Origin of the sequence: Pseudarthrobacter cellobiosi (genome assembly GCF_023913815.1) — a bacterium.
Lineage (GTDB): Bacteria > Actinomycetota > Actinomycetes > Actinomycetales > Micrococcaceae > Arthrobacter > Arthrobacter cellobiosi.
In genome coordinates, this window is the sequence record NZ_JAMXBK010000012.1 from 1 (window position 1) to 57,671 (window position 57,671).

At 62.1% G+C, this 57,671-nt stretch carries 48 protein-coding genes, 1 pseudogene and 2 riboswitches (1 of these 51 running past the window's edge); of the genes and pseudogenes, 23 read left to right on the forward strand and 26 right to left on the reverse strand.

Annotated elements, in window-relative coordinates; translation table 11 throughout:
* Both NG701_RS00395 and NG701_RS00400 read right to left on the reverse strand, forming a co-directional pair.
* Positions 1 to 719 (reverse strand): annotated as a pseudogene (locus NG701_RS00395) (glycine dehydrogenase (aminomethyl-transferring)); the annotation flags it as partial.
* A gap of 39 nt (positions 720 to 758) precedes the next feature.
* Positions 759 to 904, reverse strand: a riboswitch (glycine riboswitch).
* Between the two features lies 1 nt (position 905).
* Positions 906 to 1,003, reverse strand: a riboswitch (glycine riboswitch).
* 107 nt (positions 1,004 to 1,110) lie between these two features.
* Complete coding sequence (locus tag NG701_RS00400; protein WP_252563217.1) at positions 1,111 to 1,650, reverse strand: TetR/AcrR family transcriptional regulator; 540 nt, start codon at positions 1,648 to 1,650, stop codon at positions 1,111 to 1,113.
* A gap of 67 nt (positions 1,651 to 1,717) precedes the next feature.
* Between NG701_RS00400 and NG701_RS00405 the strand changes: the two genes are divergently transcribed.
* Positions 1,718 to 3,304 carry an MFS transporter gene (locus tag NG701_RS00405; protein WP_252563220.1) on the forward strand — a complete coding sequence of 529 codons (1,587 nt, stop codon included), beginning with the start codon at positions 1,718 to 1,720 and terminating at the stop codon, positions 3,302 to 3,304.
* 97 nt (positions 3,305 to 3,401) lie between these two features.
* On the opposite strand, the gene NG701_RS00410 is transcribed toward NG701_RS00405, so the two are convergent.
* Positions 3,402 to 3,881: a Dps family protein gene (locus NG701_RS00410; RefSeq protein ID WP_252563222.1), complete on the reverse strand. Its 480-nt coding sequence runs from the start codon at positions 3,879 to 3,881 to the stop codon at positions 3,402 to 3,404.
* Between the two features lie 212 nt (positions 3,882 to 4,093).
* Here NG701_RS00410 and NG701_RS00415 point away from each other — a divergent pair, with 212 nt between their 5' ends.
* The 3 genes from NG701_RS00415 to NG701_RS00425 are packed head-to-tail and all read left to right on the forward strand — an operon-like array spanning position 4,094 to position 7,792.
* The gene (locus tag NG701_RS00415; RefSeq protein ID WP_252563224.1) at positions 4,094 to 5,191 is read left to right on the forward strand and encodes a nitrilase-related carbon-nitrogen hydrolase; all 1,098 of its coding nucleotides are present in this window, start codon (positions 4,094 to 4,096) and stop codon (positions 5,189 to 5,191) included.
* The gene (locus NG701_RS00420) at positions 5,188 to 6,216 is read left to right on the forward strand and encodes an agmatine deiminase family protein (RefSeq protein WP_252563226.1); all 1,029 of its coding nucleotides are present in this window, start codon (positions 5,188 to 5,190) and stop codon (positions 6,214 to 6,216) included. Before NG701_RS00415 ends, NG701_RS00420 begins: the two co-directional genes overlap by 4 nt.
* Positions 6,217 to 6,229: 13 nt before the next feature.
* On the forward strand, positions 6,230 to 7,792 hold the full coding sequence (locus tag NG701_RS00425) for an APC family permease (protein ID WP_252563228.1): 1,563 nt from the start codon (positions 6,230 to 6,232) through the stop codon (positions 7,790 to 7,792).
* Positions 7,793 to 7,903: 111 nt separating this feature from the next.
* On the opposite strand, the gene NG701_RS00430 is transcribed toward NG701_RS00425, so the two are convergent.
* Both NG701_RS00430 and NG701_RS00435 read right to left on the reverse strand, forming a co-directional pair.
* Positions 7,904 to 8,452: an AMIN-like domain-containing (lipo)protein gene (locus NG701_RS00430; protein ID WP_252563231.1), complete on the reverse strand. Its 549-nt coding sequence runs from the start codon at positions 8,450 to 8,452 to the stop codon at positions 7,904 to 7,906.
* 236 nt (positions 8,453 to 8,688) lie between these two features.
* A complete protein-coding gene (locus tag NG701_RS00435) occupies positions 8,689 to 8,991 on the reverse strand; it encodes a DUF4193 domain-containing protein (protein WP_056347301.1) in 303 nt (100 codons plus the stop codon).
* Between the two features lie 240 nt (positions 8,992 to 9,231).
* Between NG701_RS00435 and NG701_RS00440 the strand changes: the two genes are divergently transcribed.
* Entirely contained in the window at positions 9,232 to 10,422 is a 1,191-nt protein-coding gene (locus tag NG701_RS00440; protein ID WP_252563234.1) for a glycosyltransferase family 2 protein, read from the forward strand.
* A gap of 12 nt (positions 10,423 to 10,434) precedes the next feature.
* Positions 10,435 to 10,596, forward strand: coding sequence for a hypothetical protein (locus tag NG701_RS00445; protein ID WP_252563237.1), 162 nt, complete (start codon positions 10,435 to 10,437; stop codon positions 10,594 to 10,596).
* Between the two features lie 8 nt (positions 10,597 to 10,604).
* Here NG701_RS00445 and NG701_RS00450 read toward each other — a convergent pair whose 3' ends face one another.
* Positions 10,605 to 11,831 (reverse strand): glycosyl hydrolase, encoded by a 1,227-nt coding sequence (locus NG701_RS00450; RefSeq protein WP_252563240.1) that lies wholly within the window; start codon positions 11,829 to 11,831, stop codon positions 10,605 to 10,607.
* Positions 11,832 to 12,436: 605 nt separating this feature from the next.
* Between NG701_RS00450 and NG701_RS00455 the strand changes: the two genes are divergently transcribed.
* Entirely contained in the window at positions 12,437 to 13,543 is a 1,107-nt protein-coding gene (locus tag NG701_RS00455) for an IS110 family RNA-guided transposase (RefSeq protein WP_252563243.1), read from the forward strand.
* 338 nt (positions 13,544 to 13,881) lie between these two features.
* Here NG701_RS00455 and NG701_RS00460 read toward each other — a convergent pair whose 3' ends face one another.
* Complete coding sequence (locus NG701_RS00460) at positions 13,882 to 14,202, reverse strand: GYD domain-containing protein (protein WP_252563246.1); 321 nt, start codon at positions 14,200 to 14,202, stop codon at positions 13,882 to 13,884.
* On the reverse strand, positions 14,199 to 14,687 hold the full coding sequence (locus NG701_RS20890) for a twin-arginine translocation signal domain-containing protein (protein WP_308291919.1): 489 nt from the start codon (positions 14,685 to 14,687) through the stop codon (positions 14,199 to 14,201). The genes NG701_RS00460 and NG701_RS20890 overlap by 4 nt, the downstream gene beginning before the upstream one ends.
* A 1,256-nt stretch (positions 14,688 to 15,943) precedes the next feature.
* Between NG701_RS20890 and NG701_RS00465 the strand changes: the two genes are divergently transcribed.
* Positions 15,944 to 16,741, forward strand: coding sequence for a TetR/AcrR family transcriptional regulator (locus tag NG701_RS00465; RefSeq protein ID WP_252563248.1), 798 nt, complete (start codon positions 15,944 to 15,946; stop codon positions 16,739 to 16,741).
* A 13-nt stretch (positions 16,742 to 16,754) separates the two neighbouring features.
* On the forward strand, positions 16,755 to 17,960 hold the full coding sequence (locus NG701_RS00470; RefSeq protein WP_252563251.1) for a fatty acid desaturase family protein: 1,206 nt from the start codon (positions 16,755 to 16,757) through the stop codon (positions 17,958 to 17,960).
* A 788-nt stretch (positions 17,961 to 18,748) separates the two neighbouring features.
* Here the strand turns inward: NG701_RS00470 and NG701_RS00475 are convergent.
* From NG701_RS00475 to NG701_RS00515, 9 genes are all read right to left on the reverse strand, one after another.
* On the reverse strand, positions 18,749 to 20,086 hold the full coding sequence (locus NG701_RS00475) for an MFS transporter (protein WP_252563254.1): 1,338 nt from the start codon (positions 20,084 to 20,086) through the stop codon (positions 18,749 to 18,751).
* Positions 20,087 to 20,578: 492 nt separating this feature from the next.
* Complete coding sequence (locus tag NG701_RS00480) at positions 20,579 to 22,072, reverse strand: aldehyde dehydrogenase family protein (RefSeq protein ID WP_252563269.1); 1,494 nt, start codon at positions 22,070 to 22,072, stop codon at positions 20,579 to 20,581.
* A gap of 97 nt (positions 22,073 to 22,169) precedes the next feature.
* Positions 22,170 to 23,063 (reverse strand): 4-hydroxy-tetrahydrodipicolinate synthase, encoded by an 894-nt coding sequence (gene dapA / locus NG701_RS00485; protein ID WP_252563272.1) that lies wholly within the window; start codon positions 23,061 to 23,063, stop codon positions 22,170 to 22,172.
* A gap of 46 nt (positions 23,064 to 23,109) precedes the next feature.
* Entirely contained in the window at positions 23,110 to 24,495 is a 1,386-nt protein-coding gene (locus tag NG701_RS00490; protein ID WP_252563275.1) for a protoporphyrinogen/coproporphyrinogen oxidase, read from the reverse strand.
* A 351-nt stretch (positions 24,496 to 24,846) separates the two neighbouring features.
* Positions 24,847 to 25,575 carry a cache domain-containing protein gene (locus NG701_RS00495; protein WP_252563278.1) on the reverse strand — a complete coding sequence of 243 codons (729 nt, stop codon included), beginning with the start codon at positions 25,573 to 25,575 and terminating at the stop codon, positions 24,847 to 24,849.
* 1 nt (position 25,576) lies between these two features.
* On the reverse strand, positions 25,577 to 26,353 hold the full coding sequence (locus NG701_RS00500) for a FadR/GntR family transcriptional regulator (RefSeq protein ID WP_256475323.1): 777 nt from the start codon (positions 26,351 to 26,353) through the stop codon (positions 25,577 to 25,579).
* 143 nt (positions 26,354 to 26,496) lie between these two features.
* Entirely contained in the window at positions 26,497 to 27,321 is an 825-nt protein-coding gene (locus NG701_RS00505) for an amino acid ABC transporter ATP-binding protein (protein ID WP_256475324.1), read from the reverse strand.
* A gap of 2 nt (positions 27,322 to 27,323) precedes the next feature.
* Positions 27,324 to 28,229 (reverse strand): amino acid ABC transporter permease, encoded by a 906-nt coding sequence (locus NG701_RS00510; RefSeq protein WP_252563282.1) that lies wholly within the window; start codon positions 28,227 to 28,229, stop codon positions 27,324 to 27,326.
* Between the two features lie 154 nt (positions 28,230 to 28,383).
* Positions 28,384 to 29,328 (reverse strand): transporter substrate-binding domain-containing protein, encoded by a 945-nt coding sequence (locus NG701_RS00515; RefSeq protein ID WP_252563285.1) that lies wholly within the window; start codon positions 29,326 to 29,328, stop codon positions 28,384 to 28,386.
* Between the two features lie 892 nt (positions 29,329 to 30,220).
* On the opposite strand from NG701_RS00515, the gene NG701_RS00520 reads away from it, so the two are divergent.
* Positions 30,221 to 31,108, forward strand: coding sequence for a proline dehydrogenase family protein (locus tag NG701_RS00520; protein WP_252563287.1), 888 nt, complete (start codon positions 30,221 to 30,223; stop codon positions 31,106 to 31,108).
* Between the two features lie 326 nt (positions 31,109 to 31,434).
* Positions 31,435 to 31,911: a hypothetical protein gene (locus tag NG701_RS00525; RefSeq protein ID WP_252563289.1), complete on the forward strand. Its 477-nt coding sequence runs from the start codon at positions 31,435 to 31,437 to the stop codon at positions 31,909 to 31,911.
* A gap of 687 nt (positions 31,912 to 32,598) precedes the next feature.
* On the opposite strand, the gene NG701_RS00530 is transcribed toward NG701_RS00525, so the two are convergent.
* Positions 32,599 to 33,750 (reverse strand): proline racemase family protein, encoded by a 1,152-nt coding sequence (locus tag NG701_RS00530; RefSeq protein ID WP_252563292.1) that lies wholly within the window; start codon positions 33,748 to 33,750, stop codon positions 32,599 to 32,601.
* A gap of 129 nt (positions 33,751 to 33,879) precedes the next feature.
* Positions 33,880 to 34,857, reverse strand: coding sequence for an Ldh family oxidoreductase (locus tag NG701_RS00535; RefSeq protein WP_252563295.1), 978 nt, complete (start codon positions 34,855 to 34,857; stop codon positions 33,880 to 33,882).
* A gap of 822 nt (positions 34,858 to 35,679) precedes the next feature.
* Between NG701_RS00535 and NG701_RS21265 the strand changes: the two genes are divergently transcribed.
* Positions 35,680 to 36,297 (forward strand): hypothetical protein, encoded by a 618-nt coding sequence (locus tag NG701_RS21265; RefSeq protein WP_374208637.1) that lies wholly within the window; start codon positions 35,680 to 35,682, stop codon positions 36,295 to 36,297.
* Between the two features lie 134 nt (positions 36,298 to 36,431).
* On the opposite strand, the gene NG701_RS00540 is transcribed toward NG701_RS21265, so the two are convergent.
* A complete protein-coding gene (locus tag NG701_RS00540; RefSeq protein ID WP_252563299.1) occupies positions 36,432 to 37,310 on the reverse strand; it encodes a LysR substrate-binding domain-containing protein in 879 nt (292 codons plus the stop codon).
* A 128-nt stretch (positions 37,311 to 37,438) separates the two neighbouring features.
* On the opposite strand from NG701_RS00540, the gene NG701_RS00545 reads away from it, so the two are divergent.
* From NG701_RS00545 to NG701_RS00570, 7 genes are all read left to right on the forward strand, one after another.
* Entirely contained in the window at positions 37,439 to 38,599 is a 1,161-nt protein-coding gene (locus NG701_RS00545; RefSeq protein ID WP_252563301.1) for an FAD-dependent oxidoreductase, read from the forward strand.
* On the forward strand, positions 38,599 to 39,852 hold the full coding sequence (locus tag NG701_RS00550; protein ID WP_252563303.1) for an allantoate amidohydrolase: 1,254 nt from the start codon (positions 38,599 to 38,601) through the stop codon (positions 39,850 to 39,852). Before NG701_RS00545 ends, NG701_RS00550 begins: the two co-directional genes overlap by 1 nt.
* Positions 39,853 to 39,963: 111 nt before the next feature.
* The gene (locus NG701_RS21270; protein ID WP_374208635.1) at positions 39,964 to 40,560 is read left to right on the forward strand and encodes a HutD/Ves family protein; all 597 of its coding nucleotides are present in this window, start codon (positions 39,964 to 39,966) and stop codon (positions 40,558 to 40,560) included.
* A gap of 377 nt (positions 40,561 to 40,937) precedes the next feature.
* Positions 40,938 to 41,849 carry a proline dehydrogenase family protein gene (locus NG701_RS00555; RefSeq protein ID WP_252563306.1) on the forward strand — a complete coding sequence of 304 codons (912 nt, stop codon included), beginning with the start codon at positions 40,938 to 40,940 and terminating at the stop codon, positions 41,847 to 41,849.
* Between the two features lie 73 nt (positions 41,850 to 41,922).
* A complete protein-coding gene (locus NG701_RS00560) occupies positions 41,923 to 42,597 on the forward strand; it encodes a GntR family transcriptional regulator (RefSeq protein ID WP_252563309.1) in 675 nt (224 codons plus the stop codon).
* A 52-nt stretch (positions 42,598 to 42,649) separates the two neighbouring features.
* Positions 42,650 to 44,296, forward strand: coding sequence for an L-glutamate gamma-semialdehyde dehydrogenase (gene pruA / locus NG701_RS00565; protein WP_252563312.1), 1,647 nt, complete (start codon positions 42,650 to 42,652; stop codon positions 44,294 to 44,296).
* A gap of 185 nt (positions 44,297 to 44,481) precedes the next feature.
* Positions 44,482 to 45,279 carry an IclR family transcriptional regulator gene (locus NG701_RS00570; protein ID WP_252563315.1) on the forward strand — a complete coding sequence of 266 codons (798 nt, stop codon included), beginning with the start codon at positions 44,482 to 44,484 and terminating at the stop codon, positions 45,277 to 45,279.
* Between the two features lie 149 nt (positions 45,280 to 45,428).
* Here NG701_RS00570 and lysA read toward each other — a convergent pair whose 3' ends face one another.
* A complete protein-coding gene (gene lysA / locus NG701_RS00575) occupies positions 45,429 to 46,718 on the reverse strand; it encodes a diaminopimelate decarboxylase (RefSeq protein WP_252563318.1) in 1,290 nt (429 codons plus the stop codon).
* A 470-nt stretch (positions 46,719 to 47,188) separates the two neighbouring features.
* On the opposite strand from lysA, the gene NG701_RS00580 reads away from it, so the two are divergent.
* Positions 47,189 to 47,932: a GntR family transcriptional regulator gene (locus tag NG701_RS00580; RefSeq protein ID WP_252563321.1), complete on the forward strand. Its 744-nt coding sequence runs from the start codon at positions 47,189 to 47,191 to the stop codon at positions 47,930 to 47,932.
* A gap of 248 nt (positions 47,933 to 48,180) precedes the next feature.
* Here the strand turns inward: NG701_RS00580 and NG701_RS00585 are convergent, their stop codons facing one another.
* The 5 genes from NG701_RS00585 to NG701_RS00605 all read right to left on the reverse strand — a co-directional run bounded on the left by NG701_RS00585 (position 48,181) and on the right by NG701_RS00605 (position 52,535).
* Positions 48,181 to 49,431, reverse strand: a complete 1,251-nt coding sequence (locus NG701_RS00585; RefSeq protein WP_252563324.1) for an NAD(P)/FAD-dependent oxidoreductase — start codon at positions 49,429 to 49,431, stop codon at positions 48,181 to 48,183.
* A gap of 127 nt (positions 49,432 to 49,558) precedes the next feature.
* Complete coding sequence (locus tag NG701_RS00590) at positions 49,559 to 50,407, reverse strand: substrate-binding periplasmic protein (protein WP_252563327.1); 849 nt, start codon at positions 50,405 to 50,407, stop codon at positions 49,559 to 49,561.
* A 57-nt stretch (positions 50,408 to 50,464) separates the two neighbouring features.
* Positions 50,465 to 51,130 (reverse strand): amino acid ABC transporter permease, encoded by a 666-nt coding sequence (locus NG701_RS00595; protein ID WP_104063633.1) that lies wholly within the window; start codon positions 51,128 to 51,130, stop codon positions 50,465 to 50,467.
* Complete coding sequence (locus NG701_RS00600) at positions 51,127 to 51,765, reverse strand: amino acid ABC transporter permease (RefSeq protein ID WP_252563330.1); 639 nt, start codon at positions 51,763 to 51,765, stop codon at positions 51,127 to 51,129. The genes NG701_RS00595 and NG701_RS00600 overlap by 4 nt, the downstream gene beginning before the upstream one ends.
* Positions 51,766 to 51,767: 2 nt before the next feature.
* Positions 51,768 to 52,535 (reverse strand): amino acid ABC transporter ATP-binding protein, encoded by a 768-nt coding sequence (locus NG701_RS00605; protein ID WP_104063635.1) that lies wholly within the window; start codon positions 52,533 to 52,535, stop codon positions 51,768 to 51,770.
* Positions 52,536 to 52,848: 313 nt separating this feature from the next.
* Here NG701_RS00605 and NG701_RS00610 point away from each other — a divergent pair, with 313 nt between their 5' ends.
* From NG701_RS00610 to NG701_RS00620, 3 genes are all read left to right on the forward strand, one after another.
* Positions 52,849 to 53,544, forward strand: a complete 696-nt coding sequence (locus NG701_RS00610; protein ID WP_104063636.1) for a GntR family transcriptional regulator — start codon at positions 52,849 to 52,851, stop codon at positions 53,542 to 53,544.
* A 707-nt stretch (positions 53,545 to 54,251) separates the two neighbouring features.
* Positions 54,252 to 55,211, forward strand: coding sequence for an ornithine cyclodeaminase family protein (locus NG701_RS00615; protein ID WP_252563333.1), 960 nt, complete (start codon positions 54,252 to 54,254; stop codon positions 55,209 to 55,211).
* Between the two features lie 183 nt (positions 55,212 to 55,394).
* On the forward strand, positions 55,395 to 57,671 hold the 5' portion of the coding sequence (locus tag NG701_RS00620; protein ID WP_252563336.1) for a proline dehydrogenase family protein. Its footprint extends 1,302 nt past the window's final position; the window shows 2,277 of its 3,579 coding nt (coding positions 1-2,277); the start codon lies at positions 55,395 to 55,397; its stop codon lies beyond the right edge, outside the window.

Consider the following 57,671-nt stretch of genomic DNA (forward strand, 5'->3'; position numbering starts at 1 on the left):
CCTTGGCTGCCGCGATCACGTCGGCGTGGTTGAAGACGCGGCCGGACACGCCCGGCTGCTGCAGGACAATCCCGTTGATGACGCCGTCGGGCAGCCCCATCGACAGGTCGGCGACCTCCACCTCGAAACCGAGAGCCTCGGCGCGGCCCTTCACGATCGCGATGGTCTGCGGCAGACAGTCGGCATCCAGGACCGTCTTGCCGTCCCGGGCCTCCTTGTCCTTGTTGGCCCGGCGCATCATCAGCACGGCCTCGGCCACCGCGGTGGCTTCATCCAGCAGCGACGCGTTCGCGATCGGCAGGCCCACCAGGTCCTGGACCATGGTCTGGAAGTTCAGCAAAGCCTCAAGCCGGCCCTGGGAAATCTCCGGCTGATAGGGGGTGTACGCGGTGTACCAGGCCGGGGCCTCGAGGATGTTCCGGCGGATGACCGCGGGCGTCACGGTGTCGTAGTAGCCCTGGCCGATCATCTGCACAGCCGTCTTGTTCTTCGCCGCGAGCTTCCGCAGCTCGGCAAGAACCTCAACCTCGCTGAGGGCGTNTAAGGCGGAGGGCCACATCCTGGCGGATGCCGTTGGGGACGGCAGTATCCACCAGCGCGTCCACAGTGCCGTAGCCGACGGCCTTGAGCATGGCGTCGATATCGGCCTGGCGGCGCGCACCAATATGCCGGTCAACGAAAGTGGCCGAGGCCGAATTAACACTCACAAGGAACTCCATTACTAAGGCGGCGCAGGGTACGCCACATCGACTCGAGTTCCTCCCCGCTCTGTCTGGGACCTGAGAGTTTCCGCGCAGCCAGCTTCCGCTAGGTTGCGCTTGCACCGTCGGTGGGCACAGCGGTCCTGACATTCCGGAGTGATCCGGGACGCTTCAGGCGGACGGCCTGCCACTTTCCAGAGTTGCCTGGCCGCGGCGGTACGTGGGCCTGAGAGATTCCTGGGGAGGATTTGCTCCTACGGCGCCTGTTGTACCTACTAACAGAACTCTCCCGCCGCAGATCAAAGGCATATTCAGATTTAATACTCGATATTGTGGCGGCCGCAGATGGTCGCCACGCGGTCCAATTCTCCTACGCCCCGGGCCACCGGGCAAATGAGGTCGTCGGGGTTCAGTCCCGCAGCCGCTCCACGGCAGCGAGGAGCTCCTCAATGTCTCCATGCCTGCCCCGGCCGTCCCCGGTGGTGCCGCTTTCCCACATGGCGTTGAAATACAGCCCGTCCCCCATATACAGCACGGCTTTCGCCATGGCCGTGCCGACGTCGGCCGCGATCAGGTCCAGCCACTGCTGCTGGATGGCGGCAAAGCGGCGCCGGGCCTCTTCATGGGCCACTTCGGCCAGGCGCGTGGCGGCCACGAAGGAGCGGTCCATCGGCGAATCGGACCAAAGCGAGGAACGGATGAAGTAGGCCGCCGCACCTTCGGCTGCTGCGGCCATCAGCGCGAGGTCCTCGACGGCCAGGCGGTCCAGGCGTTCCAGCACCGCAGCGATCAGGGCTTCCTTGTTGGGGAAGTGGTAGAGCAATCCACCCTTGGACACGCCCGCCCGCCTGGCCACCGCATCCAAAGTGGCAGCCCGCTCCCCCACGTCGATCAGGAGTTCTTCAAAAGCGTCGAGGACTGCGTCGCGTGCGACGGGATTTCTGGCCATGGCTTCAATCATGCATGCTCCGGGCCCCGTTTCTTAACTGTACCGTCTGGACGGTATAGTTAACGATATGACGTTGTCCGCACAGTCCAACCAGAACACCCGAAGCACATCCACCACGGCAGCCGGTCTCCGGCCGTCGGGGCCCGCCAAGGCGCCCTGGCGCGACTGGCTCGCACTGGCCCTGCTGATGTTTCCGGTGCTCCTGGTTGCGGTGGACAACACTGCGTTGACGTTCGCGCTTCCAGCCATCGCGAGCAGCCTGGAGACAACCGGAGTCCAGCTGCTGTGGATTGTGGACGCCTATCCCCTGGTGCTTGCCGGACTGCTGGTCGCCATGGGCAGCCTGGGTGACCGGATCGGGCGCCGCCGCCTGCTGCTGACCGGCAGCGTTGGCTTCGCCGCGGTATCGGCAGCAACAGCCTTTGCCCCCAGCGCGGAGTGGCTGATAGCGGGACGTGCGATGCTGGGATTCTTCGGGGCCATGCTGATGCCCTCAACCCTGTCCCTGATCCGCAATATTTTTCCGGACCCAAACCGGCGTCGCCTGGCCGTGGCCATCTGGGCCGCCGGCTTCTCCGGCGGCGCCGCCCTGGGCCCCATCTTCGGCGGGTGGCTGGTGGAGCAGTTCTGGTGGGGCGCCATCCTGCTGGTCGCCGTGCCCATCATGCTGCCCCTGCTGGCGTTCGGCCCTGCGTTCATCCCGGAATCAAAAGATCCGCGCCCCGGGCGGGTCGACGTGCCCAGCATCGTCCTGTCCCTGCTCGTAATGGTGCCTGTTGTGTATGGCATCAAGGAGCTGGCGACCGATGGTTTCGGGGCCGCTCCTGTGGGTCTTGTTGCCTTTGGCCTGGCCATGGGCGTCGTTTTTGTCCGCCGCCAGCAGCGGCTGGCCAGCCCCCTGCTGGACATGTCCCTGTTCGGCAACCGGGTCTTCAGCACTGCCATCACGGCAAACGTGCTGGCCCTGTTCTCCTTCAACGGCTTCATCCTGTTCCTCGCCCAGCACCTGCAGCTCCTGGAGGGGATGACGCCGTCGGCCGCCGGAATTGCCATGATCCCGGCCCTGGTGGCCACAGTGTTGGCTGGGCTGGCAGTGGTGCCGCTGGTCCGGAAGGTGCGTCCGGGCTTTGTGGTGGCGGGTGGCCTGGCCCTGAGCGCCACCGGCTACGGAATCGTGGTCTTCGGTGACCACAGCTCCGGCCCGGCCCTCCTGCTGGCCGCGCTGCTGATCCTCGCCCTGGGCGTGGGCACAGCGGAAACCATTTCCAATGACCTCATCCTGGGCTCCGTTCCAGCGGAGAAGTCAGGAGCGGCGGCCGCCATCTCCGAAACGGGCTATGAGGTGGGGTCCCTGCTGGGGACGGCGGTGCTGGGCTCGATCCTGACCGCTTCCTACCAGCGCAATCTCCGGCTTCCGGCCGGGGTGGAGCAAACGGCGTCGGGCAGTGCAGTACACCAGGCGGGTGAAACTCTGGCGGGCGCCGTGGAGCTGGCCGCCGGCCTGCCTGCTCCGCTGGCCGAAGCGCTCCGCGGCGCAGCACGCCTGGCGTTTGATTCGGGGGTCCACACCACTGCGGCAATCGCGCTGGTACTGATGGCGGGCGCGGCAGTCCTTGCCGCCGTCGTACTCCGGAAAGTTCCGACGGCGGACTAGGCGCACATCTCCGGCAAGCCGGCGAGCGCACAAAAAGCGCCCGGCGCAGGAAGTCATTCCGGCGCCGGGCGCTTGTGGCCTCACTAGGGGCCGACTCTTACTTGGCGTCAGGGGCGGTGACGCTGGCGGAGGCCTTCATGGTCTCGGCGTTCACCATCCACGCGTACTGCTCCAGCTTGGCGATGAATTCGTGGAGCAGGTCCGCGGTGGTGGGATCCTCTTCGTCCACTTCGTCATGGACCTTGCGCATGGTGCCCACGGCAGCCTCAAGCGCGGCAACGATCCGCTCGATGGCGTCCTTCGTGTTGATGAGGCCTTCGGGGAACTGCGCGAGGCTGGTGGACTTGGCCACGGTGGCACTGCGGCCGTCCGGCAGGGCATGCAGGGCGCGCATCCGCTCGGCCACATCGTCCGCGAACTGCCGGGCGGCATCCACGATTTCGTCCAGCTGCAGGTGAAGGTCCCGGAAGTTGGTCCCCACAATGTTCCAGTGGGCCTGCTTGCCCTGGATGTGCAGCTCAATCAGGTCCGCAAGTACGGCCTGCAGGTTATTGGTCAGGGTCGGTGAAGCTTTCATGAATCCTCCTCGATTGGTCCAGTAGTCCCGACGCTATCAGCCACGGGATCGATCGCGGCAGGCCGGAAGCAAATTTCTCAGTGAGCTTACTAATCTCACGGAGCGAGATTAAAGAATGGGATTCATTTAAACCATTGCGCGAAAGCCGTCCACCCTCCATACTAAATGAACGTCATTCATTTAGTGACGGTCGTCTCACTGGAAGCAAGCATATGATTGAAATTTCCTGCCTCGACTCACCCACGTCCCTGGCCCGGACAACGCCGTCCGTCCGCCCTGCCCTTCGGGTGGGCGTTGTGCAGCACCGCTGGCATGCAGACACCGCCGTCCTGCAGGCCGAACTCGATGAAGGAATCGGCCGCGCCGCCAGGCTCGGTGCCACGGTGGTATTCCTGCCCGAACTCACGCTTTCCCGCTACCCTGCAGACAACTGCCCCGAAAATGACACCACGCGCCCTGCAGCGGTACGGCCCCGGCCATCGGACATCGCTGAGGACCTGCTCACCGGACCCACCTTCCGGTTTGCTGCCGAGTCGGCCCGCCGCCACTGCGTGGCTGTCCATGCCTCGCTGTACCAGCAGGCACCGAACCCGGACGGCAGCGACGACGGCCTGGGGCTGAACACTGCCATCTTGGTGTCGTCCAAGGGCGAACTGCTCGCCCGCACGCACAAGCTCCACATCCCGGTCACCGCCGGCTACTACGAAGACAAGTTCTTCCGCCAGGGGCCGGCGGCCGCGGATGCCTACGAGGTCCACGCGCCGGCAGAACTGGGCGGCGCCCGGCTGGGCATGCCCACGTGCTGGGACGAATGGTTCCCGGAGGTGGCCCGGCTCTACTCCCTCGGTGGCGCAGAGATCCTGGTCTACCCCACCGCCATCGGTTCCGAACCGGACCACCCGGATTTCGACACCCAGCCGCTGTGGCAGCAGGTCATCGTGGGCAACGGCATCGCCAACGGCCTGTTTATGATTGCCCCCAACCGCTGGGGCAGTGAAGGAACGCTGAACTTCTACGGCTCCTCCTTCATCTCCGACCCCTACGGCCGCGTCCTCGTGCAGGCTCCGCGTGACGCCTCCGCAGTGCTGGTGGCAGACCTCGACCTGGACCAGCGGCGGGACTGGCTGACGCTCTTCCCCTTCCTGTCCACGCGCCGCCCCGATACCTACGGCCGGCTTACGGAACCCGTACGCCATGACCAGCCGCTCGGCGGCGAAGAGGCGGGGATTTCGGCAGGCTCAATCACCGGGTACGCCGGCTCAATCACCAGTCACGCAGGCTCAATCAACCGTCAGCAGGTGACCGCATGAGCACGTGGCGCATGCCCGCCGAAACCGCTCCGCAGGAGCGGCTGTGGATGGCCTTTCCCACTGGCGGTTACACGCTGGGCGACACAGAGGAAGATGCCCACGTTGCCCGGTCCACCTGGGCAGCTGTGGCCAACGCCGCCGTCGAATTTGAGCCGGTTACCGTGGTGGTGGACCCGGACGACGTCGGCATCGCCGCCCGCTATCTGCATCCCGACGTCGAGGTACTTGCCGCCCCGCTCAACGATGCGTGGATGCGGGACATCGGCCCCACGTTTGTGCTCGGCCAGGATGGGAGCCTCGGCGCCGTCGACTGGGTCTTCAACGGCTGGGGTGCCCAGGACTGGGCGCGCTGGGACAAGGACGCGCTGATCGCCGCCGAAGTCTCAGGCCGCGCTGGCGCCACGCACATTGTCTCCGCGCTGGTCAACGAAGGCGGCGGCATCCAGGTGGACGGCCAGGGAACCGTGCTGGTGACAGAAACCGTGCAGCTGGATCCGGGCCGCAACCCGGGACTCAGCCGCGAGGACGTGGAAGCCGTGCTCGCCCGGACCATCGGCGCAACCCAGGTGGTCTGGCTCCCGCGCGGACTGGCCCGGGACTCGGAACGGTTCGGCACGCGCGGTCATGTGGACATCGTGGCCGCCATTCCCTCCCCCGGCACACTGCTGGTGCATTCCCAGCAGGACCCCCGCCACCCGGACTTCCAGGTGAGCCGCGACATCATCGAGCACGTCCGCACCACAAGGGACGCGGCCGGCCGGGAGTGGACCATCATCGAAGTCCCCGCCCCGGAAGTGCTCTGGGATGACGAGGGTTTTGTGGACTACAGCTACATCAACCACGTCGTGGTCAACGGCGGCGTCATCGCCTGTACGTTCGGGGACCCCAACGATGACAAGGCGCTGCAGATCCTGGCGGAAGCCTACCCCGGCCGGCGTGTGGTCGGCATTGACGCCCGTGAGCTCTTCGCCCGCGGCGGCGGCATCCACTGCATCACCCAACAGCAGCCTGCTGCTGCCTCGTAGAAAGCGCTGGACAATGACCCAAACCACCCGCACGAGCACCCCCGCAGGCCAGCCTTCCGGGACCGACCCGGCCGGCTCGGCGCACGGCATCACGGCAAAAGGACTGAAGGGCGGGCAGCTGGGCCTCCTCGCCGTCGTCGTTCTTGGCATTTCCACCATCGCGCCGGCCTACACGCTGACCAGCGCCCTTGGCCCCACGGTTAATGAGGCGGGGCTCCAGTTGCCCGTTATTTTCCTGATCGGGTTCATCCCCATGATCCTGGTGTCATTCGCCTACCGGGAACTCAACGCCGATTCCCCGGACAGCGGCACCACGTTCACCTGGGTCACCAAAGCGTTTGGCCCGTGGGTGGGGTGGATGGGAGGCTGGGGGCTGCTCGCCGCCAACATCATCGTCCTGTCCAACCTGGCGGGCGTGGCCGTCGACTTCTTCTATCTCTTCCTGTCGCAGCTGACGGGTGCGCCTGAACTCGCGGACCTCGCGGCCAATAAGCCGTTGAACGTCCTGACGTGCTTCGTGTTCGTGGCCCTCGCCGTGTGGGTGAGCTACCGCGGCCTGCACACCACCAAGCTGGTCCAGTACGGACTCGTCGGATTCCAGCTGCTGGTCCTGGGGCTTTTCGTGGGCATGGCGTTCGCGAACTGGTCCACGTCGGAAACGGCCATCCCGTTCAGCTGGGAGTGGTTCGACGTCACCAGGATCGAGACGTTCGGTCAGATCGCTGCCGGCATCTCGCTATCGATCTTCGTCTACTGGGGTTGGGACGTGTGCCTGACGGTGAATGAGGAAACCGCCAACGGCAAAAAGACTGCTGGGCTGGCGGGCACCCTCACCGCCGTCGTTGTTCTGGGGATCTACCTGCTGGTGACCATTTCCACCATGATGTTCGCCGGCGTCGGCGATACCGGGATTGGCCTGAACAACGCTGAGAACCACGAGAACCTCTTCACGGCGCTGGCCTCGCCGATCATGGGGCCGTTCGCCATCCTGATGTCGCTCGCGGTGCTGTCCAGTTCCGCTGCGTCCCTGCAGTCCACGTTCACGTCTCCGTCGCGCAGCCTGCTGGCCATGGCCCACTACGGTGCGCTGCCTGCGCCGTTCAGCCACATCAGCAAGCGTTTCTCGACGCCGGGCTTCGCAACAGTGGCGGCGGGCATCCTGTCCGCTGGGTTCTACGCGGTGATGCATGTGATCAGCGAAAACGTCCTGAACGACACCATCCTGGCCCTCGGCCTCATGATCTGCTTCTACTACGGCCTGACCGCCATCGCCTGCGCCTGGTACTTCCGGAACAGCGTGTTCAGCAGCGTCCGCAACTTCATGCTGCGGCTGCTCTGCCCGGTAGCGGGCGGAGTCGGATTGTTTGTGGTTTTCCTGCAGACGGCCATGGACAGCTGGGCGCCGGAGTTCGGCAGCGGTTCGGAGATCTTCGGGGTTGGGCTGGTGTTTGTCCTGGGCATCGGGATCCTGGCGCTCGGGGCTGTGCTGATGGTGATCACGGCACGCCTCCGCCCGGGGTTCTTCCGCGGCGAAACCATCCGCCGGGACACTCCTGCGCTGGTGGTTCCAGAGTAGTTGCCCCACCCACAGCACACAGCACGGCGCCCTGCCCGGAAAGTCTCCGGGCAGGGCGCCGTTTTGGTTTCCTGATCTTGTCTCAACTGCGGTTCAGCAGCGAACCGCGGGTCACCAGAAGTGCGCTACATCCACCACCATGCGCGATCCGGATCCGGGGCCGTCCAGGGTGAAGACCCGGAACGGGAGCCGGGCACGGACACCCAGTCCGATGCTGGTGTAGCCCTCAAAGCTGCCCGCGTAGGCCACCTGCCGGAAGGTCTGGTATCCCGACACGTTCGACAGTTCGGCCTCGTTCGCCGGCCTGTATGTCGCGTTGTAGTTGCTGTCGTGGGACGGTGCATTCACAGTGACCTGGAGGAATGCACCACCCCGCATCTGGATTTCAAAACCTGAACCGTCCTGGACCACGGTCGGAACGTACTGGACCGTGTAGCCGGCAACAGGGCCGTTGAGATCAACCACCATCCGGTCGAAGCAATAGTGCTGCCCCGTCCTGACGTTGGTGACGGATGCGGTGCTCATGGCCGGGTCTGATTCAGCCAGCGATCCCCATACGAGCCCGCAATACGATGTGGTTGCCGAGGCGGGCCCCGGAGCCAGGAAACCCAATCCGACAGCCATCAAAATGACTGTCAGCCACGTATGAATCTTTTTCATTGTGAGCCACCCTTCGAGTGATTAGGTAGCTCAAGCGTAGGAGTCTCCAAGGCCACTCAAAAGGGTTGTTGCCGCTTCGGCGCGGAACCGTTAATCAGCCTTGGTTCCGGTCACGCAAGCGTAATTCTGAAGCACTTTACGGGGCCATCGAAACGCTATTAACACCGTTTCTGCACCCTGCCGTTATGCATAATAACGACGCCGGCGCGCCTCACCGGAGTGCCGCCGTCGGCCGTTCAGCCTTCGCACTCGATGCAGTACTTCAGGCCGTTCTTTTCGCGTGCAACCTGGGACCGGTGCCGGACCAGGAAGCAGGATGAGCAGGTGAACTCATCGGACTGTTCGGGAACCACAATGACGGTCAGTTCTTCGCCGGAGAGATCGGCTCCGGGAAGGTCAATGCCTTCGGCGGTGTCGGTTTCGTCGACGTCGATGACAGCGGTCTGGGCACTGCCGCTGCGGGATGCCTGCAGGGCCTCCAGCGACTCGGCAGAAGCCTCGTCGTCAGTCTTGCGCGGAGCGTCGTAATCGGTAGCCATGGCATGTTCACTTTCGTCGCTGCACGGCACCATTTCAGGCACCTCAGTGAAGCAGTTTAGGTCATTATGCCGCTACTTGGGCAACAGTGTGGCCAACCAGACAGATTTCGTTGCTTCGCCCTCTGCAGACGGGGTAATTGATGGAATCTTGAGGGCATCCGGGGGCGAAATCTGAGAAGTCGCCGCCAGGATGGATTGGCAGGCCGCTGGGGCCTTCAAAACCCACCCGAGGAGGCCGCCGTGGATACCGCACTGCCCCTCCCGCCGGCCGACGCGACGCGCTCGCCTGCCGTTCATCCCACCCGGCGGGCAGCCCGCGTCGCATCCGCTGCGGGCGAGGCTACCCCAGCAGCACTTGGCCTACGCGTAGTCGTGCTGGTGCCCGCTTACAACGAGGCCGGCTCGATCGGGGCAACGCTCGATGGCCTGATGCTCCAGTCCCGTCCCGCGGACCTCATCGTGGTCATCCCCAACGGCTGCACCGATTCAACGGCCTGGGAAGCGCGGAAATACCCGGTGTCCGTGATGGAGCTTCCACGATTGCAACACCGCAAATCCGAAGCCCTGAACCGGGCCTGGGCGAAGTACGCAGTCGACGCCGACGTGGTTATCTGCCTCGACGCGGATACCGTCCTGCCCCCGAACGCCGTCGAAGCCTGGTCCCGGGAGTTCAGCGCGGAAACGGGCGCGCTCCTCGGTGGCTCGTCGTCGAAATTTACGATGCAGGACCCCGGATTTCTGAGCCGGCTGCAGAAGGCTGAGTTCGCCACGTGGACCGATACAGCCCTGAGGCGTGGCCGGACCAGCGTTCTGGCAGGAACCGGCTGCGCCATAAATAACGCCGTCCTCCGACAGATCGCGGCCCGGGGCGACCGGGAAGGGCCGTGGGTCTACACCTCGGAGGTCGAGGACTTCGAGCTGACCTATCGCATCCGCGAACTGGGCTTTGTCTGCCAGGTATCCCCGGATGTCCGCGCCTACACCGACTCGATGAAGACAGTCAAAGCACTGTGGGGCCAGCGGATGAAATGGCAGGTCGGCACCGTGGAAGACTTGCTGGACCTTGGAATCAACCGGCTGACCCTGCGCGACTGGGGCCAGCAGGCCATGGGTCTGCTGGGCGTGTTCCTGAAACTCCTGTGGATCGCCGTCATTGCCCTCTCACTCTCGTTGGGAGTGTTTCGCGTCGTCCTGTTCTGGTGGCTGGTGCCAATCTTGTTCGTGGCGCTGGACATCAAGCGGGCTCTTCGGATTCCGCACCGCGACTGGAAGGACGTCCTGATGGCAGCCACGTTCTTCCCGCAGGAATTGTTCATGTGGCTGCGGTCCGGGTGGTTTCTGGCCTCCTGGTGCGCTGTCCTGACCGCAAAGATCACCCGGCGGCGGATAGACCGCTGGGAAGCGCAATACACAGCAGAGGAAATCAACTAACAAATGTACGGAATGAACACCGCCCTACCCGCTTCCGGAGCCGCTCTCGGCGCAACCGGGCTGGCGTACACCGGCCTGGACGTCATGGCTGCCCTGCTGACCGCGTTCGGCGTGATGCTCATTGGTGCGGCCCTGCTGGGGCTGGTCCGCCGGGACAACAAGGCGCGGCCCTGATTACCGAGTCAGGGAGTCCGGCGCGCCTGCAATGCGGACTTGAACGCTGAGGCGGACGAGGCACTGCTGTTGATGCGCCAGTCGGTTTCTTTCTGGAGGTGGAACCAGACGAAGCCCATAACATCAGGCTGGGCCGCCAGATACGACACGAGCTCAGTGTTCCAGGCAGCCTTGTTGCCCCCTGCTTCGCTGGAAGCCGTCTCGCTGATCAGGATGGGAACCCCGGGTGCCAGAGTACGCACCTGGGCTATCCCCGGAGCGAAGAGATCCTGCGGCGATATCCAGCCGCTCCAGGAGGCTGAAGTGCCCCAGTTGTACCCGTCGAGGGCTACAACATCCACGTACCCGGCGCCGGGAAAGAGGCCGGCGAGATCGGTGGAACCGTAGTAGGGAACATTCGGGCTCCAAACCCAGGACACGTTGCTGGCTCCGCTGGCAGCAACAATGTCGTGAACATGGCGCCAGGCCTCTACATAGTCGCCGGGCTGGTTGCCGTTGACGCCTTCGGCCCACGGGTACCAGTTGCCGTTCATCTCGTGGGCGAATCTGAGCTGGACCGGCTGGCCCCAGGCCGCAAGTGCCTGGCCCCACTGCGTGATGTGGGCGTCAAAGTCGCCGGCGGCAATTCGGTCCAGGGAGTAGGCGGGCTGTTCCATTCCGCCGCCCCAGGCCCAAGGTTCCCAGGTGATCAGCGGGACGGCGCCGCGTGCCCGGACGGAGTTCATCTCGGCGATGGGGGGCGCCTGGAGGAAGTCCTTGTAAAAGAGAATGGTGGACGGGCTTTCGCCGGCCAGTTGCGCCACTTCATCCAGTTCGCCGCTGGCCAGCGGGCCGCCGGCCGTGGCCACCCCGAACCGAAGCGCGGCCGTGCTGACCGGAGGGAGCGTCGGGACCGGTGCTGTCACTGTGAACACGGACGAGGCCTGGATGGAAGAGGTCTTGGCCGTGATGGTCAATGATCCCGTGGCTGTGGAAGGGATGGTGATCGAGGTGCTGAAGGCACCCGAGGCCGCCGTTTTGAAGGGAAAAGTCGTGGCACCGGCGATCACCGTCCCCGTGGTGGAGGCCTTGAACCCCGTTCCGCTGACTGTGACGGCGGATCCTGCCAGTCCAGTGGCCGGGCTGAGGGAGATCCGGCCTGTGGCAGGCGCTGCCTGGGCGGCCTGGGCCGGCATCAGCCCCAAAGCCAAACCGAGTCCAACGACTACCGCGATGGATTTCAAAGTTCTGAGCATGGCGATCGGTCCCCCGCAATCGGCAAGGCGGTTTGGAAATCCGCCGGTCAGGTGGTGCCTAGCGGCACTTTCTTGATCCTAAGGGCTCGGCGCCAACCAGAGCGCGTTTTTAAGAATATTTTTGAAGAACTCATTGCACTCTGCTGGATCCTGCCGGCCGTCCCTTCTGGTGACCGAAGGTTCGACTGGCGCTGCACGAGGCAGCCCAGTCGAACCTTCGGTGCCGGCCATGTCAGCCCGGGATGTTCAGCTCAGTGTGGTGCTCTTCCGCGGCATCCAGCGCTTCCTCCGTGGCTTAGACGATATGAAGTGAGGGGCGTTCAGTCCCTGCCCGTCCGGATCGGGCCCATTGTCGCCGGGCGGCCGCGCAGCGCCGGCCTGATATGACGCGTGTCCCTCGTGTCGGGGCGGCGCTGCGGGGCCTGTGGCCCGGCGGAATCGGCCTTTGTCCGGACGGGCAGGGGAAGAGGCGAGGACGGTGACGTGAAGGCCGGGGCCTTCTGTGTCACAGGGTCCGTGGGTTGCCATGGACGGTGCTCTTGGATTGTTGGCCCGTGGAGCGTTGCAATGGTAGTGCCACATGTGAGTTTTGGGAGGTCCCGGCTATGTTTGAGCATACTTTCATCGGGCTCGATGTTCACGCGATTTCTGTTGTTGCTTGCGCGCTGAGCCCGGATACCGGCGAGCTGGTGCAGGCGAAATTGGACTCCGACCCGGCGGTGGTGCTGGAGTGGATCCGCCGCCGCGAACCCCCGGTGAAGGCGGTGTATGAATCCGGCCCCACCGGATACGTCCTGGCCCGGTACCTGCGCGAGGCCGGCATCGACTGCGTGGTCGCGGCGTCCTCGAAGCTACTCCGCGCCCCGGGCGACAAGGTCAAAACGGACAAGCGCGACGCCCGCATGCTCGCCGAGATGCTCGCCCTTGGCCAGATCACGCAGGTGCGGGTCCCGACACGGGATCAGGAAGACCTGCGGGACCTGTCCCGGCTGCGGGCCACGTCGGAGAAGGACCTCGCCCATGCCCGCCAGCACGTGAACGCGATCCTGCTCCGGCACGGCATCAGGTATCCGGAGGAAAGCAAGTGGACGAAGGAACATGTGCTGTGGCTGCACCGGCAGCGTTTTGACTCCCCGGTGTTGCAGTTCACCTACGAAGCCGATGTGGAGCAGGCCGAACTGCTCGCAGCGCACCTGAAACGCATTGACCAGCGCGTCGCAGCAGCCGCCAGAGACTGCCAGTACGCCCCCGTGATCGAGGCACTGATGTGCCTGCGCGGCATCCAGACCACGACCGGCTTCGGACTCGCCGTGGAAATCGGGGACTGGACCCGCTTCACCGGGTCCTCCATCGGTTCCTACCCAGGGCTGGTGCCCAGCGAGCAATCCTCGGGCCAATCCCGCCACCAGGGCCCGATCACGAAAGCCGGCAGCAAATACGCCCGCAAACTCCTCATCGAGGCAGCCTGGCAGCACAAACGCCCCTACTCCCGACCCGGGGAACGGCTGCTGCGCCAGCTGGACCTTGTCGCCCCGGCCACCCGGATCCGCGCGCTGGAAGGCAATCTCCGGCTCCACCACAAATGGGAAGTATTCGAAGCCCGCAAGAAAAGGTCCGTCACGGCCAACACCGCGATCGCCAGGGAACTCGCCGGATGGTGCTGGTCTCTGGCCGCGCCCCTGCAGCAGGGAGAACGCATGAACGCGGCGTAAAGGAACGTGCCGTCCGGGCACATGGCGGACGTGACGTGGCAGCACTTTGGGACCAACTCGAGACGCCTCTATGAGCAAACGGGCCCAACCGTTGACGCTCGATTTTAGACAGCGATACGTCCCAGCCGAACAATCGTCATGCGGTATCCCAACCCGCGAATATCAGTCTGACACTGCCAGTCGAATACACGACTCGCCAGCACGACCGCCACACCCGGACGGCACCCCAACCAGCGGGCCCCCACCAAAGAAGTTGGGAGCCGCTCATCACTGCCCCTTGACAACCCTTCCCACATATCAGTGGCCGGTACCGCACGCACGTCGCCCGATCGAAGCCGTTACTGACCGGGAGCCCGGTAGGCGGGTGTCTTGCCCACGGCTGCGTCAATATCCTCCGGTGTCATGAGCGGGGTGAGATGAAGGTCCACGGCGCCGGTGGAATTGATCATCAGGGAAAGGGCAACAGCACTCGGCTGATCGGGAACGTCGAAGACCCCCAGGACATCCGTCTCGCCGAACGCGTAGTAGATGCATTCCAGTGATCCCCCAACCGACTCCAAGGCCTTTACAACCGCGTCCCGGCGTTTGGACCCACCCTCCTGCATCAGGCCTTTGATGCCCTGGCCCACATAATTTGCTTGGAAAAAATACTTAGTCATGGCCGATTCCTGTTCTGCTGTGCCCAGAACACGGACCTATCCGCACGCCCAGAACAGGGGATGAGTGAAGGGTTCTGGAGTTCTCCCCGGCTGGGGTTGTGGGCCGAGTCTAGGCCCTCCCCCGGGAACTGGCAACGGTCGGTTGTACCCACCTTCCAGCCATCATTCGGCAATGGCAACGAAGCCGCTCGCGGGCTTGTATTCGAGGGGCCGTTCCAGCGCCCTTGGTGGCCCACGGAGGCCGCGGGCCAGCAAGGGCGGGCGCCTAAACCGCTGCGGCTTCCAGCGCTTCGGCGCCTCTGATGGTCGCTCCTTTGGAGCCCGAGATCGAGGATCTGTGGGCCGCCTGCGCCCTGTTGTTTGGGGGCCGCCTCGGCGACGCCCTGTGACATCGCTGCCAGTGCGGCGGCGAGGCCCCCGACGCCCCCGGCCTGCAGCAGCTGACGACGGTTGATTGCGAACTTGGACATGGAAAATCGCCTCATCGAGTAACCCGCAGGGGTTGATCCAGGTTTGGGCAGGTGCGTGCATGCCAGGCGGCGTCTCGCGAACCGTTGTCGGGACCGAGGTGGGTGCTGACCGGCTCCTTGCGCAGGGGGCCGGAATGGCGCGGTACCGTCGTGCGGAGCAGACGTGGGCTAGGGGTGAGAACCGGACTGGACTGACGGATCAGTTGCTTTGGACGTCTTGAATCAGAACAATGTCTCCGACGAAGTCCTCAGTGAACAGACTGCACAAAACTGAACATCACGGAGGCAATCCGAGGATGAATGGAACCTGAACCCCTCAATCCTGGACGAAGAAAGAGCCACAGCCCGCCGACAGTACTCCCGTTAGGTCCGTCGGCAACATCGATGGTTATGGGTCGGTTCCGGATCGACTCCACTGCCGAGACAAGCCGCTCCATGTCCCGGGCAATCGCATCGCGGATCGGCAAAAGGGCCACGATGGCGAACCCGAGAAGCACTGAATCTGGTGAGTTTCTGGTGCGTCGGAGTTGAAATGGGCCCCACCGGCCGGACCTGCGGGAGTAAAACCGCAGGTCAGAGCAACAATCGGAGCCTCCTGTCGGATTCGAACCGACGACCCCCGCTTTAGGTCCGGACGTCTACAATCAGGCGAGGAAGGCGCGGTTTTGCCCGGAATCTAGAGGTTCTATGATCTACGATGACTGATGAATACTTGTCCTTTGTCGTTGATTGGGGTGAGTAAAAGGTGAGCCGGTTGCAATTGCTGGCGGCTGTAGCGGCGTCCCCTGTCCCTTGCGAAAAGTCCTCCTCTCAATCAGAGATTGTGACCCTCTTGTCCTTCATTGACAGATGTTCGCGCCAAGCGCATGACCGAAGGCAGACTCTTTCAGGAGCCAGACCGCCCCTGTCCCATGCCGCCCGTTCCTCGGTCAGAGAGTCCAGAAAATTCGCAACGACGTCCCCGAACAAGGCGACTCGCCTTTACCTGACGAAAGATCCGTTATCAGCGTTCTAAAATCGTCGGGGGAGACGCCCGAAAAGGGGCTGTTTCTTCCAATCAGCCGTGGTGTTTTCCCCCGGCTCCGTAACTCAGAACAGGCTGGCCCGTCCGGTTCACGGCAAGTGTCATTTCTGGCTTCGGTATCCATGCCGGAGGAAGGTTTTATGGAGCGAGTAGCCACTAACCGCCCATCAAAGGCGCAGTGAATAGGTGACCCACCTCCCCGCAGGCTACTGCACACATGTGCTGTAATTACCTTTAGAATGGGTTTATGGCACAGCATGGACGAAGTCAGGCCCGCATGACCCGGAGAGGATCGACCGACCCTCGGGCGATCACATCGCAGCGCCGTCTGGTTGAGGCGCTGACGAAGGTCATCAAGGCGGAAGGCTTCGGCGCCGCGTCCGTGACCCGCATCGCGCGCGAGGCGGGACTCAGCCGGAGCGGGTTCTACGAGCAGTTCGCCAGCGTCGACGAGCTCGCATTGTTCATCCTCGACGACCTGATCACCGAGATTGGTGCCCTCGACCTTGAGGCCCGGACCGTGCACGGCGTCGAGGGACAAGCTGTCTCCGAGTTCGCTCTCGAGCTCATTCTCCAGTCGGTCTTCGAGCACCGGGAGCTTTACGAGCATCTGCTGCTCTCCGAGGGCACCGGCGGCACAGTAGGGAGAGCCATCCAGGGGTTCGCCCGGGGCGCCCGTCCGATCATGGCGATCGCCCGACCGCAGTGGCCGGACGCGAGAATTGACCTCATGGCGAGCTCGATCGGCGGGCTGATCGTCAGTGGAGTGATGCACGCCTTCAGCACGGGCCAGCCCTCCACCGCCCACGATCTTGCACGCGAACTCGTCAGCTTCATGCCGCCGTGGCTCTTCTACGCGGACGGCCGGGACGCCCTTACAGGGCGCTCCCCGGGTGAAACCGTAGACAGCGAGCAGCCAACCTCTTCTTCGCTTCGGGCCAGCCATCCCGGTGACGCGAGTCCCCGCAAGGTCCATGGCGGGCCGGACCAACTAATCCAGACGCGCGTTTCGGCAGCTGCCGGACCCGTGAACCTCGACCTCTGAGGAGTACCAGTACATGACGATCATTACCAACCAGCCTGGCCTTTTCGGGGACGGTGCCGTGCCGGACGATGCCCCCACGAAGAAGGCATCCGGTGCGGCGAAGATCCGGCCCGGCGCCCTCGCCACCTCCGGCGGACCCACGCTCAGACCGCCGTCCGCGGCGCACCTCTCCGACGAGCAGGTGGCCGAGCTGGGCCGGGAACTCGACGCCATCCGCGACGGCATCCTCGCCAAGCGCGGCGCATCCGATGCCGCGTACATCCGGCGCATGATCAAGATCCAGCGCGGCCTGGAGATCGCAGGCCGGGCGGTGCTGCTTGTCAGCAAGAACAAAACGGCGTGGGTCGCCGGCACCACCATGCTGAGCCTGGCCAAGATCCTGGAAAACATGGAGTTGGGCCACAACATCCTGCACGGGCAATGGGACTGGATGCGGGACCCGGACATCCACTCCACCACCTGGGAGTGGGACTTCGTTACCCCGTCCCGTGCCTGGCAGAACACCCACAATGACTCGCACCACCGCTGGACCAACGTGGTGGGCAAGGACAACGACGTCGGATTCAACCTCCTCCGCATGGATGAGAACCAGCCGTGGACGCCCTACAACCTGGGCAACCCGCTCTACAACGCTCTCCTGGCTCCTGTCTTCGAGTGGGGCATCGCGATCTATGACCTCGAGCTGACCGAGTATAAGGAAGGCAGGAAGTCCAAGGAGGCCCTCGTCAAGGACCTCAAAGCCCTGGCCCGGAAGGCGCTCACGCAGTTCACAAAGGATTACGCCGCGACCCCGGCAGTGGCCATGCTCACCGGTTCCGGCAAGCAGGCCCTCTACGGCACGCTGACGGCCAACGCGGTCCGCAACCTCTGGGCCCACGCGGTGATCTTCTGCGGCCACTTCCCCGAAGGTACGGACACCTTCACCGAGGAAATGGTGGAAGGGGAAACCCGCGGCGACTGGTACGTCCGCCAGATGATCGGCTCCGCCAACATCTCCGGGTCCAGGTTCATGCACCTGATGACCGGCAACCTCTCGCACCAGATCGAGCACCACCTCTTCCCGGACCTGCCCTCCAACCGGTACGCAGAGATCGCGCCAAAGGTCCGCGAAATCTGCCAGCGCTACGGCCTGATCTACACCACCGGTCCCATCTGGAAGCAGGTCGGCTCCACCTGGGCGAAGGTCTGCAAACTCGCACTGCCGCCTCGGAAAGCCTGACTAAGCGAGTCTGCGGTGGGGCTCAACTCAAGCCTGTCTGGACCATACCGGCTGCGGCTTTCCTCGCCGAAGACAAGTGGCCCGGGTCTGCAACCAGCCCGTACTCAGTGAGGCAGACCAGTCAGAAACGGTCTCAAAATGGCACAGCAAACCGGGCACCAGACGCTGCAAACTAACCGGCATCACCGCCGAACAGTCACAGCGGGGCGCTGAGTCCGTGGGCGATGGCGAGTTGACCGTTGACTGGCGCTTTCCTATTCGGCCGTAAGGCTGAAGCACACCCAAAACTGAGGCCAGCGACTACATGCAACAAATCACACAGGGTCATCCACCGCCACTGCTGCCAGGAAGCTACCTCCACCGGCTCCCAATTTCCGGCCGTGGATAACCCGAATTGACCGCAGCCGTGGACCGCTAAGGGCTACCCTCTAGTTTCGGCAGCATGCTTTGGAAGCAAGGGCATGACCGAGTCTGGGCAGGTTGACGGAAGGTCGATTATCGGCGTTCCACAATTAGCGGGGGGAGTGGCTTCAGGGAGCGTCACACTATGACTGTGAGCCGGCGCCAGCCACAGGTTGTTAATGATGGAATCTGTGTCTATTTCGCTGATCGGAGTAAGTGACGGGCATAGCGGTTGAAGCAGGGTTCATTCAATATGCTCGGTTACTAGCGCTTGCGAAGGGACTTTCACAAGGGCGGCTAGTGGCCCTGTTGGACGATCTCCAGCACGTGGACGTTCGTTTAGGCAGGGTCACGAGCGCCGATCTTTCCCGATGCTGGCTCGGTTCTTAGTGGGCGTATCCTGCTGCTGCCTCCGTCAAGGTCTTGCCCTTCGTCTCCGGAGCGAGCCACTGGGATAGCGCGGCACCGGCGAGGGCGACTCCGGCCGCGATCAGCATAGTGGGACCGGCACCGAGGGTCTCCATCGACATCGGGAGGAGGAAGATGCCGATGCCGGCTCCGACACGGCTGACAGCGGCCGCGAAACCTGTTCCGATGCCTCTGATCTCTGTCGGGAGAACCTCGCCTGGGTAGACGTTGGTCAGCGTGTTGTATCCCGCGTTGAAGAACGAGAAGACCAGGAAGAGGATGAGGACGACGGGCGCGGGCGCGCCAGCCCACAGGCCGATGACCGCGAGGACGGCGGCGCTCAGCCACTGGGTCGGGACGGTCAGTAGGCGTCGGCCTACCTTCTCGATCAGCAAGAACGTGACGACGACTCCGGCCAGCGCGACAGCGGAGAGCCCGACTCCCCCGGCGAGCCCGCCGGCGAGGCCGTACTCATTTAGCACGCTGTCAGCGAAGGTGGCGATCGCGAAGTATGGTGTCACGGCGCAAAACCAGAACCCAGAGATGAAGAGCGTGGAGCGCCAGTACTTTTTGGAGAACAGCATCCCGAAGCTGCCCTTGCGAACCTCCTCGTGATGGAGGTCGTCGAGCGCGTCCTCGGGCATGTACTTGTTGGCGAGGGTTCGGGCCTCGTCTTTGCGGCCCACACTCCACAGCCACCGCGGTGACTCCGGCATGCCGAGCCGGGCGAGGAATATGGCCACCGCGAGGAAGGTGCTCGTACCCAGGATGAAGTGCCAGCTCAGGTCGGTGTACTCATTGAGCAGATGGCCGATCAGGAACGCGATCATGAAGCCGGCGTACCAAGCGATTCCCATTGCGGCCATTAGCCGCCCACGCAGATGGGTGGGTGAGAACTCAGCCATCAGGGGCCAACCGACCGCGTACTCTGTGCCGATCGCGATGCCCATCAACAGCCGCACCACAATCAGCCATGCCGGCGAGTCGACGAAAAACTGCATTCCCGACGCGATAGCGAACAGGCCGATGTCGAACATGAAAATTGGCTTGCGCCCCCACTTATCGGCGGCCCAGCCACCCAGAGGTGCGCCCATCAAGATTCCGACCAGAGCAGCGGCGGCGATCAGACCCTGCCAGAAAGCTGTGAGCTGCAGGTCCTCGGCCATGGTCCCCGAGACAGGTCCGATGATGCCAAGGACGTAGCCGTCCAGGACCATGCCGCCGATCAGAACGGTGACCATTCTAATCAGGAAGCGCCGCTTGCTGGCCGCTGAGGCACCCCCCTGGCTGGCATTGGTATTTTTTATCGCTGACACTGCGTGCTCCTGATGTGTGGGGTGCATGACATGAATTCCACCTTGTTCACTGCAATGGGGAGTTGGCGCTTGCACATGATGTGACCTTCGGGTCAGTAGGGTGGGAAATTGCGGTTCAGCTGAACGGCCGGCTTACGCCGGTGCGCTCAATTCGGTATGCGTCTCGTGGTTATTTGTGCCGGCCGTGATTTCGTAGTGAAAGCCCGTGCGCTCTTCTGTTGACCAGGCTTCGTAGGAATCATCTTTCTCGAAAAGCCTTCGGTTCTGTGCCGGGGACTGGATCCAAAGGATCTTCCCGTCGTCGGTGACAGCATCGACTATTCCGGTACAGACGTGGGCTCCTTGCTGCCGTACTTCTACACAGGCACCTGGTAGTTGCGTCCAGTCGGCGATATGCCTCAAGTGCATAACTCTTGGTCCTTTCATGAGTGCTCTTGCAGCCGGAAGGTCTTGCGGGTGCAAGACCACTGGTACCCATCGATACGGCTGTTGTCAGCCGTGGTTGTACATGACGTGCTTGGTGCGGGAGAAGTCCTCCAGCGCGTAGGTGGAAAGGTCCCGGCCGTAGCCGGAGCCCTTGAAGCCGCCCCATGGCATTTCGTTGGCGATGACAAGGTGGGAGTTGACCCAGACCGTGCCGAAATCAAGCCGGCGGGGTACCGAGAGGGAGCGGGCAGCGTTTGTGGTCCACACCGAGGCGGCAAGCCCATAGACGGTTTCGTTGGCCCGTGTAATGGCCTCTTCCTCTGTGCTGAAGGTTTCCACCGACACGACCGGACCGAAGATCTCTGTGCTTGTGACTGCGGCGCCTGCAGGGACGTTGGTCACGACAGTGGGTTCAATGAAGTAGCCCGGACCTTCGATGGCGTTGCCGCCGACAGCGATCGTGAGGCCCTCCTTGCGGATGTCCTCGAGTGCGGCCAGGACCCTCTTGTAGTGTGCGCCTGAGATCATGGAACCGATTTCGGCGTCCCCTTCGGCGCCGGGTGCGCCGATGGTAATCTCGCGTACCTCCCGTACCAGCAGTTCGGTGAACTTGTCGGCAACGGATTCATGGACCAGAACACGGGTCGCGGCACCGCATTCCTGACCGCCGTTCCAGAACCCGCCCGCGCGGACACCCTTGGCGGCGGCTTCCAGGTCGGCGTCGTCGAAGACGACGACGGGGGCTTTGCCACCGAGTTCCAGGTGGACTCGCTTGACCGTGGAGGCGGCGCTGGCAGCCACCTTTTGGCCGCTGCCCACGCTTCCGGTGATGGCGACGAGGTCGACATCCGGGTGCTCTGAAATGCGGTTCCCCACCACCCGCCCGGGCCCGGTGACGATGTTCAGGACACCGGGAGGAACCTCGGAGGCGATGAGTTCGGCCAGCTTGAGAGTGGCCAACGGTGTCTGCTCGGAGGGCTTGAGGACCATGGTGTTGCCGGCGGCCAGGATCGGGGCGATCTTCCATGCGGCCATCAGCAGAGGATAGTTCCAAGGGGTGATCACGCCGACAACACCCACGGGCTCGCGGAGGATCACCGAGGTGTGGTTCTCTGCGAAGTCGCCCGCTCCGGGTGTGGTGAACGCTCGTGCTGCGCCTGCTGAAAACCTGAACGTGTCGATCGCACTTGAAATGTCGTCCTCGGCAACGGCTGCCGGTTTACCGGTGTTGGCAGCTTCGAGGGTCTCGAGGACTTCGCGATTGGCTTCGATTATGTCTGCGATGCGAAGAAGGACTGCGGCGCGGTCCTTCGGCGTTTTCGCTGCCCAGCCCGCTTTGGCTGTGACGGCAGCAGCGACGGCGGCGTCGACGTCCTCGACCGTGCCGGCGGGGACCTGGGTCAAGACTTCGCCAGTGGCCGGGTTCTCCACATCGACGGTTGAAGCCGAACTGGATGGGATGAACGCCCCGCCAATGAACTGGCCGAAGGGAGGAAGGGAAGGAGCTGGCGCATTCCCTGCCCGGCGGACGGTGAACGATGCTGTTTCTGTCGTGGTCATAATCATTTCCTTCAGTGCTGTCATTTGGCGATGGCTGTGTGCCCCGAGGGCTACTTGACGGCAGCGGCTAACGCCGCGAAGTGATGTCGCTCGCCGCTTATCCGACCCTCTGGGGAAGAGCGGCCAGGGCTTGTTGCACCCGTGCCAGGTCCTCGGCGTTGAGGTCGGCCGTGGGGCGTCGGGGTGAGCCGGCGGGAAGGCCCTGCAGTGTGAGCCCGGCTTTGACGGAGGGGATGAACGGGACGGAGAGGAGTGCGTCGATGACCGGGTACACGTCATTCCACAGGTCGCGGGCACCGGTGAGGTCGCCTTCGGCAATGCGGCGGCTGACGGCAACGATCTCGTCCGGCACGACGTTGGCGGTGCCGGCCATAACCCCTGCTGCGCCTTCGGCAAGGGCGCTGTACAGGTAGGCGTCCCACCCGATGAAGGTGCCGATGACGTCGCTGTGGTGATGGATCAGCTGCAGCGCCTGTTCCCAGTTCGCGCTGGAGTCCTTGATGTAGCGGATGTTCTCCACTTCCTCAGCCAAGGAACGGACCGTTGCGGGGTCAAGGTTGACACCGGTGACGGACGGGATGTTGTAAAGCATGATCGGGAGTTCAACGGCCCCGGCAACGTCCTTGATATACGTAACAGTCTCCTCCAGGGAGAGCGGCTCGTAGTAGGGGGTGATGAGCATCAGCACATCCGCGCCCAATTCCTCGGCTGCCTTTGACAGGCGGATGGCTTCGGCTGTGGAAGTGGCGCCGGTGTTGGCGATGACCGGTACCCGGCCGTTGGTGTGCTCGATGACTGTCTTGATGAGGAGCAGGCGCTCCTCGGAGGACAAGGCACCCACTTCGCCGGTGGAGCCGGCTGCGACGACGCCGTCGACGCCGGCGTCGATGGAGCGGTCAACGACGCGCTTCAGGGTGTCGACGTCGATGGTTTCGTCCTGGTTGAAAGGGGTGGACAGTGCGGTGAGAACGCCGCGGAGATCTTTAGACAATGGATGTTCCTTTTCTTCAGAAATGGTGGTTGGGGCAAGCCGGGTGTCAGGCCACGATGGAGAGCCCGGAGTCGGGCTTTGCCTGGCGCTGCGTGGCCAGCAGGCTGGCTGCTTCCTGGGCTGCCGAGAATCCGGTGGTGATGGAGCTTTCGGTGTAGAGGGTTCCGAGGAAGTCGCCGGCGAGGAAGACGCGGTCAGTGCCGCGCATCAGCGTCGACTGGAGCTTGGCCCGGCCCGGGAAGGAATAAGGCGAGGCGACCTTCCACCGGTCCGTCTGGGCCTCGACGACGCTGTCGGCGAACCCGTGACCGAGAACCTGGTCGAGATCGCGAAGGTGGGTCCGGATGACTTCCTCATCGGTCTTCTCCAGCAGCGCGCGGCCCAGGCCGGCAGGTGAGAAGGTCATGAAACTGCCGCCAGGCTTCCGTACCGACTCGGTACCGCGGACGATACTGGCCTGATTCAGAGCGATCGCGAACGAGCGCTTCGGTGCAGCAATGGCGTAGATGTCATCCCAGGGCCGGGCGGAGGTCTCGTTGGTCAGGAAGGCGGTGCTGACGTGCGGGCCGTACTTAATCTGGCTCAGTGCCCCACGCAGCTCTTCGGGCAGGTCCACGCCGATTCTGTGTGAGACATCAGCAGTGGTCGCGAGGACGACGGTACGGGCCTCGACTTCGTGGTCGACGCCGCCCTGGCTGTACCGGACGAGGACGGATTCCTTCTTGTGCACGACCTCTCGCGCAACCGCTCCGAGCTGGATCCGGTCACCGAGTGCGGCGGCGACTGATTCGGTCAGGGTGGAGGGGCCGCCAACAATGCCCTGACTGAGGCCCTGGCCGATGCCCAGGACCAGGCTGAAATACCCGATGCCGGCCCCCGCCGAAATTTCGTTCATGTCACCGGCGGAGCGGGTGACAGTGGTTTTGAACAGGGCTGCTGCGTCCTCGGACAAGTCTCCGATGAAGTCCTGAAAGGAGACGTCGTTCTGAAAGTCATAGATCCGCTGCTGGCGCATGGCCCCGGATTCCCCTGCGCGCTTCCTGACAACGCCGGTGTACTTTGCGACGCCGCTTACAACCTTCATGCCGGCCCGCAGGGTGTCGATGCGCGATGTCAACGACATGGGGATGCGGAACGGATATGTGGCGATGTGTCCCTTCTTGATGAACTTGCCGTTCATCGACAGGGCCTGGAGGGACCCGGGGATCTCGACGGCAGTCACACCAACTTCACTGAGCAAGGAATCCGTGGAGGATCCTGCGCCCGCAAAGACGTGTCCGCCCCAGTTCAGCCAGTAGTTGCCCCGGCGCTCGGAACGGATACGGCCGCCTACGCGCGCGTCCGCTTCCAGCAGGAGCGTGTCCCAGTGACGCAGGCGCCATCCTGCCGAAAGACCGGCGAGTCCGGCGCCAACAATGACTACATCTTTCATGAGTGTGCACTTTCCATCTGAAGGGCCGAGAGCTGCTCGGGCTGCTCTGGGCGGGGTGCGTCCATTGATAACGACGAGTGAGGGTGGTCCAGGATCATGTTCGGTTGGACATAACGTGGACTGAATGTGATCCTCCGGGCTTGGAACTCCGCAGTTTGAAGCTTCTTCAAAAGGGGGTTTGTGCCCCCGATCACAATAAAGCCTACATCATTGTATGATTAATGCAATAGTGTTTATGCGGGTCATGCAGTACGAAGGATGCTGCTGAGCACAACAAGAGATCCTGTATCAAGGGCATCGGCGCGGCGATGCGTTGGGCGCCGTGTTGGAGCGCGGCGGAGTGGGAAGGCACTACTTACCCAGGCTGATCAGCCTCCAGGGCAAGCGCGTCGGATTGTCTGGAGAGACGTCGACCGAATCCTGTACACGGTGGAGGTCCTCATTCCGAAGCAGGGTCCCTGAAGCTATGCGTGCGTCATTTGATGCGATGACCCTGCCGTTCGGGCCGAGCAGAACCACGGAAGGGTTGTGCAACTGGAGCGCATGAAGGAAGGCACCCTCGAGCTTCGCCAGAGTCAGGTCACCGCCAAGTACATGCGTTCCCTGGGGGGTCGGAGCGGGAACGCACAGGGTGATGATGTTGACGTTAATACCGCCAAAGTCTACGTAGGGCCCCACCGCTACCGGCTTGCCACTGGCGGAGGGAATGGTGAACCATTCCCGGCCTGCGTAATCGTAGTAATTCAACGAGTCCGGGTTGAGGTCGTGCGTGACAAAGCGCGCTTCACGGGAGGAATCCGAGTGCTGCACCCGCCACCATTCGAGCCAATACCGCGCTTCGGGCAGGCTTCCAGGAGCATATGCGATCCCAGCTCCGACGATCACGCCCGAGTGCTGGTTAATGAGATTTGCGAATTCCTTCTTCAAAAAGTGGAATGCACTACGCCGTGGAACATCTGAGGCACTGGCTGCCGCTGCAGAAACCGCGCCGGCGATCTTCTCCAAGTCTTCGAAGACGCCGCCAATAGTGGACGAGATGACCGCTGCCGTCCGGTGAAGAGATTCTCGTACGGGTTCCACGTCATGCACCTTCGCCGGACTGCATCGACAATCGCAGATGCTGTTTTATCAAATATTCAGTTTCACTCCTGCTGTGGAGCTCAGCAGCCGATGCCGCAGCATCGGCGTCGCCGGCTCGAATGCAATCGACGATGGCCTCGTGCTGCTCAACAGAAGTGCTGGCATGTCCATTTCGACCCGGGAGGCTCCACCAAAGAGTCATCAACTCCGCTTCCAGTTGGAGTGCTGCCGACGTCAGGCGGCTCGACTGGGCAGCGATGCTGACTGCCACGTGGAAGCGGCTATCCATCCGTCGCCGGGCCCGCTCGTCCACACTGTCCCGATGCCGCCGCATCAGGTCTTCAAGGTGCTCGACGTTCTGCTGATCGGCACGGCCGGCAGCCAGACGGGCCGACATCGAGGCTATGGCCGCTCCCAAGTCACCGAGATCCCTTAGCGCCTCCGTACTGGTTTCGCGGAGCTTGTGCTGAAGCTGAGTGTCCGTCAATTCGATCTGGCGACGGATCACACTTCCGCCGCTGCGTCCACGGCTCGTCTCGATAAGGCCCTTCGTACGAAGTGCCGCGAGGGACTGGCGCAGGGTTATCGGGGAAATGCCGAGCTCGGCAGCAAGGACGGATTCGGTTGGAAGCCGATCCCCCTCGGCGAGGATGCCCATGAGGATTGCGGTCTCGATTTGATAGGAAACCTGGTCGGCTCGGCCTAAGCCCTCAGGCTCACTCCCCCGCAAGAGCAGTAGCAAGTCAAGGGCGGACGTGGAGATTGCCGTACTCGCCATCTCCACGTCCTCCTGCCCTTGGCCCTACCCCCCAACTAGGCAGGAGGATTGCTATTACCTTCAATCTTTGCACATTGCGTTCAGAGGGAGGCTAATGGAATTTCTTGGTCCTTGTCAGTGCGCACATCGCCACGTGTCATCGGTCAGGCAGCAGGAGCGTCACGGCGTTCGTTGAGGCTGCGAAGAAAGGTCTTGGTCGCCTCCGCCTGGGGGTTGTCGATAACCTGCGATGGTGGCCCTTGCTCTGCTACCCGCCCGTCCGCCATGAAGACGACCTCGTCAGCAACTGATCGGGCGAATCCGATCTCGTGGGTCACTACAATCATGGTCATACCGCTGCGCGCAAGCTGCTTCATCACTTCGAGGACCTCGCCTACCAGTTCAGGGTCGAGTGCGGAAGTTGGCTCATCAAACAGCATCACCGATGGCTTCATGACCAGGGCTCGTGCGATGGCGACTCGCTGCTGTTGCCCTCCGGACAGGGTGCTCGGATAGAAGCCGGCTTTTTCTGCCAGTCCCACGCTGGTTAGCAGGTCCATGGCCTCCTTGCGGACCTCGCTCTCAGGCCTCCCCAGGACCTTGCGCGGCGCCTCGAGCAGATTTTCAAGGACGGTCAGGTGCGGAAACAGGTTGAAGGATTGGAACACCATGCCTGTCGCTGCCCGTTGGCGTGCAATTTCGTTGGGCCGTAGTTCGTGAAGCTTTTCGCCCTTAACCCGGTACCCGACGACTTCGCCGTTGACCATGACTGCGCCGCTGGTTGGTTTTTCGAGGTGGTTGATGCATCGGAGCATCGTGGACTTGCCGGAGCCGGATCGGCCGAGGATGACGACGACCTGGCCAGGGTAGACGTCCAGGTCCACGGACTTGAGCACTTCCACATCGCCGAAGCTCTTACGCAGTTGGACAATTTTGACAATGGGCTCGGACTTATCCCTGATCGGTTCCTTGGGGGAAATGGTGGTCATGACTAGCCCTCCTCGGCCGTGGTTGATGTCAGCGTGGTCCGCACTCGCTTACGCGGTGCCCTTAGACCTTTGAATCCGCCTCGCCGTGCGGTGGTGCTCGCATGGCCTGCAACGCCGCGTCCGTAGTAACGCTCAATGCGCTGCTGGAAGATGGTGAGGATGCTCGTGCACAGCAGATACCAGAAAGAGACCACGATGAGAAGCGGGATGGTCTCGAAGGTTTGGGTGTAGATCATTTGGGCGGAGTAGAGCAGGTCAGGCAGCGCGATGACGCTGACGAGCGAGCTGTATTTCAGCATGCCGATGACCTGGTTGCCTGTTGGCGGCACGATTACACGCAGGGCCTGGGGCAGGATGATGCGGCGGAAAGACATTACGTTGTTCATCCCCAGCGCTGCCGCCGCTTCGGTCTGGTGTTTGGGTACCGAGAGCAACCCTCCGCGCACGATCTCGGCCATGTAGGCCGATTCATGCAGGGCCAGGCCCACCAGGGCCACGGTCCACAGGGTGAGTACGGAGTTGGTGGGACCTCCCAATAACTCCGGTCCACCGAAGGGGACACCAATGCCGAGCCGGGGGTAAAGCGCCGAGAGATTGTACAGGACGATGAGCTGGATCAGCAGTGGCGTTCCCCGAAAAAACCAGAGGTAGGCGCCGGCAACTGCTTGAAGAACCTTGTTCTCGGAAAGACGGCAGGCTGCCAGGAGTATCCCCAGCAGGATCGCGAAGGTCATGCCGACGACGGTCAGGATCAGGGTGCGCCCTAGTCCGGCCATGATTTCCGGGTGGAACAGGTAGTGCCACACGGTGGCCCATTGGAAGTTTTCGTTGGTCACCATCGAGTGGGCCAGGTTCGCCACCACCAGCAACAGGAAGACTGCTGCTACCGTCCGGCCGTGATGCCGCAACGGAACAGTCTCCCTGGCCAGCGTCTGCTGATCCAGGCTTTGTGTAGAGGAGGCGCCGCCCCCCCCTTGCTGGCGTGTGCTGCCGGTGAGATGTGGCTTTAGCGATTTCCATGGCAACTGTTACCTTTCGATTCTGTACGACGCGGCGGAGGAATCAGCTGGCCGGGGCAGGGATGATTTCGGATTTGTCCACGGCTCCGAGACCACCGTTGAGCTCATCCAGGACCTTGGCCAGCTCGCCGTCCTCGATCAGCTTGTCCGTGGCAGCCTGGAAGGCCTTGGCGAGCTGAGGGGTGTCAGCGTTGTTGGCCAGGGCCAGACCGGACTTGATCTCGGGGCCGAACCCGAGTTTGGCCAGCTTGAACTGCCCCTTGGTCTGATCGACGGAGTAGGCTGCCTGGCTGGCACTGGCCAGTGACGCATCGAGACGGCCCTGGCTCAGCGCCAGGTTCACCTGGGACTGCGTCTGGAAGGTCTCCACAGTTGTCGGGTCCCCGCCCGAGGCCTTGCACTCATCAGCCATGGACTGGGCCGTGGCTGCCTGGTTGGACCCCAGGGCAGCCCCGATCTTCAACCCGCAAACGTCCGCCGGCGTCTCAAAGCTCTCCTTGGCTGAGTCGGCCTTAACGATGAACGCATCCCTGGAGGCGTAGTTGGTCACGAAGGTGACCACCTTGGTTCGTTCCTCGGTCACATTGATCTCACCCGTGGCCCCGTCAAAACGGCCAGCCTGCAGTCCCGGAATAACGCCGTCGAACGGAATGATCTTGAAGTCAACATTCAGCCCGAGCAGCGCGGCCGCCTTACGGGTGAGCTCGATGTCCCAGCCGGACACTTCCCCGCCTCCCACCGGTTCCATGACTGCTGGCGCGTAGACACCAGCAGCGATCGTCAAAGTTCCCTTATCCCGCACGGAATCCGGCACCATCCCGGCAAGCTCGGAATCCACGCTGGGCGTGGAACCAGCACCGGGAGTGCTCCCACCAGCTGGCGCACTCGCCGGGGACGACCCGCACGCCGATGCCCCAATCAGCGTGGTGGCCACCACCATGGCTGTGAAGGTGCCCCGTGTCAGGCGGGAAAACGGACGAAGTTTCATGGTCTCTCCTGTGTTATGTGGTGTTGATCCTTATCCGCCATGAGGGCGGGAACCTGGGTGTGCGGCTCGTTTATTGCTGAGTTTGAGCTGGGTGCCCTCCGTCGCGCCAAACCTACGTTTCGCTACCTGGCGGCTGGATCTCCAAGGATCAGCTGAGCGGCGGAGCCGGCGAGTCTTCTGCGCGACTTTTATGAAGTACATCACACTATCGCTATTGAATCAATACTTTAACTTTATATGTTTAGTCTCAGGCCAACTCAGCTCTTCCGGCCTGGAAGAAGCACCTCGTTGCTGAGACCGCCCGGTCCCAACTCGGTTGGAAATCGAATCGGCCATGCCGCCTGGTTGGCGTTGAACGGCATGAGATTCTCCTTCACCATTGAGGGAAAATCTGCTGATGATAACGGTCGGTCCAGAAACCAAGGCGCGTCGCCCTGCCCGACCTCAGGACGGCGATGTGGCTGTGATCACATCCAATGTAATCTGTGATCACAGATAAAACAACGCTTTGTTGTAACGGTCTTGTAAATCGTCTTGCGAGCGAGGACTCGACGCTCCCCAAGATAGGGTTCCAGGTCAGCCTTGGACGAGAAACGACAGTGGGTCGCAACGGGTTCCGTGGCCGGAAATGCCGAGGGCCCCTTCCGCTCATCTGAAACCCCCGTTCGAAGCGACGCTCGCACTCCCCCACCCAACCCGCGCGTGGCAGGTTTCGCGCTGCCGCCCCTTGGGATTGACCAGAGGCATTGTGTGATGTGTGATCACAAGCTATCTTGTATGTATCAAGAGCTAATGAGAGGCAGATCACGTTCAAATCTGCTTCGACCCGTAGGGCCCCAGAAGGGGAACCAGTAAAGGAATCATTACTATGCCGAATCGGCTACTGCTTCATGTGGCAGAAAACAAGAAACTTGAGGCGATAGCCACCAAAAATCGCCTTACCCGGCCCATCGTTGAGAGGTACGTGGCCGGAAACGGCTTGCTGGACGCCTGGCGCGTCACCGAGAAGCTGAATGCAGCCGGCATCGATGTCAGCCTGGACCTGCTTGGAGAGTCGGTATTCGACTTAGCCCAATCCAAGGCAGCAACCCAGGAGTATCTCGGTGCCATAGAAGAAATCAATACGAGGGCCCCTGGCTCCACCGTCTCAGTGAAACTCTCGCAACTGGGCATCGGAATCGACCTCCAGCAGTGTGCGAATAACTTGAAGAGCCTGCTGCAGATGGCTGACGCGCAGGGCGTCCAGGTTGAAGTCGACATGGAACACAGCTCCGTAGGGCGAGCCACGTTGGAGATTTTCAAAGGGATTCTTTCGGACTACCCCAAAACGCGCCTCGCGATTCAGGCCAACATGCGTCGAACCCCCGAGGACCTGCTTTCATTCACAGATATCAAGCCGCGCATCCGCCTCGTTAAAGGGGCTTTTGACGAAACCTTGGACGACGCTCTTCGCAGCGCAGATGAGGTCACTGAGCAGTACAAATACCTGTCGCGGTGGGCTCTCCGCCACCTTCCGGACCCCGCTTTCGGCACACACGATGACGAATGCATCGAGGTAGTCAAGGAAGCAGCCAGGGAGCACGGACTGAACAGGAAGTCCTTTGAGTTCCAGATGCTTTATGGGGTAAGGCGCAAGCTGCAGGACGAACTTGTCCGGGACGGATACCGCGTTCGTGTGTACCTTCCCTACGGCACTCAGTGGTACCCGTACCTCATGCGGCGCATGGCCGAGAAGCCGGCTAACCTCCTACTCTTCCTGCGCTCCCTCATCGGCGGATAGACAATCAGGCCTGAGGCAACACTGAGAACGGTCCACCACCCTCGGATTGAACTCTTACTGGGCGATGAGGAAAACCCCCTCGGCGCTCTGTAACGGCTGTGCTAACCCGATCCAGCTCAAGCCATGCCACGGCTACGATCCGTCGCTGTGGTCCCCGGCCCTCCTGCAATCGGGCGAGCAGACGACCTTACAGCAGCAACATCCATCACTGAACAATTTCTGGTAAGTGCGCGTACGGACCGCGGAACGCCCTTCTCTCGACAGAGCCTGACCGGTGCTCGCATCCGTGGCGCACCATTCAAGGCACAACCAATCTAAGAGCAATAATGCCTATCCAAACCGTCAGCGTAGCCGGCAACTTCCGGGTACCAGTTCCTGCCAACGAACCCTCCCGTGACTTTGCGCCGGGTTCACAGGAAGCCCAGGATGTCCTTAAGAAGATTTCTGAGGTGAAGAGTGCCGTCCGGGACCTCCCGCACGTCATCAACGGGGAGCGGATCCTTACCGGCGCAACTTCTGACGTCGTTGCCCCGCACGAGCACTCCCTTGTCCTGGGTAAGCTGCCCAGCGCGGATGAGGCAGCAACACAGAGCGCCATCGAGGCCGGGGCAGGACCCGAAGTAGGGATCCCACCCCGGCTTTCCACGCCAATAATTCATACAAGCGGGAACGCAAAAATGACTGTCCAAGATATGCCCACCACCTTTTTCGATACCCCACCCACAACCCTCGACGACGATAACTGCCACCTCGGCGTAGAAGACGGACAATGCTTCTACTGCACGGGCCCGGAAACAGACTAGAGACTGACGCGCGTCCGGCCATGGAAGCCTGGACTTCATCAGAACTGCGTGTGCCGGATGAAGAAAAGAATTCCCCGCACGGTAGGAAACCGGCACCACCCTGCACGCTTACGACTGCGCGCGACTACGCCCTGCCAGACCACGATGCCCTGTCTTGCAACCGCCGCTGCACGAGAAAGGGATGCCAGCTTTTGCTGGCAGAGGCAGTATTTTCCTTACTGGCAGAAGATTGATGTTATATACGCGCCCTGCGATACACACCCTTTGACAAGCTGACCAAAAATGTCAGCCTGAGCCTCCCCAGGTCCCCTGGGTTGAGGCATGAGGCTATTCGCGGATTCACGAGGACGCGATCAGCACTTTATATCTCGCCCTGACAGCACACCCTCCCTGATTTATGTGGGCAAGCGCGGAGACGTTTCGATATCTGACGGAACCTGCCGCTAGTATCTGATTCGCTAACCTCCCCGAACACGTCCCCGGGCAGGGGGTGTAAGCCCAAAGTCGCTGGCAGAAGCCAGGATAGGTATCAATCCCCCGGTTGCATTGAGCTGACAAGCCGACACGAAAGATACGTCCGAATATCCGGGGACAGCCTCAGTGACCGATGGCCCCGGGACATCACCGTCCCGGGGCCATCGTCTGGGCAATCCCTCTAATTAGCGGGGGCTACTGGCACCGTCGACCTCAGTGCGCAGTTTCTGCCACCTTCCCGGAGGGTACAGCATCAGCAAATGACGGTGTACTGCCGGCCGATGACTGGCCCAAGCCCTGCTCCTGGGCCTGCGGAGCCCAGATATCACCGATGGTAAAACCATTGGGAAAGGGATCATCGTATTCGAGGACATGCGTGCTGAAACCTGTGATCCATGCACGGCCACTGACTGTCGGGACGACAGCTACTCGGTCGCCGATACGAACTTCTTCGACCAGTTCCCCGGTGTAAACCGTCTCCAGGATTCCTTCATGACGGAAAGGCTGGTTCAGCCCCAGCTCACCCTTGGCATAAAGGGTCGCCATTTTTGCACACGTACCTGTACCACAGGGGCACCGATCCACACCGCCGGTCCACGTGGCGGGATTATCAAAATCAACCGGACCGCTTGAAACCGTGACGGCATTCTTCCTGTCGGCATTTGGATTATCAGTGCGTCCGGAAAGCTGCGCGATGGTGATCCCAATTCCCGGATAGTCCGGATGCTCAACGGGCAGCTGATCCTGGGCCGCCCGCAGAATCAATGCAGAGATGCGAGTGATGTCCCGTCCCCGCTCCGGTACAAGTTCAAGCGACTCGAACTGCTCCACGTCGGCGATGACGTAGAACATGCCGCCCCAAGCAACGTCAACCGTCACTTTACCCAGCTCAGGGACGTCAATGACGGCATCAAGATGAACAGCGAAGGCAGGCACGTTCTCCAGCGTCACGTTAAGTACCCGGCCGTCGCGGCACTCAGCCTTAATTCCGATGAGACCTGCAGGGGACTCGAGCTTGAACTCCGTGAGCGGCTCCTGCATGGGGATCATGCCGGTCTCGAGCAGGACGGTTGCCACCGCGATAGTGTTTCCCCCACTCATCACGGGATATTCCACCTGTTCCATAATGATGAAACCCGCTGCGGCCTCTGGATGTTTCGGAGGGACAACCAGGTTGCAGCATAACGGCGCGTATCCCCGCGGCTCACGCAACATCATCTTCCTGAGCTGATCGTCGTTCTGCTCAAGCCATTTCATCTGCTCATATACGGTGTCACCGGGGATGTGTGGAACCCCGCCGGTAATAACCCGCATCGGCTCACCGGAGTGGGTCTCCACAGCCTGGATCATTCGTTTATAGGACATTCTGGCCACCTTCATTTGCCGTACTGGCTGACGCCAAGTAGCTATTACCGCTCATCCAATGTTGATCAATAGGCGTGCTTTCAGCTTGTTCGACTCAGTCGTAAGTCTGTGGCGGCCGCCTGGCCTGCATCAGGCGGCTTCGGCAGCTTTCCGCAGCCGCAGGAGAGCATCGTCGTCAACTTCAATATGATCGGGCAGGGCAGACAGTTCGAGTGCAGGGAGGCGAACCTGGTGCTCGTCCCGAAGGTACTCGAGCTGCTTCCCGATACGATCCACAGACCCTGTGAATCGCGAGGGATCAATAGCCAACAAGAACACTCCGATACCTGGTGAAACGGCGCCATGATCGAAGGGCGCAGCATCCACGGAAAATGACGCACCTGAAAGCGTAGCGAGGACTTCCATCAGTAAGGCCACGTTCCCCCCGCGGTGTCCGCCAAAGGGCAACAAAGTCCCCTGGAGAGCCTCGCTGGCATTCTGCGTTGGTTCGCCGTCCGGACCCAGCGCCCATCCAGCAGGAATAGGCTCACCCTTTTCGGCGGCGCGCTTTATGTTGACATACGCAGTCGATGAGGATGCCTGGTCAATCACGAAAGGCATCTTGCCAGGCCGTGGAATACCGTAGGCCAAGGGATTCGTGCCCAGGACCGGCTGGGGAGAGCCACCTATTGACATCAGCGCAGGGCTATTGGCAGAAGCCATTGCAATGAAGCCCTCCTGTGCAAGCCGACGGGCATAATACCCGAGTTCCCCGCAGGTATAGGACCGCCGGACCCACAATGCGGCCATCCCCGCATCGCGTGCGGCCTCCAGCAGGTCCGCGAGGGCGGCTTCAAAGGCTGTCTGAGCCAGCCCGTTACAAGCGTCAACGTCAATAACCGCTGGCGCGGAGCGATGTATCCGAGGTTGGACGTCGGTCGCGATGCGTCCCGTCCGGTAACCGTCCAGATAGTCGAAGAGGTGCGCAACGCCCACGGCGCGATTGCCGACAAGTTCAGCCTCTACGGTGGCTTTCGCCAGAATTTCTGCGGCCGAGCTGTCTGCACCGGCGCTCTCCAATGCACGGCGGCAAATTTCGGCCAGTTCCTCGCTGCGGATATTGGTCATAAGGGGACAGTCCTCTCAACAGGGGTCACCGGATAGTGCGGGGGACTAAAAAGCTAAGGCCAATAGCTCGGCTCCGAAGTAATTAGGTTTCACGATGCCAGCGATCACCAAAGGTATGTTTGTAGTGCGACGCTTCGGGAAGATGTGGCGGCGGGAAAAGCTTGCTGCCGGCCACTTTCACTAGCGGAAAAATACAGATAGGGAGCTGGCCGTCAGGCAAATCCCTCTCTGCGGCCAAGGCAAGGACTAAGTCCTGCCGCTGCAGATGTCTTCGAAACTGAATGTGCTCGTCATCACTCCCCACCGTAATCTGTGATCACATATCCGTCAATGGCAGGCCGGTAGCATTCGCGGACCTGATTGTCGGGCTTTACGGGTGACCGGGACCGCAAAGAGGGGAGGACCTCGAGGCGCATACATCACTTGTGCGTCTCTCGGGCAGACGGAACAGTCTTTAAAGCTGAGCGTGTGTAAGGCCGAGGGGCGACTTCAATGACAAAGGGGCGGCTGTGCAGGTTGAGTTCATAACGGAACCTGAGCTCCGCGGTCTTATTTCGCCTGCGCAGGCTATCGTCGCCATCGTAGAGGCCTTGAATGCAGGGCTTGATCGAGCACTCGATCCCGCCCGAAGCGTCATTCCCCTTTGCCATGGGCGGTTTCTTCTTATGTCTGCGGAAGCGAGAGATCATACGAGGCGAAAAGGTGGCTACGGTGGCCCGGCGAATCCCGACATGAATCTTCCCGCATCCAGGCGCTCGACCTAATTTTCGACGCGCAGACACTTACTCCGCAGGCAGTGCTGGACGGCAGTGCCTCACAGCCCTGCGTACACCCGCAGTTTCCGTAGCCGCCATCCTGCCCGCGCTCACTCTAGGCTCAACGCCGTTGAAGCTGACTGTCTTCGGCGCCGGACGGCAAGCCGTTGCACACGTAGAAACTGTCATGGACGTCATGGACGGCCACCGTGAAACCGAGAGCGTGACGTACATCGTCCGCAGCCCTGAGCGGGTGCACCTCCCGCTTTCCCCAGTTGCCGATGTAGTCCGCCTGAATTCAGCTGAAGCAGAAAGTGCACTGGCCGCAGCCCATTTGTTCATCTGCGCTACATCCGCCAGTGAACCGCTCTTTGGCTCCACCCTTTTGCGCCCCGACTCGATCGCGGTCGCGTTAGGCTCCCATAAGGCCAACGTCCGGGAAGTTGATGCTGCTTTGTGTGGGCGAGCCCAGGTGGTGGTCGAAGATGTGGGGGCCGCTCTGCGCGAGTCAGGGGACGTCATCATATCCATTCAGGAGGGATACCTGAAAGCTGGGGACCTGATCCCCATGAGAGCTGTAGCGACCGGAGCTGTCGTGCTGGATCCGTCCACCCCGCTTTGTTCAAGAGCTCGGGGATGCCATGGGAGGTTCTTGTTGTTGCCCGGGCGGTCGTACAGTCAATGAGTGGCAACAAAGCAGAGCACGATGAAGAGACTTTGCGGGAAGCCGCCGTTGGCATCGCATCGGACGATTCCTCCCCGACTGACATGCCCGGGACTGTGGCCCGTTGATGGCGCAGGCTTCCAGGATCCGAGGGGTTATCCGTGCATCTCTCCTTTGAGGCACAGGATGAAGTCGTCCACCGCAGGCGATTGGCCATAAGGCCGGGCGATATGGAGTTCCGTCTGCGGCCTGCCGGCGAAGCGGCACGTGGTGACTCCCGGCATCTGGAACCGCTGCACGGACTCCGGGAGGACGGAGATCCCCAATCCTGCGGCGACGAGGCCGAGGACGGTTTCCTGGTGAATGGCCTGCTGTATCACCACTGGTGGGGTGGGGAGCGGATCGAAGAGCCGGAGGACCCGGGCCACGAAGCCTGGCATCAGGCGGTAGGGAAAGAGGATCATGGGTTCCCCTTCCAGATCCTGGGGGCGGACCTCTTCCGCGGCCGCCAGACGGTGCGTCTCGGGCAGGACAAGCACCAGGTCTTCGGTACTGAGGAGCTCAAGGCTCAGCCCGGGGACGTCGCCCGGATCCCGGATGAGGCCCAGGTCAAGGTTCCCGTTCAGCAGCTGCTCAATCTGCTCCCCACTGGTGAGGGGGTTCAGCACGAGGTTTATGCGTGGGCGGTGCTGGCGGAATGCCCGGATTGCTTCGGGTACTGCGGTGTAGCTCGCCGAACTGACGAAGCCAACCCTGATCTTGCCGCTCTTACCCGCGGCGACGTCGGCAACGTCCCCTGCGGCGTCGTCGAGGTCCGCCACAGCAGCCTGGACCCGGTCCTTGAACGCCTCGCCCGCCGCAGTCAACGCCACGCGGCGGGTGGTGCGTTCGAACAGCTGGACCCCCAGCTCACGCTCCAGCCTTCTGACGGCGACGGTCAGCGGCGGCTGGGTAATGTGCAGGCGTTCCGCTGCGCGGCCGAAGTGCAACTCGTCGGCGACGACGAGGAAGTACCGAAGCTGACGGAGTTCCATCACGATTCTTTCGATAGACGCCAATAATTACTAGTCAAATGATATTGGACGTGCGGCGTTTATGGATGCGTTACTGGATATGTAGAGGGCATCCCCCTGTTGCCCATCCCGTAGCCAAGGAGCCACCCATGGAATCGACCGAATACGCCGTCGTCGGCGCTGGGCTGTCTGGAGCCGCCACCGCTTGGCATCTCGCCGCCCGCGGCCATGACGTTTCCCTGCTCGAGCGTTCAACACCCGCGAATGATGCCGGCAGTTCCCATGGCTCGGCCCGGATCTTCCGCTACGCCTACCCGGAGGAGTTCTACACCGGCCTCGTCCAGGAAGCGAAGGCCGGATGGGACGAGCTGGCGCGCCTGAGCGGCAAGCAGCTCATCACCCTCACTGGCGCGGTCGACTACGGTGCGATCCGTGAGCCGGAACGCCTGGCCGCTGTGCTGGCGGCGCGCGGCATCGATCACGAGCTCCTTAGCCCGGAAGAGGCTCACCGCCGGTGGCCCCAGATTGCCTTTGATACCCAGGTACTCTGGCACCCCGATGCCGGCGTCATCGATGCGCATGAATCCGTCGCTTCCATGGTTGACCAGGCCGTGGCGCATGGCGCGGAAGTCCACGACAACTGGGCTGTTGCCTCGATTGTGGCATCGAACGGCGGCTATGTGCTGACGTCGGAGGATGGCCGGTCCCTGCACGCCGCCAACGTGATTGTTGCCGCCGGCGGCTGGCTTCCGAAGCTTCTGGGATCGTTGTCGCTGCCCTCATCATTCCTGTCCGGCATGCCCTCGATCGAAGTGCGCCAGGAACAGGCCTACCACTTCCCTTACGCGGACGGGACGGACCACGGCTCCTCGCCTTGGCCGACATTCATTCACAAGCGTGCGGGCTGGCAGGCCTACGGCCTGCCGGGCGGACGCGACGCCGGCTTCCGCGGGCAGAAAGTCGCAGAATACAACGGCGGGAAGATTCTGCCCTCCGCCGCGGAACAGGACGGCCGGATCGATCCCGGGAACCGCCGTCGAGTCATCGAATACGTGGAACAGTACTTGCCGGGGCTGGTTCCGGAACCGTATGCCGAAACCACCTGCCTGTTCACCAACACTCCCACCGAGGACTTCATCCTCGACCGCGTGGACGGGATCACCATCCTCTCCCCCTGTTCCGGACACGGCGCCAAGTTCGCGCCACTGATCGGTCAGCTCGCCGCGGACCTGGCCACCGGTGCAGGACCCGTTCCGGATCAGTTCCGGCTCGCAGCCCAGGCCGGCCACGCATCAGTGCGGACCCACTGATGGCGCCCGGCACCGAAACCACTCCCCTGTCCCAGGCGCTGCCGGCAACGGTTACCGGTGTTTTGTCCGACATTGCAGGCACCGGCATTGACGCGCTCCGCGGCGGCTACACACGGCCGGTGTACTCCACAGCTGAGCTGGACCTGCGCAACTGGTTCGTTGAACAGGCCGCGAAGCGCGGACTGTCCATTGAAACGGACCGCAATGGCGCCATCTGGGCTTGGTGGGATGTGCCCGGTGGAGACCGCAACAACAGCCTCGTCACCGGAAGCCACCTCGACTCGGTACCCGGCGGCGGGGCCTTCGACGGTCCCCTCGGCGTGGCCTCCGCTTTGGTGGCAGTCGACATCCTCAAGGCACAGATGGCCTCCCCGACACGCCCGCTGGCAGTTGTGGTGTTCCCGGAAGAGGAAGGGTCACGGTTCGGCGTCGCGTGCCTGGGCTCGCGGCTGATGACCGGCGCCATTGATCCCGACAAGGCCCGGAACCTCCGGGATTCCGATGGCTCCACCTTCGCGGACGTCGCGCAGGCCAACGGGCTGGATCCCCGTTTTGTTGGCCGGGACGACAAGCTCCTGGGCCAGATTGGCGCCTTTGTTGAACTGCATGTTGAACAGGGCCGCGGCCTGATCGACCTGGACCAGCCCATAGCGATTGCGTCGTCCATCCTCGGCCACGGCCGCTGGCGCCTGAGCGTCCATGGGCAGGGGAACCACGCCGGAACGACGCTGATGGCGGACCGGCATGACCCCATGGTGTCGGCTTCCAGGATGGTGGTGGCCATCCGTGACATCGCCCGCAACCAGGCTCACGCCCGAGCTACGGTGGGCCGGCTTCAGCCGGTACCTGGCGGGACCAACGTCATCGCCTCACGCGTTGATTTCTGGCTGGACGTCCGGCACCCAGACGACGCTGTGACATCAGCCCTCGTGGAGAGCATCCACGTGCAGGCACAGGTCATCGCGGCCGAGGAAGGCTGCCGGGTTGAGCTCCGGGAAGAGTCGCTGAGCCGCACCGTCCACTTCGACCAAGGCCTGCAGAAGGAACTCCAGCTCGCCCTGCCGCATGCACCCATTCTGGACACCGGGGCCGGCCACGACGCCGGCGTACTCGCGCCCTACGTTCCCACGGCCATGGTGTTTGTCCGGAACCCGAGCGGCGTTTCCCACTCCCCCGAAGAACACGTAGTGGACGAGGATGCCGAGACTGGGGCACAAACCCTGGCAGATGCCCTGCACGGATTGATGGGCTGATGTCCTAACGAAATATCAGCACCCGCGTCGATTCATCCGGCGCGGGTGCTTTCCCGTGGCCTCAAGGCCCGCCGGCTCCTTTCCTGTCTCCACTGCTCCCAGAGGAAGCCCATGACAAGTTCTTCAAGTGCAAGACTCGTCCTTCCGTCGCTCCTCCCGGACAGTGTGTGGGCCAATGGAGCCGGGTACACGAAGGAGCTCGGTGTCGGTATTAACCGCGGTACCGGGCACTTCCTCAATGGGCGGTCCACCGAGTACCAGTGGCGGCTCAGTCTGGCCGAATTGACCCGGTCTGCGGACTTCTCCTTGCTTCCAGGGATCGACAGGGTATTTACTCTTGCAAGCCCAGGTCCCGTGGTGATGACCGTGGGCAGCAAGGAGTGCACATTGCAGCAAGGGCAAAAGGTAACCTTCGCAGGCGAAGCTTCCGTGACGGTCAAGCTTGCGTCGGACGAGCCCAAATTGGGCCTAAACCTCATGACCCGACGGGGGACGTGCCACGGACGTGTCGATACTGAGGTTCGGAACGGTAAGGTTCTGCTGGACCCTGGGTCCGGGATCGTAGCCGCGACCGTCCTTGCAGGCACGGCCACACTCATGAATGGCAAAAAACTTGCAGACCTGACAACAATCCTTCTGGACACAAACACAGAGGAACTTCAGGCCGATGGCTGCCTCATTGCTGTGGTGAGCGTACACGCAGCCTAGCCCCCAGCCCGCCTTTTGCGGTCGGTACTTCTCAGTCTCAAGCCCTGCGCACTAGAAGCAACCGTCCACTTCGCGGCCCTCCACGCAAACCTCTTCTTCGGCCATGGGCTATTCCGCTAATACGTGATGCGAAGTAGGTCCAACGAAGCCGGTGGCGGGAGAGCAGAGCATGCATTCGCTCATTCCACTCCGTCCGAGCGTCCGAAAGCAATTTAGATTCAAACCCTTGTGTGATTTGTGATCACAAGATAATGTGGTTCACACAGCCCTCGGAAGAGAGCTGGGCCACAATATCTGCACGAGCCGCCCCGAATCCAGGGAATGGCCGGCAGCCGGGAACCGCGGGGCTGCCGCGGCGACTATCAGGAAGTGCACCTATGCCAAACACACTCCTTCTGCATGTCGCAGAGAATAAGAGACTCGAAGCCATAGCCACACGGAACCGGCTGACCCGCCCCATCGTGGACCGTTACGTCGCCGGCCGCGGGCTTAACGAAGCCTGGGCTGCCACAACAGCGCTTAATAACGCCGGCATCGATGTCAGCCTGGATCTGTTGGGCGAGTCAGTTCATCATCTGGTTCAATCGAAAGAGGCCACCCGCGAATACCAGGGGGCGATCGAGGACATCCAAAACCGGGCACCTGGCTCCACCGTCTCGGTTAAGCTCTCCCAGTTGGGCATCATGATAGACCCCCGGGAATGCGCCAACAACCTCAAGACGCTGCTGGACGCTGCCGCCACCCATGGGGCAACCGTTGAAGTTGATATGGAGCACAGCTCTGTGGGCCGGGAAACCCTCGCCATCTACAAGAGCATCCTCCCCGATCACCCGAATACGCGGTTAGCGATCCAGGCGAACATGCGCCAAACACCTGAGGATTTGCTGTCCTTCGTCGACATCAAGCCCAGGATCCGTCTCGTCAAGGGCGCCTTCGACGAGTCCTCATCAGCGGCTCTCTGCGATGCTGACGAAGTGACCGAGCAGTACAAATATCTTTCCCGGTGGGCGCTCCAGCACCTGCCTGACCCGGCGTTCGGTACACACGACGACACCTGCATCGACGTCGTCAAGGAAACCGCAGCCAGGCTGGGACTGGACAAGCGCTCCTTTGAATTCCAGATGCTCTACGGCGTCCGGCGGAAGCTGCAGGATGAACTGGTCCGGGAGGGATACCGTGTTCGCGTTTACCTGCCTTACGGCACGCAGTGGTACCCCTACCTCATGCGCCGGATGGCCGAAAAGCCCGCCAACCTCCTGCTCTTTCTTCGCTCCCTTATCGGAGGTTGAAAAGGCAATGCGGTACGCTGGAATGTGATCAAATATCACGGGTAGCGCAGTGCAGCTAGGAACGGAGATCTCCATGAGCCTTCACATGGCCAGCCTGGTCACCCCCACTTTGGTGGCTGACCAGGTGTACGAGGTACTGGAGAACGCCATCCTGACCGGCTCCCTGGAATCGGGGAAGCCACTTCGGGTCAGGGACCTGGCGGCGATGGTGGGTACGAGCGTCATGCCTGTTCGGGAGGCGATCCGCCGGCTGGAAGAGGCGGGACTGGCAACGCGCATCCCCCACAAAGGTGCGGTGGTCCGGACGTTCACCGCTGCCGAGCTGATTCATATCTACGACGTCAGGACCATCCTCGAAGTGGAGGCAGCAAGCCAGGGTGCTCCCCAGGTCAGCCGCAAGGACATGCGCCTAATGGAGGCCTCCTGCGGGAAGATGCAGAAAGCCGTTGCGGAGGGCCGCATCATTGAGGCCCTGGACTTGGACGAGGACGTGCTGAGGACCCTGTACCGGGCTTCCGGCAACCCCGTTCTTGTCAGCACTATTGAACAGCTGTGGCTCCAATGCCGGCCCTACAAGGTCATGGGCGCCACAGAAGCCCTGGCTAAGAACGACAACTCGCTCTGGACACCGCAACCGGCCCTGGTCCAGGCACTGCTCAACGGCGATACCGCCGCAGCTACAACCATTACCGCGGACTCTCTTGCCAGCGCGTTGCGCCGGCTGGAGCTCCGTCTCGAAACCCACTAAACAAACCCGGGGCCCTCTGTCCCGGGAACATCCAAGAGGAGATAACCAGATAATGTCCCCCCAATCAGTCAGCGTTACTGGCAACTTCAAGGTCCCCGTCCCCCACAACGAGCCGTCGCGGGAATTCCGCCCCGGTTCACCGGAAGCGGCCTCGGTCAAGAAGACAATCGCCGAAATCTCAGCCACGGTCCGCGACCTGCCCCACGTCATCAACGGAGTACGCTCCATGACCGGTGAGCTGCGCAACGTCACAGCTCCCCACCGCCACTCCCAGGTATTGGGCCGCATCCCCACTGCCGATGAGTCGGTAACCCAGTCTGCAATCGAGGCAGCCCTCGCTGCACAGCATGACTGGTCCCGCACGCCCTGGTGGGAACGCGCCGCGATCTTCCTGCGCGCTGGGAACCTCGCAGCCGGCAAGTATCGGGACGAACTGGTTGCCACCACCATGCTCGGGCAGTCCAAGACGTTCCACCAGGCTGAGATTGACGCCGCCAGCGAAGTGGCCGACTTCTTCCGCTACAACGCCCACCTCGCCCAGCAGATCTTCGCTGACCAGCCTGAATCCCTGCAGGGCGAAGGGAACTCCCTGGACCAGCGCGGACTGGAAGGCTTCGTCCTGGCCATCACGCCGTTCAACTTCACCGCCATCGCCAGCAACCTCCCCACCACCGCCGCACTCATGGGAAACACCGTGGTCTGGAAGCCCTCCGAAAAGGCTGCACTCAGCAATGACGTCCTCATGCGGATGTTCGAGGAAGCAGGCCTGCCACCAGGTGTCATCAACCTCATACACGGTTCGGGCCGTGCGATCTCCGACCAGGCGATGAGCCACCCGGACTTTGCCGGCCTGAGCTTCACCGGTTCCACGGACGTGTTCCGGAGCCTCTGGAAGAAGGCCGGAAACAACATCGACCAGTATCGCTCCTTCCCCCGCTTGGTAGGCGAAACGGGCGGCAAGAACGCTGTGGTGGCGCATCCGAGCGCCGACGCCGATGCCCTGCGCGCTGCCCTGATCCGGAGTGGCTTCGAGTACTCGGGCCAGAAGTGCTCCGCTGCATCACGCACCTACATCCCGCGCAGCATCTGGAACCAGATCAAGGACGAACTCGTCGAGACCGTCAAGTCACTCCGCGTGGGTGACGTCGCCGAGCACGAGACGTTCCTCGGAGCAGTCATCGACGAGACGTCGCTGCGCAAGATCGAGGCTGCCCTCGAGAAGGCCAAGGCCCTCCCGAGCCACACGCTCCTGGCCGGCGGCAGCGTCCACCCTGAAGAGGGCTGGTTCGTTGAGCCTACGATCTTCGAGACCACCGATCCCCACGCCTTCACCATGAGCGAAGAGTTCTTCGGTCCCCTCCTGACGGTCTACGTCTACGAGGACAGCGAGTGGGAGTCGGTGCTGGACCTGGTGGACCAGACCAGCAACTATGCCCTGACCCTGTCCATCTTTGCCAACAACCGCCGCGCCGTCTCGTTTGCACTGGACAAGCTCCGCAACGCCTCCGGCATGACCTACATCAACGACAAGCCCACCGGTGCGCTCATGGGCCAGGTCGCCTTCGGCGGCGGCCGCGGTTCAGGCACCAACGACAAGGCCGGTTCCCGCCTGGCCCTGCAGCGCTGGCTCAGCGGCCGGTTCATCCACGAGAACTTCTCACCATCCAACGAATGGCGGCAGCCGTACCTCGCCCAGTAACAAAACAAGGCCCCACTAACCAGGGCCTTCCGTGACCGGTCGGGTGCGCATCCGCGCACTTGGCCTCCAACCGCCGTCGGGCACCTCGCAACGTTCCGAACGGCTTCCGGCAGCCGCCGCCTGACCAAGCTCAGGCGGCGGCTGCTGCCCTCTCCGGCGTTCCACCCAGCCTCGGAAGTTCTCCCATGAAGAAAAGAATCCTCACTCGAAAAGCGTCGGCCTCCAGCCCGGCCGCAGCCGATTCGCTGAAACGGCGCGACGAACGCGGGACGGCGATGTCCATCCTGCTCCTGTTCGCCCGCCACCGGAGTCTCAGCAGCTGGCACATCTCAGGCCTTCTCCGGCTTCCAACCTCCATTGTCGAACGGCACCTCCAGACCCTGCTGCAGGCCGGTTTCGTCGTAGAGAGCCAGGCCTACGGGCGCTATTCAGCGGGACCCGAAGTGGTTCGACTGGCCGAGAACTACCGCGAGGAAGCCCTCGCCCAAGGAGTTGTAAAGCAAAGGCTTGAACAGCTCTCCCGCGAAACGGGCGAGCTGGCTGCCTTCCTGGTCCAGAGCAGCGGAGAGGCCCTCTGCGTCGAATCCGTGGAGAGCGAGCACATCCTCAGTTGCAGCTATGCCGCCGGACGCTCCCGTCCGCTCCTGCAGGGGGCCAGCGCACGGGCCATCCTGGCCTCCTTGCCCGAGGAAGAAGGGGACGCAATTCTTGCCGGCCATTTCCTTGGCAGGGAAGACGAAGCCACCATCCGCGCCGACCTCGCAAGCATCAGGGAGCGCGGCTATGCAACCAGCTCAGGCGCCCTGGCTCCGGGTATCTGGGGCGTCAGCGCCCCTGTCCTAAATGAGGGCGGAAGTCTCGCCGGTGTGGTGACCAGCATGGTTCCCCTCGAGCGGTCCGGCACCAACGATGCTCGTGCGCAGTTCATATACTCCACATGCGAAGCTGCCCTGGATCTCAGCAACGTCAGTTCACCCGCCTAAGCCGGGCGGTGCCTGATCTTGTGGCATCCCGACAGCAGCTGAGTCGGAGCTGGAGCAGGCGGACAGGTTAAAGGGCTCCGCTCCGTTAAGGTTGCCGCCACCCGGGATTGACGGGCGGAGGCAACCTGTGCGGTCAACGACGAGCTGGATCAGCTCAGGCGAACGGAGTCCGCTTCAAGGGCTATCAGTTCCTGAACCGTTTGGCGTCGTCGTATCAGCGTGGTGCTTTCGCCGTCGACAAGGACTTCCGGTATCAGCGGGCGGGAGTTGTAGTTTGAAGACATGCTGGAGCCGTAGGCGCCGGTGTCATGAAAGACGGCCAGATCGCCCATCACGGCTTCGGGCAGCTGCATGGCCTGAACGTCGCCCGAGTCGGACTGCGTAAAGACGTCGCCGGCTTCGCAAAGCGGCCCGGCAAGCACGACGTCGGATAGCGGGCCTGAGCGGGCGGATCCGTCAGGAGCAAGGATGGTCACTTGGTGCCGGCTGCCGTACATGGCCGGGCGGACAAGATCGTTGAAACCGGCGTCGACCAGCAAGAAGTGGTTGTGGGCAACCTTCTTGCTGGCCCTTACTTCTGCCGCCAGTACTCCTGATTCCGCCACCAGGAAGCGGCCCGGTTCAATTTCGAGCCTGACCCTGTGGCCCAAGTAATCACTGATCTCACGCCTCGCAGTATCCCAGACGCTGAAATACCGCTGTGTGTCCACAGCCGGGTCGTCCGGAGCGTAGGGAATGGAGAGGCCGCCGCCGGCGGATATCGCCTCCACGTCCCTGCCCTGCCGCTTGACCTGCTGAACCATGGCATCGCACACCTGCTCGAGGTGGGAGTAGTCCACGCCGGAGCCGATGTGCATATGGAAACCGACCAGTTTCAGCCCGTGCCGGTCCACGATACCCAGGCCTTCTGGGACATGCTCGTGCCAGATCCCGTGCTTGCTGTGACTGCCGCCCGTGTTCGTCTTGCGGCTATGGCCGTGTCCAAATCCGGGATTGATTCTGAGCCACACAGGGTGTCCGGGCGAGACCTCTCCCAGCTGTTCCAGCATCTGCGGAGAACCGGCATTAACCGGTATCCGGCGCTCAACAACCAGCTTCAACGCTTCGCGGTCCAGCAGATCTGCCGTAAAGACGATCTCTTCCTCAGCAGTACCCGGAGTGTATCCCGCCGTCAACGCCCTTTCGACTTCGCCAGCAGACACTGCATCCACCACCACACCCAACTCTTTCATCAGGCGGAGGATGTGGATGTTTGAACCGGCCTTTTGTGCGTACCGGATCACATCAAAGTTTCGAAGACGATCAACTTGTGCCCTGATGGTGCGGGCATCATAGATCCACACAGGAGTTCCAACACGATCGACGATTGCGGCCAGGCGGGCTCCGGAGAGGCTTCCGGGTAGCGGTTTGCCGGTTGGCTCGCAATGAAGTTCAGGCATTCAGTCCTCAGTATTTCAGTACAGGTCGGCGGCCGTGATGCGCTGACGGCTGGGTTCGGGGCTCCAGCAGAATGGGCAATCCAGCGAAAACTCTCCACCGGTGCAACCTGTCCACATGCGCCGGTCTGCGGCCTCCTGCCTCAGGGCCGGAAGTGCGTCGTAGTGGGGACGCTGCTGGGTGGTCCTTGGTGCTGTCAGCTTTTTCATGGCCGTGGATTCCTGCTCTTAGTGGCTTGGACAGATTGTCCTTTGGTGTGCCCGGCTCCTGTCGGGTGATGTGGTAGCAGCTGTCGGCCGCCACCATTTCTTTAGTTCCCTGTCGGCGTACTTTCCGCCTCTGATTCCATTTTAGATATGTGATCACAAATCACGCAAGGGTTTTGCCGCATGACTTCAAGGAAACCGTAGAGACGTGGCCTCCGGACTTGGAATAGGAGCAAAACAGGTCCGCTCGCCATAGGATCGTTCCCATGCCAGGAAAAAAAGTTGATGCTACCCGACAACGGGAGATCACGAGAGCTGGGCTGGGGCCGGCCTCTGAATCTTCTCCAGCTTTTGCTATTACACCCACCCTTGTAGCGGACCAGGTCTATGAGGCATTGCGCACCGCCATCCTCACGGGCGAACTGGCCGGGGGCTCACCCTTGAGGGTAAGAGACGTTGCTGCAATGGTCGGTACCAGCGTGATGCCGGTCAGGGAAGCCATTCGCCGGCTCGAAGAGACAGGGCTCGCCACGCGGGTGGCGGCTCACCGGGGGGCGGTCGTCCGTGAATTCACCGTCGGTGAACTGATTCACATCTACGAAGTAAGGGCAACCCTGGAGATTGAGGCCGCCCGCCGCGGAGCTGCCAATGTCACTGACGCTGACGTAGCCCGCATGGAGGCGGCCTGCGCCCGAATGCAAAAGGCAGTCGCAGAACGCCGCGTGTGGGATGCCCTGGACGACGACGAAGATCTGCTCCGCACCTTGTACTCCGCTGGCAGTAACCCGGTCTTGATGGGTGTCATAGAAACACTCTGGCGTCAATGCCGGCCGTACAAGGTCATCGGCGCCACAGAGGCAATCGAGCACGATGACTCGAGCCTTTGGACTCCACAACCCGCCATCCTGGAAGCCGCCCGGTCAAGGGACGTAAAGGCAGCCACTAAGTTGACTAAGGAGTCCCTGTCCAGCGCCCGACAACGTCTCGAGAAACGACTGGTACCTCATTAGGCCGTAGTCCACACTGAGCTGATCTGACTCTCGGGTCGGGCTTCGACCCCCCGCGAAACGTCACGAGGTTGTTCACCGGTGAAACCTAGAAGTTCAGCTGTCCTGGATGCTGGGGCATGCATGTCCCCGACGTCAGTTCCATGACCACACAGCGGTTGGTCGTGACGTGTACAGGCGGTGACGCCGGCGGTCCGTGGACTATGTCCACGGAACCCGCCGCCAAGGAATGTGCCCTTATTTCCTTGGCTTTACAGCATGAATCGGGTGGCGGACAGGCTTGAAAGGTGACGCGAGGCCGGATCGCCCGTGGCCATTTCCGCGATGAGTTTTCCTGTGGGTGGTGCCAGGCTCACTCCCAGCATGGCGTGTCCGGTGGCGATGAGAATGTTGGATCGTTTGCGTGAGGTTCCGATGATTGGAAGTCCGTCCGGGGTCATCGGGCGAAGCCCGGTCCAGGGTTGGGGTCGGGGTTTAGTGGTGATGGCAGGCCAGGTATTGAAGTACTTGGGAAGACTGGTAAGGAGGCCTTCGGCACGCACTCTGCTGATTCCCTCATTGATTCCGCCAAAGCCCATGGTGCCCGCGATGCGCACCTTTGTGCTGAGAGGGGTTATGGCAACTTTGGCTTCGGCGAGGTACAGGGGATAGCGCGGACCGTCGGCGTCCAGGGGTAGGTCGTAGCCGTAGCCCTTCCCTGACATCAGGGAGACGCGGTCGCCAATGCCGGCGAGGATTTTGTTAGTCCAGACACCGGCGGCGACGACAATTTTGTCCGCCCTGAGCACTTCGTCACCTATGGCAACTTCGACCGAACCGTCCACTGCAGTGCGGAGTTTTGCAGCCGTGCCTATTCGGAATTCAACTCCACCGCGTTTGCAGGCCGCGGTCAACCCGCGCGTCAGGGACGCCGGATCCAAGGACCGGTCGCCGAATGTTTGGAGACCTCCCGCGAGACCGTCGCGAACGTGCGGCACTTCTTTGGCAAGGTCGTTGCCGGGAATCGTCCGCCACTTGAAACCCGGAATGTGAGCTTCCATGGCCTTCAACTCCACAGCATGCTTCTGAAGGTTCTCGGCGTTGGTGTAGAGCATGGTTAAGGGGTCGCTGTGTGATTCGAACACCACACCGTCTGCTGCCATGTCATCGAACAGTTGGAGAGTGTCGCGACTCAGATGGGCAAGGACTTTCAGCCCCGCCTCGAAACGGCCGGTTGTGCAGTTACGCAGCATCTCCGCCATGAATCCCAGGAAGCGAGGGTTCAGGCTGGGAGTCACATACAGGGGACTGTCCCGTCGGGTCATCCACTTCAGTGCTTGGGGCATCATCCCGGGAGCTGGCACCGGTACTGACATGCTTGGCACAACCCAACCTGCGTTATGAGCCGACGCCTTGGACCCGGGCTCGGATTCATCAACGACGACCACTTCCGTCCCCGCCTTCCGGAGGTAGTAGGCCGAAGAGAGGCCGATGGCACCGGCACCGATAACGATGGTTTTCATAATTTCCGAGTCCTAAGGTCGATGGTCGCCCTGCAGCGCAGTGCTTGCTGTGGCGGTTGAGCGCGGAGGTTATCCCAAGCCTGAGCTCCGTCAGCGGTGTGCTGACGGAGCTCAGAGGCATGGGCGTCTAGGGGATCAGGCGGGGTTCGCCGACTTCCGCCGAGCTGGCCGGCAGGCCGTTTGCCTCGAGGATTTTGACGAGGTCGCCGGACTTCCGCTTTTCCTCGATTGTTGCGTCCAAGGCCTTCCCCAGATCGGCATTGTCCTTGGTGTAGGGGAACCCTGTCTGGGCGGGCTCGACGGTTGCCTGCACCTGGGGGTCCGGCCTCACGGTTGTCACCTTAAACTTCGAGCCTTCGGGGAAGTTGTACAGGGCCGTGCCGTAGGCATCGACGCCGACGTCGATGCGCCCGGATTCAAGGTCCTGCTTCAACTCCACGCTGGACGGGTAGACCTTAAGCTGGCCGCCGAGCATTGTCCTGAGGTCATTGACCCACAGGTAGCCGTCGACGGTACCCACATTCTTGCCCTTAAGGTCACTGACGTTGGTGATTCCGTCCGCGGAGATAACACCGAATTCATCCAGGTAGATGGGAGCGGTGAGGTTAACGATTTCGTTCCGGGCTGCGGTGCGGTACCAGTCACCCACAGTGAGGTCGATGCGCTTGTTTTGGACCGAGGGAACCGCGGCGCTGTACGCCAGGGGCACGGTCTTCAGCTCAAGGCAGTTTGCTGAAGCGAACTCCTTGACCAGGTCTACGTCCGCCCCGGCCGGCTTTCCGTCTTTGGTGTAGCTGTAGGGCGGGATTTCCGTGATGCCTACCGTGAGCTTGCCTTTTTCGATGGTTGAGAACTGGTTCTGGGGCTTGCAGTCGCTTGAGACTGTCGACTCGGCGTTTCGGCTGCAAGCAGTGGCGGAGGCCGCCAGACCCAGGGCCAGGACTGCAACTGACAGGTTCCGTGTTGCTTTATTCATTTGGGGGTTCCTCAGGGGTTGATGGGGAGGGAAAAGTGTTTGGTTGGGAGGCTGTGGTCAGTGGACGTGGGCCAGATGGCGGGACATTCTCTTTTCCATGCCGCCTACCAGCCAGGACGCCGGGATGGTGATCACGGCATACATGAGGCCCGCGAGGGCAAGGACGCTGAGGTAGTTGAAGGTTGAGGAACCGATGGAGTATGCCTGACTGAGGAGTTCAGGCACTGCGATAGTGAAGCACAGGGATGTCGCCTGGAAGATGATGATGGCGAAGCCCATCAGTGCCGGCAAAGCAATCCTCAACCCTTGGGGAAGGACGACAAAGCGGAGAGTGTCCAGTGGGGAGACGCCGAGTGTCTGGCAGGCTTCGGTCTCACCGTCCGGTACTGCTTGCAGCCCGGCGCGGAGTATTTCGCTGGTGTAGGCGGCGGTGGTCAGGGCCAGCGCTATACAGGCAGCGACGAAGGACGAAAGTGTAATTCCCGCGCTGGGCAGTCCGAAGTAGAAGAGTTGGAGGACAACGAGGGTGGGTGCTCCTCGTCCGATCTCCACCAGGGCAATCGAGGTGACCCGCGCTACCGGTACGCGGCTGGATGACATCAGCGCGAGCAGCAGCCCGATCGGGAGGCCTGCGATGAGGCTGATGGCGGTGATCTGCAGGCTTAGGGACAGACCATCCAGCAGGGTGGGGAACCAGGTGGACCAGTCGGTTAGGAAGTTCATCGGGAAACCTTTTTCCGGAGGACGGAGTCGACGCGACGGGCGAGAAGCGCCAGCGGAATACTCAGGGCCAGATATACGAGCGCGGCGATGATATAAACGGTGAGCCCTCCGGCGTTGGATCGGGCGTCCTGGGTGGTGAGGAATACTATTTCGGTGACCCCGATCGTCGAGGCGAGCGAGGAATCTTTGATCAGGCTGATTCCGTACGACGTCATAGACGGAACGGAAACCCGAAAGGCCTGGGGGCCAATGATGCGGCTAAATGTCGCCCACCGCCCGACGCCCAGGGCGCTTCCTGCTTCCCATTGCCCGGTGTGAACAGCAGAGATTCCGCCACGGTAGATTTCTGCCATGTAAGCGGCCGACACCAGACCCAGCCCGACGATGGCCGCAGTTGTCGCTTCGAACTGGAATGCGCCAATGCTCACGCCGAAGTAGATGACGAAGAGCCAGACGACGGCGGGGATTCCTCGCAGGAGATCAACGAGTCCGCGGCAGACGACCCGAAAAACTACTTGGCGTGATCTCAGTCCCAGGACCAGGGGAACGCCGCCGATCGCTCCAATGAGAAGGGACGAGAAGGTGATCAGCAGCGTCAGGGGGACGCCTAATAGAACGGCCTGCAGATGTTCCATGGCTACCGTCCCACGACGGCGCGCAGGAACAATTTCGTGCGCGGGTGCTCGGGGGCGGACATGATTTTGTGTGGGTCGCCCTGTTCGATGATTGCCCCGTCAGCCATAACGACCAAACGGTCTGATACGTCGCGGGCGAAGGCCATCTCATGAGTTACGACGATCATGGTCATGCCATCCTTGGCCAGTTCCTTCATCACAGCCAGAACCTCAAGGCCTACTTCCGGGTCGAGTGCCGACGTAGGTTCGTCGAACAGCATGACCTCCGGATCCATTGCCAATGCCCTGGCAATGGCAATGCGCTGCTGCTGGCCGCCAGAACAGCGAGCCGGATAGGAGTCCGCGAAATCGGCCAGGCCAACCCGGTCCAGCAGGACCCGGGAACGCTTGTCGGCCTCTGCCTTGCTGCGCTTCAGAACCCGCTGCTGGGCAAATGAAACGTTCTGCAGGACCGACATGTGTGGAAAGAGATTGAAATGCTGGAAGACCATCCCGGCCTTGCGCCGAAGGGCTTCGATCTCCTTGAGCGAAGTGCTTTTACCGGCGGAAATGGTTTTCCCGCCGATGGTGATCTCGCCGGCGTCGGGCCGTTCAAGCATGTTGATGCACCGAAGAAGGGTGCTCTTGCCCGCGCCGCTTGGCCCGATCATGGCCGTGACTTCGCCGGCGGCGACGTCCAAATCAACAGAACTGAAGACGACCTTGTCTCCGTAGCTCTTCGAAACTCCTCTGAGGCTAACCATCTGCTTCGGCAGGGTGGAAACAGCCATTGAAACTCCTCTAGTTCGGGATCCGTCAGGGTGTGACGCATGTCTCTTGCCGACCAGCATAACACTCATTACGGTGTGATACCTTACTTGGCTCAAAAGTTTTTTTGATTGAAACATTGGAGAAACATTGGTCCCTAGACTCGTGCGTCTGGGTCGCTCCGAGCCCGGCCACGACGTCCCTAATTACTAGGTTGCAAGCCGGGCTAAGGGAGGCTGCGCTGTGCACGGGCACCTTGGCGTCTGCGTATCCGGTCGCCCGCGGGTGTGCGCGTAGAATTAGGTCTAAAACCTTATTAGTCCTTCAGGAGGAACCGTGGCGACAGCACTGGCGTGGAATGAGAGTTCGGGCGAGGCTGTGCGCACCCAAAGCTTTCGGGAGCAGGCGGTGCGCATCATTCGCTCGCAGATCGTCTCCGGGCGCTTGGAACCCGGTTCCATGCACTCTATAGGCGCCGTTGCCGAACGGCTCAATGTCTCGATAACTCCGGTTCGCGAGGCCTTGCATGACCTCGCGAAGGAGGGCCTCATTGAGATTAAGCGCAACCGAGGATTCCTGGTGCGGAAGCCGTCCAACAAGGAACTCGATGACATTGTCCAGATCCGCGCCATGCTCGAGGTGGCATCGGTCCGCGAGATCACTGAAAGGTCACTCATCACTGATTTCACCCCTGTGCGCCACTTGTCCCGGAGGACCGAGGCGTTTGCCGCAGCGGGACAATGGGAAGAATTTGTGGACACGGACCGTGAATTCCACCTAGCGATTCTTGCGGCACTGGCAAATCCCAAACTCCTCGAAATGGTCGGCTCCCTGAGGGACCAAAGCAGGCTCCTTGGTCTGGGGCAACTGGCCGGCACCGACGTCTTCGTGCAATCAACGAAGGAACACGACCTTCTCCTGGACGCCATGGAAGCCGGCGACGCAGAAAGTGCAGCCGAAATCATGAGCAGTCATATGCGTCACGTGCGTGGCATATGGGCAGGCCGGATCGAAGAGCCCCAGGCAGGCTGAGGGAGTCGGCAGGCATGTAGTGCGTAAATCGGGAAAATACCTCCGCCCCACGCCTGCCCCGGCCCCACATTCCCGCCCGGCCCCCTATATAGAGCCTGATCCTCGCCCCACGGGCCAGTCACGTACATGGCGCTCAGCTCACGGCCCCCAGATTCAAGGCTCTTCAGCGTGAAGCCTCGTACGGCGATCCGCTACTTCCTTCACCGCCGCCGCATGCGGCCGCCAGCCTTCTTGTTGGCTCGGCTCGGCATGGCGGGCCGGACAGTCAGGTATTAAAAGTCACGGTGTGGCCCCCTCAATAACGGGCCTAAGGCCCATAGACGTAACGCCTCTGGCTTGATGAGCTTGCCTCCAGGAAGGGGGCCGTGAGCGAATCGTGCACTCCACCCCTCCACAATCCCGCCCCTTATTCTTTCCGTGCCTTGTCGCGAATATTGGCTTGGTACTGGCGGAACGGCCTAACACCGTTTATGATCGGGTGTAATACCTTACTACGCCGAGGAGACGGTTCGCCCAGAACTGTTGCAACCAGGAGCTGGTCACCACAGTCCCCTCGTCTACGTACAAAGGTCCCCCGACTTGATGGGCGCCGACCGGCGACTATCCCATCGGCCACCGGAGCGTGGTCCTCTAAGACAGGTAAGAAGCTTTGATCACACTGCCAAGACCCTCCCGCTCAGCCACCAGCGTGAAGCGCGGTGAAGCCCGTGCAGCTTAATTTCATTCCGCAAGCAGAAGTCCGCAGTCTCCTTGGCCCCGCCCAGGCGACCGCTGCCATCATGGACGCATTGGTTACGGGACTGGATCCGGCCGCGGATTCTGCCCGCGGGATCGTCCCACTGACCGAGGGGCAGTTTTTGATCATGCCGGCTGAAGCTGCAGGCTACGCCGGCGTAAAGGTGGCTACGGTAGCCCCTAATAATCCCAGCCAGGACCTGCCCCGCATCCAGGCGCTCTACCTGATTTTCGACGCCCAAACACTCACCCCGCAGGCAGTCCTGGACGGGACGGCGCTAACGACCCTCCGCACACCCGCGGTATCCATCGCTGGAATCCTGCCCGTTCTTACCCAGCGTTCCACACCGCTGCGGCTGGCTGTCTTCGGGGCCGGGCAGCAGGGCGTCGGACATGTCGACACCCTCACCGAAGTCATGGAGGGACGCCGGGAAATCGAAAACGTCACCTACATCGTCCGGAACCCCGGTCGGGTCAGCCTGCCGCCATCGGCGGCAGGCGAGGTCGTCGCTCTCGGTTCATCGGCGGCAGCAGAAGCAGTTGCTGCAGCCGATGTCATCGTGTGTGCAACATCGGCCAGCGAACCGCTGTTCGATTCCTCCCTTGTACGGACAGATGTCATCGTCGTTGCAGTGGGTTCCCATGAACCGCACGTCCGGGAGGTCGATGCTGCCTTATGCGGCCGGGCCCAGGTGATCGTGGAAGACGTACCGACCGCTCTGCGCGAATCAGGAGACGTCATCATGGCCATCGCCGAGGGGACCTTGACCGCAGAAGATCTGATCCCCATGAAGGATGTTGCCAATGGGGTTGTACGCCTGGACCCCCTCCGGCCCGTCCTGTTCAAGAGCTCAGGAATGTCCTGGGAGGACCTGGTCATTGCCAAAGCTGTCGTCCAGGCTTCCACAAAGAGCAACGCTGTTGCCCGTTAGGGACGCCTCGTCGTCCCTGAATCGTATTGTGCAGTAAACATCGCCTTTTTCGTAGGCTGTCCTACTGAATCCCGGAAGCGCGCGATCTGCGGCTTTCCCCCGTTCTCTCCCGGTGACCCAGAGGTCAACCCGGATGCTCAGCCGGCTCAGTGCCAACAAAATTCACATTCGAGGAGTACCCCAATGACTAACACAGCAGGGACCAGCGCCAAGCTGGTACAACCCGGAGACCTGGCCGAAGAGGCCGTGGCATTGGTCCGGCGCTGGCTGGCCGAGGGAGCGAAAGTTCCCGTCGACGCGGCTGCTGCGCAGCTGGCCGGTGTTCTGAAGGACCCGCAGGGCCTGGACTTTACGGTCGGCTTCGTTGACGGCGTTATCCGCCCCGAGGACAAGGCCGTCGCTGCCAGGAACCTGAAGGTCCTGGCCCCGAAAGTCCCCTCCTTCCTGCCCTGGTACATGAAGTCCGCCGTCGCCGTAGGCGGCTCCCTCGCACCCGTCGTCCCCCGCGTCGTCATCCCGGTCGCCCGCATGGTACTGCGAGAAATGGTCAGTCACCTGATCGTGGACGCCACCGACGACAGGCTGGGCCGTTCGATTGCCAAGATCAAGAAAGACGGCATCAGGCTCAACGTAAACCTGCTCGGTGAGGCCATCCTCGGCGAGGGTGAAGCGGCACGCCGGCTTGAGGGTACCCGGAAGCTCCTGGCCCGCCCCGACGTCGACTACGTCTCCATCAAGGTCTCATCCACCGTCGCCCCGCACAACCACTGGGCCTTTGACGAAGCCGTCGGCCACATCGTGGAAAAGCTCGCCCCGCTGTACCGGCTCGCGGCCTCGGCCTCCCCGCGGAAGTTCATTAACCTGGACATGGAGGAATACAAAGACCTCGACCTGACCATCGCGGTCTTCACCCGCCTGCTTGAAATGCCCGAGTTCCTCAACCTGGAAGCCGGTATCGTTCTGCAGGCTTACCTGCCCGACGCTTTGGGTGCCATGATCGGCCTGCAGGACTGGGCAGCAGCCCGCACCGCAAACGGGGGCGCACCGATCAAGGTCCGGGTCGTCAAGGGCGCCAACCTGCCCATGGAACTGGTCGATGCAGACCTGCACGGCTGGCCGCTGGCTACTTGGGGCACGAAGCAGGATTCCGACACCTCCTACAAGGCCGTGATCGATTACTCCCTGACGCCCGAAAGGATCCGGAACGTCCGCATCGGTGTTGCCGGGCACAACCTGTTCGACGTCGCCCTAGCCCATCTGCTGGGCAAGGCCCGCGGCATCACCTCCGGCATCGAATTCGAAATGCTCCTGGGCATGGCCACAGGACAGGCCGAGGCCGTCAAACGCGACGTAGGATCCCTGCTGCTCTACACGCCCGTCGTGCACCCGGCGGAGTTCGACGTCGCCATCGCCTACCTGATCCGCCGCCTCGAAGAGGGCGCAAGCCAGGAAAACTTCATGTCCGCCGTGTTCGAACTGGACAAAAACGAAGCCCTGTTCGAACGCGAAAAGCAACGCTTCCTTGCCTCCCTCGCGGCCCTCACCAATACTGTTCCGGGACCCAACCGTGTCCAGGACCGGACCCGATTCGACGCCCAGGCCGCCCTGACCGAGGCCATCTCCCGGGCGGGGCTCGAAGCCGGCGGCGAAGGTTACGGCGGGCCTACGGCCAGCTTCGCCAACACCGCCGACACCGACCCCGACCTGCCGGCCAACCGCAGCTGGGGTCGTTCCATCCTCAACAGGGTACCGTTCTCGGCTCTGGGCGAAGAAACGGCCCACACCTTTGAACTGAACACCCAGGACGAACTCGAAGCCGTCATCGAAACCGCCGTTTCCCGTGGCAAAACCTGGGGTGCCCTTACCGGGGCGGAGCGCGCCGCTGTCCTGCACAGGGCGGGCGTCCGCCTGGAAGCGCGCCGGGCCCAGCTGCTGGAAGTCATGGCATCAGAGTGCGGCAAAACCCTGGACCAGGGCGACCCCGAAGTGTCCGAAGCCATCGACTTCGCCCACTACTACGCCGAACTGGCCAAGGAACTGGACACCGTCGACGGCGCACAGTTCATCCCCTCCAAGCTGACCGTCGTCACTCCCCCATGGAACTTCCCCGTGGCCATCCCTGCCGGCTCCGTCCTCGCGGGCCTGGCCGCCGGCTCCGCCGTCGTCATCAAGCCCGCCCGGCAGGCACGTCGCTGCGGTGCCGTCATGGTCGAGGCCCTCTGGGAAGCATTCGACGAAGCAGGCATTGACCGCGACGTGCTGCAGTACGTCCAGGTAGCCAAGCGGGAACTGGGCACCGCCCTGGTATCCCACCCCGCCGTGGATCGGCTCATCCTCACCGGCGGGTACGAGACGGCCGAACTGTTCCGGTCCTTCCGCAAGGACCTCCCCCTGCTCGCCGAAACCAGCGGCAAGAACGCCATTATCGTCACGCCCAGTGCCGATCTGGACCTCGCAGCG

What these genes read in the sequence shown, in the direction of transcription:
- NG701_RS00400 (WP_252563217.1), bottom strand. Translation starts at nt 1,650, where the DNA reads ATGGCCAGAAATCCCGTCGCACGCGACGCAGTCCTCGACGCTTTTGAA.
- NG701_RS00405 (WP_252563220.1), top strand. Translation starts at nt 1,718, where the DNA reads ATGACGTTGTCCGCACAGTCCAACCAGAACACCCGAAGCACATCCACC.
- NG701_RS00410 (WP_252563222.1), bottom strand. Translation starts at nt 3,881, where the DNA reads ATGAAAGCTTCACCGACCCTGACCAATAACCTGCAGGCCGTACTTGCG.
- NG701_RS00415 (WP_252563224.1), top strand. Translation starts at nt 4,094, where the DNA reads ATGATTGAAATTTCCTGCCTCGACTCACCCACGTCCCTGGCCCGGACA.
- NG701_RS00420 (WP_252563226.1), top strand. Translation starts at nt 5,188, where the DNA reads ATGAGCACGTGGCGCATGCCCGCCGAAACCGCTCCGCAGGAGCGGCTG.
- NG701_RS00425 (WP_252563228.1), top strand. Translation starts at nt 6,230, where the DNA reads ATGACCCAAACCACCCGCACGAGCACCCCCGCAGGCCAGCCTTCCGGG.
- NG701_RS00430 (WP_252563231.1), bottom strand. Translation starts at nt 8,452, where the DNA reads ATGAAAAAGATTCATACGTGGCTGACAGTCATTTTGATGGCTGTCGGA.
- NG701_RS00435 (WP_056347301.1), bottom strand. Translation starts at nt 8,991, where the DNA reads ATGGCTACCGATTACGACGCTCCGCGCAAGACTGACGACGAGGCTTCT.
- NG701_RS00445 (WP_252563237.1), top strand. Translation starts at nt 10,435, where the DNA reads ATGAACACCGCCCTACCCGCTTCCGGAGCCGCTCTCGGCGCAACCGGG.
- NG701_RS00450 (WP_252563240.1), bottom strand. Translation starts at nt 11,831, where the DNA reads ATGCTCAGAACTTTGAAATCCATCGCGGTAGTCGTTGGACTCGGTTTG.
- NG701_RS00455 (WP_252563243.1), top strand. Translation starts at nt 12,437, where the DNA reads ATGTTTGAGCATACTTTCATCGGGCTCGATGTTCACGCGATTTCTGTT.
- NG701_RS00460 (WP_252563246.1), bottom strand. Translation starts at nt 14,202, where the DNA reads ATGACTAAGTATTTTTTCCAAGCAAATTATGTGGGCCAGGGCATCAAA.
- NG701_RS20890 (WP_308291919.1), bottom strand. Translation starts at nt 14,687, where the DNA reads ATGAGGCGATTTTCCATGTCCAAGTTCGCAATCAACCGTCGTCAGCTG.
- NG701_RS00465 (WP_252563248.1), top strand. Translation starts at nt 15,944, where the DNA reads ATGGCACAGCATGGACGAAGTCAGGCCCGCATGACCCGGAGAGGATCG.
- NG701_RS00470 (WP_252563251.1), top strand. Translation starts at nt 16,755, where the DNA reads ATGACGATCATTACCAACCAGCCTGGCCTTTTCGGGGACGGTGCCGTG.
- NG701_RS00480 (WP_252563269.1), bottom strand. Translation starts at nt 22,072, where the DNA reads ATGACCACGACAGAAACAGCATCGTTCACCGTCCGCCGGGCAGGGAAT.
- NG701_RS00490 (WP_252563275.1), bottom strand. Translation starts at nt 24,495, where the DNA reads ATGAAAGATGTAGTCATTGTTGGCGCCGGACTCGCCGGTCTTTCGGCA.
- NG701_RS00500 (WP_256475323.1), bottom strand. Translation starts at nt 26,353, where the DNA reads ATGGCGAGTACGGCAATCTCCACGTCCGCCCTTGACTTGCTACTGCTC.
- NG701_RS00505 (WP_256475324.1), bottom strand. Translation starts at nt 27,321, where the DNA reads ATGACCACCATTTCCCCCAAGGAACCGATCAGGGATAAGTCCGAGCCC.
- NG701_RS00515 (WP_252563285.1), bottom strand. Translation starts at nt 29,328, where the DNA reads ATGAAACTTCGTCCGTTTTCCCGCCTGACACGGGGCACCTTCACAGCC.
- NG701_RS00525 (WP_252563289.1), top strand. Translation starts at nt 31,435, where the DNA reads ATGCCTATCCAAACCGTCAGCGTAGCCGGCAACTTCCGGGTACCAGTT.
- NG701_RS00530 (WP_252563292.1), bottom strand. Translation starts at nt 33,750, where the DNA reads ATGTCCTATAAACGAATGATCCAGGCTGTGGAGACCCACTCCGGTGAG.
- NG701_RS00535 (WP_252563295.1), bottom strand. Translation starts at nt 34,857, where the DNA reads ATGACCAATATCCGCAGCGAGGAACTGGCCGAAATTTGCCGCCGTGCA.
- NG701_RS00540 (WP_252563299.1), bottom strand. Translation starts at nt 37,310, where the DNA reads ATGGAACTCCGTCAGCTTCGGTACTTCCTCGTCGTCGCCGACGAGTTG.
- NG701_RS00545 (WP_252563301.1), top strand. Translation starts at nt 37,439, where the DNA reads ATGGAATCGACCGAATACGCCGTCGTCGGCGCTGGGCTGTCTGGAGCC.
- NG701_RS00550 (WP_252563303.1), top strand. Translation starts at nt 38,599, where the DNA reads ATGGCGCCCGGCACCGAAACCACTCCCCTGTCCCAGGCGCTGCCGGCA.
- NG701_RS21270 (WP_374208635.1), top strand. Translation starts at nt 39,964, where the DNA reads ATGACAAGTTCTTCAAGTGCAAGACTCGTCCTTCCGTCGCTCCTCCCG.
- NG701_RS00555 (WP_252563306.1), top strand. Translation starts at nt 40,938, where the DNA reads ATGCCAAACACACTCCTTCTGCATGTCGCAGAGAATAAGAGACTCGAA.
- NG701_RS00560 (WP_252563309.1), top strand. Translation starts at nt 41,923, where the DNA reads ATGAGCCTTCACATGGCCAGCCTGGTCACCCCCACTTTGGTGGCTGAC.
- pruA (WP_252563312.1), top strand. Translation starts at nt 42,650, where the DNA reads ATGTCCCCCCAATCAGTCAGCGTTACTGGCAACTTCAAGGTCCCCGTC.
- NG701_RS00570 (WP_252563315.1), top strand. Translation starts at nt 44,482, where the DNA reads ATGAAGAAAAGAATCCTCACTCGAAAAGCGTCGGCCTCCAGCCCGGCC.
- lysA (WP_252563318.1), bottom strand. Translation starts at nt 46,718, where the DNA reads ATGCCTGAACTTCATTGCGAGCCAACCGGCAAACCGCTACCCGGAAGC.
- NG701_RS00580 (WP_252563321.1), top strand. Translation starts at nt 47,189, where the DNA reads ATGCCAGGAAAAAAAGTTGATGCTACCCGACAACGGGAGATCACGAGA.
- NG701_RS00585 (WP_252563324.1), bottom strand. Translation starts at nt 49,431, where the DNA reads ATGAAAACCATCGTTATCGGTGCCGGTGCCATCGGCCTCTCTTCGGCC.
- NG701_RS00590 (WP_252563327.1), bottom strand. Translation starts at nt 50,407, where the DNA reads ATGAATAAAGCAACACGGAACCTGTCAGTTGCAGTCCTGGCCCTGGGT.
- NG701_RS00595 (WP_104063633.1), bottom strand. Translation starts at nt 51,130, where the DNA reads ATGAACTTCCTAACCGACTGGTCCACCTGGTTCCCCACCCTGCTGGAT.
- NG701_RS00600 (WP_252563330.1), bottom strand. Translation starts at nt 51,765, where the DNA reads ATGGAACATCTGCAGGCCGTTCTATTAGGCGTCCCCCTGACGCTGCTG.
- NG701_RS00605 (WP_104063635.1), bottom strand. Translation starts at nt 52,535, where the DNA reads ATGGCTGTTTCCACCCTGCCGAAGCAGATGGTTAGCCTCAGAGGAGTT.